The 57,671-nt window shown below is 60.9% G+C and carries 53 protein-coding genes (1 of these 53 running past the window's edge); 20 read left to right on the top strand and 33 right to left on the bottom strand.

Features of this window, described 5'->3' with window-relative positions; genetic code table 11:
* Positions 1-139: 139 nt before the first annotated feature.
* Both recJ and AC07NR_RS24535 read right to left on the bottom strand, forming a co-directional pair.
* Positions 140-1,849 (bottom strand): single-stranded-DNA-specific exonuclease RecJ, encoded by a 1,710-nt coding sequence (gene recJ, locus AC07NR_RS24540; protein ID WP_495079655.1) that lies wholly within the window; start codon positions 1,847-1,849, stop codon positions 140-142.
* Positions 1,850-1,903: 54 nt separating this feature from the next.
* Positions 1,904-2,446 (bottom strand): YaeQ family protein, encoded by a 543-nt coding sequence (locus AC07NR_RS24535; protein WP_007954646.1) that lies wholly within the window; start codon positions 2,444-2,446, stop codon positions 1,904-1,906.
* Between the two features lie 146 nt (positions 2,447-2,592).
* On the opposite strand from AC07NR_RS24535, the gene AC07NR_RS24530 reads away from it, so the two are divergent.
* The gene (locus tag AC07NR_RS24530) at positions 2,593-3,792 is read left to right on the top strand and encodes a CaiB/BaiF CoA transferase family protein (RefSeq protein ID WP_495079654.1); all 1,200 of its coding nucleotides are present in this window, start codon (positions 2,593-2,595) and stop codon (positions 3,790-3,792) included.
* Positions 3,740-4,699 carry a TIGR02285 family protein gene (locus tag AC07NR_RS24525; RefSeq protein ID WP_495079653.1) on the top strand — a complete coding sequence of 320 codons (960 nt, stop codon included), beginning with the start codon at positions 3,740-3,742 and terminating at the stop codon, positions 4,697-4,699. Before AC07NR_RS24530 ends, AC07NR_RS24525 begins: the two co-directional genes overlap by 53 nt.
* A gap of 174 nt (positions 4,700-4,873) precedes the next feature.
* On the opposite strand, the gene AC07NR_RS24520 is transcribed toward AC07NR_RS24525, so the two are convergent.
* From AC07NR_RS24520 to xerD, 7 genes are all read right to left on the bottom strand, one after another.
* Positions 4,874-5,155: a DUF3509 domain-containing protein gene (locus AC07NR_RS24520; protein ID WP_119429023.1), complete on the bottom strand. Its 282-nt coding sequence runs from the start codon at positions 5,153-5,155 to the stop codon at positions 4,874-4,876.
* A gap of 164 nt (positions 5,156-5,319) precedes the next feature.
* Positions 5,320-5,727, bottom strand: coding sequence for a response regulator (locus AC07NR_RS24515; RefSeq protein WP_495079652.1), 408 nt, complete (start codon positions 5,725-5,727; stop codon positions 5,320-5,322).
* Between the two features lie 118 nt (positions 5,728-5,845).
* Positions 5,846-7,219: a transporter substrate-binding domain-containing protein gene (locus tag AC07NR_RS24510; protein ID WP_495079676.1), complete on the bottom strand. Its 1,374-nt coding sequence runs from the start codon at positions 7,217-7,219 to the stop codon at positions 5,846-5,848.
* A 119-nt stretch (positions 7,220-7,338) separates the two neighbouring features.
* The gene (gene thrC / locus AC07NR_RS24505; protein ID WP_305836748.1) at positions 7,339-8,748 is read right to left on the bottom strand and encodes a threonine synthase; all 1,410 of its coding nucleotides are present in this window, start codon (positions 8,746-8,748) and stop codon (positions 7,339-7,341) included.
* 66 nt (positions 8,749-8,814) lie between these two features.
* Positions 8,815-10,119, bottom strand: a complete 1,305-nt coding sequence (locus AC07NR_RS24500; protein WP_011332618.1) for a homoserine dehydrogenase — start codon at positions 10,117-10,119, stop codon at positions 8,815-8,817.
* Between the two features lie 131 nt (positions 10,120-10,250).
* Entirely contained in the window at positions 10,251-10,982 is a 732-nt protein-coding gene (dsbC, locus tag AC07NR_RS24495; RefSeq protein ID WP_085711641.1) for a bifunctional protein-disulfide isomerase/oxidoreductase DsbC, read from the bottom strand.
* Between the two features lie 141 nt (positions 10,983-11,123).
* Positions 11,124-12,020: a site-specific tyrosine recombinase XerD gene (gene xerD, locus AC07NR_RS24490; protein ID WP_438300789.1), complete on the bottom strand. Its 897-nt coding sequence runs from the start codon at positions 12,018-12,020 to the stop codon at positions 11,124-11,126.
* A 108-nt stretch (positions 12,021-12,128) separates the two neighbouring features.
* Here xerD and AC07NR_RS24485 point away from each other — a divergent pair, with 108 nt between their 5' ends.
* Complete coding sequence (locus AC07NR_RS24485; protein ID WP_495079651.1) at positions 12,129-13,940, top strand: cation:proton antiporter; 1,812 nt, start codon at positions 12,129-12,131, stop codon at positions 13,938-13,940.
* A gap of 114 nt (positions 13,941-14,054) precedes the next feature.
* Here AC07NR_RS24485 and AC07NR_RS24480 read toward each other — a convergent pair whose 3' ends face one another.
* The 6 genes from AC07NR_RS24480 to ffh form a co-directional block, all read right to left on the bottom strand.
* The gene (locus AC07NR_RS24480) at positions 14,055-14,468 is read right to left on the bottom strand and encodes an acyl-CoA thioesterase (protein WP_114881518.1); all 414 of its coding nucleotides are present in this window, start codon (positions 14,466-14,468) and stop codon (positions 14,055-14,057) included.
* A gap of 91 nt (positions 14,469-14,559) precedes the next feature.
* On the bottom strand, positions 14,560-14,910 hold the full coding sequence (rplS, locus tag AC07NR_RS24475; protein ID WP_009047143.1) for a 50S ribosomal protein L19: 351 nt from the start codon (positions 14,908-14,910) through the stop codon (positions 14,560-14,562).
* A gap of 45 nt (positions 14,911-14,955) precedes the next feature.
* The gene (gene trmD, locus AC07NR_RS24470) at positions 14,956-15,708 is read right to left on the bottom strand and encodes a tRNA (guanosine(37)-N1)-methyltransferase TrmD (RefSeq protein WP_085711645.1); all 753 of its coding nucleotides are present in this window, start codon (positions 15,706-15,708) and stop codon (positions 14,956-14,958) included.
* A gap of 2 nt (positions 15,709-15,710) precedes the next feature.
* Complete coding sequence (gene rimM / locus AC07NR_RS24465; RefSeq protein WP_495079650.1) at positions 15,711-16,247, bottom strand: ribosome maturation factor RimM; 537 nt, start codon at positions 16,245-16,247, stop codon at positions 15,711-15,713.
* Positions 16,248-16,252: 5 nt separating this feature from the next.
* The gene (rpsP, locus tag AC07NR_RS24460; RefSeq protein ID WP_003198088.1) at positions 16,253-16,504 is read right to left on the bottom strand and encodes a 30S ribosomal protein S16; all 252 of its coding nucleotides are present in this window, start codon (positions 16,502-16,504) and stop codon (positions 16,253-16,255) included.
* 248 nt (positions 16,505-16,752) lie between these two features.
* On the bottom strand, positions 16,753-18,129 hold the full coding sequence (gene ffh / locus AC07NR_RS24455; protein WP_085711647.1) for a signal recognition particle protein: 1,377 nt from the start codon (positions 18,127-18,129) through the stop codon (positions 16,753-16,755).
* 209 nt (positions 18,130-18,338) lie between these two features.
* Here ffh and AC07NR_RS24450 point away from each other — a divergent pair, with 209 nt between their 5' ends.
* The 3 genes from AC07NR_RS24450 to AC07NR_RS24440 all read left to right on the top strand — a co-directional run bounded on the left by AC07NR_RS24450 (position 18,339) and on the right by AC07NR_RS24440 (position 21,957).
* Positions 18,339-19,151: a cytochrome C assembly family protein gene (locus tag AC07NR_RS24450; RefSeq protein ID WP_085711648.1), complete on the top strand. Its 813-nt coding sequence runs from the start codon at positions 18,339-18,341 to the stop codon at positions 19,149-19,151.
* Positions 19,152-19,163: 12 nt separating this feature from the next.
* A complete protein-coding gene (locus tag AC07NR_RS24445; RefSeq protein ID WP_495079649.1) occupies positions 19,164-20,405 on the top strand; it encodes a transporter associated domain-containing protein in 1,242 nt (413 codons plus the stop codon).
* A 235-nt stretch (positions 20,406-20,640) separates the two neighbouring features.
* Positions 20,641-21,957, top strand: coding sequence for an MFS transporter (locus AC07NR_RS24440; RefSeq protein ID WP_495079648.1), 1,317 nt, complete (start codon positions 20,641-20,643; stop codon positions 21,955-21,957).
* A 46-nt stretch (positions 21,958-22,003) separates the two neighbouring features.
* On the opposite strand, the gene purT is transcribed toward AC07NR_RS24440, so the two are convergent.
* The 5 genes from purT to AC07NR_RS24415 all read right to left on the bottom strand — a co-directional run bounded on the left by purT (position 22,004) and on the right by AC07NR_RS24415 (position 25,227).
* The gene (gene purT, locus AC07NR_RS24435; protein WP_085697261.1) at positions 22,004-23,185 is read right to left on the bottom strand and encodes a formate-dependent phosphoribosylglycinamide formyltransferase; all 1,182 of its coding nucleotides are present in this window, start codon (positions 23,183-23,185) and stop codon (positions 22,004-22,006) included.
* Between the two features lie 100 nt (positions 23,186-23,285).
* The gene (locus tag AC07NR_RS24430; RefSeq protein WP_495079647.1) at positions 23,286-23,753 is read right to left on the bottom strand and encodes a preQ0 transporter; all 468 of its coding nucleotides are present in this window, start codon (positions 23,751-23,753) and stop codon (positions 23,286-23,288) included.
* 96 nt (positions 23,754-23,849) lie between these two features.
* Positions 23,850-24,059: a DUF1289 domain-containing protein gene (locus AC07NR_RS24425; protein ID WP_114881512.1), complete on the bottom strand. Its 210-nt coding sequence runs from the start codon at positions 24,057-24,059 to the stop codon at positions 23,850-23,852.
* Positions 24,056-24,580 (bottom strand): gamma carbonic anhydrase family protein, encoded by a 525-nt coding sequence (locus tag AC07NR_RS24420; protein ID WP_034154816.1) that lies wholly within the window; start codon positions 24,578-24,580, stop codon positions 24,056-24,058. Before AC07NR_RS24420 ends, AC07NR_RS24425 begins: the two co-directional genes overlap by 4 nt.
* A gap of 47 nt (positions 24,581-24,627) precedes the next feature.
* The gene (locus AC07NR_RS24415; protein WP_085711654.1) at positions 24,628-25,227 is read right to left on the bottom strand and encodes a CoA pyrophosphatase; all 600 of its coding nucleotides are present in this window, start codon (positions 25,225-25,227) and stop codon (positions 24,628-24,630) included.
* 147 nt (positions 25,228-25,374) lie between these two features.
* Between AC07NR_RS24415 and AC07NR_RS24410 the strand changes: the two genes are divergently transcribed.
* From AC07NR_RS24410 to nagE, 7 genes are all read left to right on the top strand, one after another.
* Entirely contained in the window at positions 25,375-25,926 is a 552-nt protein-coding gene (locus AC07NR_RS24410) for an NUDIX hydrolase (RefSeq protein ID WP_096819233.1), read from the top strand.
* A gap of 103 nt (positions 25,927-26,029) precedes the next feature.
* Positions 26,030-26,545, top strand: coding sequence for a L,D-transpeptidase family protein (locus AC07NR_RS24405; protein WP_085711656.1), 516 nt, complete (start codon positions 26,030-26,032; stop codon positions 26,543-26,545).
* 330 nt (positions 26,546-26,875) lie between these two features.
* Complete coding sequence (locus AC07NR_RS24400; protein WP_007954613.1) at positions 26,876-27,607, top strand: GntR family transcriptional regulator; 732 nt, start codon at positions 26,876-26,878, stop codon at positions 27,605-27,607.
* A gap of 30 nt (positions 27,608-27,637) precedes the next feature.
* Complete coding sequence (nagA, locus tag AC07NR_RS24395) at positions 27,638-28,744, top strand: N-acetylglucosamine-6-phosphate deacetylase (RefSeq protein WP_119429035.1); 1,107 nt, start codon at positions 27,638-27,640, stop codon at positions 28,742-28,744.
* Positions 28,725-29,747 carry an SIS domain-containing protein gene (locus AC07NR_RS24390; RefSeq protein WP_495079646.1) on the top strand — a complete coding sequence of 341 codons (1,023 nt, stop codon included), beginning with the start codon at positions 28,725-28,727 and terminating at the stop codon, positions 29,745-29,747. The genes nagA and AC07NR_RS24390 overlap by 20 nt, the downstream gene beginning before the upstream one ends.
* Before the next feature lie 35 nt (positions 29,748-29,782).
* Positions 29,783-32,296 (top strand): phosphoenolpyruvate--protein phosphotransferase, encoded by a 2,514-nt coding sequence (ptsP, locus tag AC07NR_RS24385; RefSeq protein ID WP_495079645.1) that lies wholly within the window; start codon positions 29,783-29,785, stop codon positions 32,294-32,296.
* A 23-nt stretch (positions 32,297-32,319) separates the two neighbouring features.
* Positions 32,320-34,035 carry an N-acetylglucosamine-specific PTS transporter subunit IIBC gene (gene nagE, locus AC07NR_RS24380; RefSeq protein WP_495079644.1) on the top strand — a complete coding sequence of 572 codons (1,716 nt, stop codon included), beginning with the start codon at positions 32,320-32,322 and terminating at the stop codon, positions 34,033-34,035.
* Between the two features lie 80 nt (positions 34,036-34,115).
* Here the strand turns inward: nagE and AC07NR_RS24375 are convergent, their stop codons facing one another.
* The 4 genes from AC07NR_RS24375 to purL all read right to left on the bottom strand — a co-directional run bounded on the left by AC07NR_RS24375 (position 34,116) and on the right by purL (position 39,658).
* Positions 34,116-34,568: a hypothetical protein gene (locus AC07NR_RS24375; RefSeq protein WP_305836758.1), complete on the bottom strand. Its 453-nt coding sequence runs from the start codon at positions 34,566-34,568 to the stop codon at positions 34,116-34,118.
* Positions 34,552-35,190 (bottom strand): DUF6036 family nucleotidyltransferase, encoded by a 639-nt coding sequence (locus AC07NR_RS24370; RefSeq protein ID WP_495079643.1) that lies wholly within the window; start codon positions 35,188-35,190, stop codon positions 34,552-34,554. Before AC07NR_RS24370 ends, AC07NR_RS24375 begins: the two co-directional genes overlap by 17 nt.
* A 254-nt stretch (positions 35,191-35,444) precedes the next feature.
* Positions 35,445-35,756, bottom strand: a complete 312-nt coding sequence (locus AC07NR_RS24365) for an NGG1p interacting factor NIF3 (RefSeq protein WP_495079642.1) — start codon at positions 35,754-35,756, stop codon at positions 35,445-35,447.
* A gap of 5 nt (positions 35,757-35,761) precedes the next feature.
* Positions 35,762-39,658 (bottom strand): phosphoribosylformylglycinamidine synthase, encoded by a 3,897-nt coding sequence (purL, locus tag AC07NR_RS24360; protein WP_495079641.1) that lies wholly within the window; start codon positions 39,656-39,658, stop codon positions 35,762-35,764.
* A 285-nt stretch (positions 39,659-39,943) separates the two neighbouring features.
* On the opposite strand from purL, the gene mltF reads away from it, so the two are divergent.
* Positions 39,944-41,404 carry a membrane-bound lytic murein transglycosylase MltF gene (gene mltF / locus AC07NR_RS24355; RefSeq protein ID WP_305836762.1) on the top strand — a complete coding sequence of 487 codons (1,461 nt, stop codon included), beginning with the start codon at positions 39,944-39,946 and terminating at the stop codon, positions 41,402-41,404.
* Between the two features lie 43 nt (positions 41,405-41,447).
* On the opposite strand, the gene pdxJ is transcribed toward mltF, so the two are convergent.
* From pdxJ to lptF, 8 genes are all read right to left on the bottom strand, one after another.
* Positions 41,448-42,191 carry a pyridoxine 5'-phosphate synthase gene (gene pdxJ / locus AC07NR_RS24350; RefSeq protein WP_038357694.1) on the bottom strand — a complete coding sequence of 248 codons (744 nt, stop codon included), beginning with the start codon at positions 42,189-42,191 and terminating at the stop codon, positions 41,448-41,450.
* 46 nt (positions 42,192-42,237) lie between these two features.
* Positions 42,238-42,927: a DNA repair protein RecO gene (recO, locus tag AC07NR_RS24345; protein WP_265812239.1), complete on the bottom strand. Its 690-nt coding sequence runs from the start codon at positions 42,925-42,927 to the stop codon at positions 42,238-42,240.
* Between the two features lie 168 nt (positions 42,928-43,095).
* Complete coding sequence (gene era, locus AC07NR_RS24340) at positions 43,096-43,998, bottom strand: GTPase Era (RefSeq protein WP_011332590.1); 903 nt, start codon at positions 43,996-43,998, stop codon at positions 43,096-43,098.
* A complete protein-coding gene (rnc, locus tag AC07NR_RS24335; protein WP_085711665.1) occupies positions 43,991-44,680 on the bottom strand; it encodes a ribonuclease III in 690 nt (229 codons plus the stop codon). The genes era and rnc overlap by 8 nt, the downstream gene beginning before the upstream one ends.
* A 182-nt stretch (positions 44,681-44,862) precedes the next feature.
* On the bottom strand, positions 44,863-45,717 hold the full coding sequence (gene lepB, locus AC07NR_RS24330) for a signal peptidase I (protein ID WP_065261873.1): 855 nt from the start codon (positions 45,715-45,717) through the stop codon (positions 44,863-44,865).
* A gap of 9 nt (positions 45,718-45,726) precedes the next feature.
* Complete coding sequence (lepA, locus tag AC07NR_RS24325; protein ID WP_085729729.1) at positions 45,727-47,523, bottom strand: translation elongation factor 4; 1,797 nt, start codon at positions 47,521-47,523, stop codon at positions 45,727-45,729.
* Positions 47,524-47,695: 172 nt separating this feature from the next.
* On the bottom strand, positions 47,696-48,757 hold the full coding sequence (lptG, locus tag AC07NR_RS24320) for an LPS export ABC transporter permease LptG (RefSeq protein WP_305836765.1): 1,062 nt from the start codon (positions 48,755-48,757) through the stop codon (positions 47,696-47,698).
* Positions 48,750-49,871: an LPS export ABC transporter permease LptF gene (lptF, locus tag AC07NR_RS24315; RefSeq protein ID WP_432218688.1), complete on the bottom strand. Its 1,122-nt coding sequence runs from the start codon at positions 49,869-49,871 to the stop codon at positions 48,750-48,752. The genes lptG and lptF overlap by 8 nt, the downstream gene beginning before the upstream one ends.
* Positions 49,872-50,179: 308 nt before the next feature.
* On the opposite strand from lptF, the gene AC07NR_RS24310 reads away from it, so the two are divergent.
* The 5 genes from AC07NR_RS24310 to rlmF all read left to right on the top strand — a co-directional run bounded on the left by AC07NR_RS24310 (position 50,180) and on the right by rlmF (position 56,697).
* The gene (locus AC07NR_RS24310) at positions 50,180-51,670 is read left to right on the top strand and encodes a leucyl aminopeptidase (protein WP_192552934.1); all 1,491 of its coding nucleotides are present in this window, start codon (positions 50,180-50,182) and stop codon (positions 51,668-51,670) included.
* 60 nt (positions 51,671-51,730) lie between these two features.
* On the top strand, positions 51,731-52,159 hold the full coding sequence (locus AC07NR_RS24305) for a DNA polymerase III subunit chi (protein WP_495079640.1): 429 nt from the start codon (positions 51,731-51,733) through the stop codon (positions 52,157-52,159).
* Between the two features lie 8 nt (positions 52,160-52,167).
* The gene (locus AC07NR_RS24300) at positions 52,168-52,563 is read left to right on the top strand and encodes a DNA polymerase III subunit chi (protein WP_085711671.1); all 396 of its coding nucleotides are present in this window, start codon (positions 52,168-52,170) and stop codon (positions 52,561-52,563) included.
* A 134-nt stretch (positions 52,564-52,697) separates the two neighbouring features.
* A complete protein-coding gene (locus AC07NR_RS24295) occupies positions 52,698-55,544 on the top strand; it encodes a valine--tRNA ligase (protein WP_495079639.1) in 2,847 nt (948 codons plus the stop codon).
* Between the two features lie 130 nt (positions 55,545-55,674).
* Positions 55,675-56,697, top strand: a complete 1,023-nt coding sequence (rlmF, locus tag AC07NR_RS24290) for a 23S rRNA (adenine(1618)-N(6))-methyltransferase RlmF (protein WP_495079638.1) — start codon at positions 55,675-55,677, stop codon at positions 56,695-56,697.
* A gap of 121 nt (positions 56,698-56,818) precedes the next feature.
* Here the strand turns inward: rlmF and AC07NR_RS24285 are convergent, their stop codons facing one another.
* A complete protein-coding gene (locus tag AC07NR_RS24285) occupies positions 56,819-57,100 on the bottom strand; it encodes an HU family DNA-binding protein (RefSeq protein ID WP_003221909.1) in 282 nt (93 codons plus the stop codon).
* A 396-nt stretch (positions 57,101-57,496) separates the two neighbouring features.
* Between AC07NR_RS24285 and yejK the strand changes: the two genes are divergently transcribed.
* Positions 57,497-57,671: the 5' end (the start) of a nucleoid-associated protein YejK gene (yejK, locus tag AC07NR_RS24280; RefSeq protein ID WP_248738235.1), read on the top strand. It continues 830 nt past the right edge of the window; the window shows 175 of its 1,005 coding nt (coding positions 1-175); the start codon lies at positions 57,497-57,499; the stop codon falls past the right edge of the window.

Here is a 57,671-nt window from a genome sequence, read left to right as displayed (position 1 = left end):
CGACAAGACGTCACAAGGCCAATCAAGCAGTGCTTAGAGCCTAGTCGACATCCGGGGATGAGGGAGGGTTCAGAGTGATTCTGTGTGTGTGTAAGTCCGCTTTCGTCGGAACGCCGCCCGGAGCAAGCTCGCGAAAGGGTCAGCGCGGTTCGATGTGCGCAATCATCAATTGCACGGTTTCATTGCCACGAAACTCGTTGAGATCGAGCTTGTAGGCCAGTTCGACCCATTTGATCGTCGGGTTCGGCCAGATATCGCGATCGATGCCGAACGCGATGCCATCGAGCTTCACCGAACCACATTCGGTTTTCAGCACCACTTTCAGGTGCCGCTCGCCGACCACTCGCTGCTCGACCAACTGGAACACGCCGTGAAACAGCGGCTCCGGGAAATGCTGGCCCCACGGCCCGGCGTGACGCAGGGCGCGGGCCAGTTCCAGATGAAATTCCTCGACCGCCAGCGTGCCATCCGACAGCAGGCGCCCGGTCAGGTCTTCTTCGCGAAGTTGCCTACGCACCTCGGCGTCGAAGGCCTCGGCGAACAACGGAAAATTCTCCTGCGGCAAGGTCAGGCCAGCGGCCATCGCGTGGCCGCCGTACTTGGCAATCAGATCCGGATGTTGCGCCGCAACCACGCTCAGCGCATCGCGAATATGAAACCCCTGCACCGAACGCCCCGAGCCCTTGAGCAGACCGTCACCAGCATCGGCGAACGCGATGGTCGGGCGGAAATACCGCTCCTTCATCCGCGACGCCAGAATACCGATCACACCCTGGTGCCATTCCGGATCGAACAGGCACAACCCGAACGGCATCGACTCGACCGGCAAATCCTTGAGCTGGGCCAGCGCTTCGCGCTGCATGCCCTGCTCGATGGATTTGCGGTCCTGGTTCATGCCGTCCAGTTGCGCGGCCATTTCCCGTGCCAGCGCAGCGTCGTGGGTCAGCAGGCACTCGATCCCGAGGCTCATGTCATCCAGACGCCCCGCCGCGTTCAAGCGCGGACCGACGATGAAACCGAGGTCGGTCGACGTGATGCGCGAAGCTTCGCGCTTGGCCACTTCCAGGATCGCCTTGATCCCTGGCCGTGCACGCCCGGCGCGAATCCGCTCCAGACCCTGATGCACCAAAATCCGGTTGTTGGCATCCAGCGGCACTACGTCGGCAACGCTGCCCAGCGCCACCAGATCCAGCAGTTCGCCAATGTTCGGCTGTGGCTTGCTTTCGTACCAGCCAAGGCCGCGCAGGCGCGCGCGCAAGGCCATCAATACGTAGAAAATCACCCCGACCCCGGCCAGTGCCTTGCTCGGGAACTCGCAGCCGGGCTGGTTCGGATTCACCAGCGCATCGGCCTGCGGCAGTTCATCGCCGGGCAAGTGGTGGTCGGTGATCAAGACCTTCAAACCGTGACGCTTCGCGGCCGCTACACCTTCAACGCTGGAAATACCGTTGTCGACGGTGATCAACAGTTGCGGCTCGCGGGTCATCGCGACTTCGACGATTTCCGGGGTCAGGCCGTAGCCGTATTCGAAGCGGTTCGGCACCAGATAATCGACGTGCGCCGCGCCCAGCAGGCGCAAGCCAAGCACGCCCACGGTGCTGGCCGTCGCACCGTCGGCGTCGAAGTCACCGACGATCAGGATCCGCTGACGCTGCTCCAGTGCCGTCACCAGCAGGTCTACCGCCGCATCGATCCCTTTGAGCTGCTGGAACGGGATCAGCCGCGCCAGGCTCTTGTCCAGCTCCGCCTCGGACTGCACGCCCCGCGCCGCGTACAAACGGGTCAGCAGGGGTGGCAGTTCACCGAGAAACGGCAGAGTGGCGGGCAACGGGCGAGGATCGATACGCATGGGGTGACAGAAGCTTCTCTTGAATACGTGGGATTTTTTGGGAGTAACGCGGACTTAACCGCGCTCGCCTTGCAGCCAAGTGAGCTGGACTTCGTGCTGGCCACGATCGTCGGTGACGAAGATCGTGCCTTCACTGATCATCACGTCCCACTTGATGACGCGGGGCATGTCCTGGGCCAGTGTTTCCAGCACCTCCTGCGGGACAGCAGCAATATTGACGTTCTTCAGGTTTTTGATCGCCGGGATCACCTTGCCTTCCCAGACGCGCAGGCTGCCGTAGGCCAGCAGGCTGGTGCGCTCGGTGCGACGGGAGCACCACGTCAGGCGATCAGCGTCCGGCTGGCCGACTTCGATCCAGTGCAGGACGCGGTCATCCAGGCTCTTTTCCCACAACGCAGGTTCATCGACGTCCGACAGACCACGACCGAACGACAGCTGCTCGTTGTACCAGAGCGCGTAGGCCAACAGGCGTACGGTCATGCGTTCTTCGGTTTCCGAAGGGTGACGGGCGATGGTCTGCTTCACGTTCTCGTAGACGCTGCGGTCTAGATCGGTGAGGTTCAGTTCGAATTTGTAGGTAGTGGACGGCTGGGCCATGAACGGGCTTCTTGATACGAGGAAAGTCGGCAAGTCTAACCGATGCTGTAGGCAATCCACGAATTGATGGCGATCAACCTTGCGCGACTGACAGCCGGCTATGTTAAAACGCTGTATCTGCTCAGCCTTGTCCTACAGGATTTCGCATGCCGTTCGCCAACAAACCGCTCAGCGGTCTGAAAGTCATTGAATTGGGTACCTTGATTGCCGGGCCGTTTGCCTCGCGCATTTGCGGCGAGTTCGGTGCCGAAGTGATCAAGATCGAATCGCCGGACGGCGGTGATCCGCTGCGCAAGTGGCGCAAGCTGTATGAAGGTACTTCGTTGTGGTGGTTCGTCCAGGCGCGCAACAAAAAGTCCCTGACGCTGAACCTGAAACACCCCGACGGCCTGGCGATCCTGAAAAAACTGCTGGGCGAAGCCGACATCCTGATCGAGAACTTCCGCCCCGGTGTGCTGGAAAAACTCGGCCTGAGCTGGGAAACCCTGCACGCACTGAACCCGAAACTGGTGATGGTGCGCCTCTCGGGCTTCGGCCAGACCGGGCCGATGAAGGATCAGCCAGGTTTCGGCGCGGTCGGCGAATCCATGGGCGGCCTGCGCTATATCACTGGCTTCGAGGACCGCCCGCCGGTGCGCACCGGGATTTCCATCGGCGATTCGATTGCGGCCTTGTGGGGTGTGATCGGCGCGTTGATGGCTCTGCGTCATCGCGAGGTCAACGGCGGCCTCGGCCAGGTGGTCGATGTGGCGTTGTACGAAGCGATCTTCGCCATGATGGAAAGCATGGTGCCGGAGTTCGACGTTTTCGGATTCATTCGTGAGCGCACCGGCAACATCATGCCAGGCATCACGCCTTCGTCGATCCACACCAGCGCCGATGGAAAACACGTACAGATCGGTGCCAACGGCGATGCGATCTTCAAGCGTTTCATGCTGATCATCGGTCGCGACGATCTGGCCAATGACCCGGCGCTGGCCAGCAATGACGGGCGCGACACCCGCCGTGACGAGTTGTACGGCGTGATCGATCGCTGGGTCAATTCGCTGCCGCTGCAAACCGTGCTGGACCTGTTGAACCAGGCCGAAGTCCCGGCCAGCCGGATCTTCAGCGCCGAAGACATGTTCAATGATCCGCAGTACCTGGCCCGGGAAATGTTCCTGCACGCCAAACTGCCGGACGGCAAACCTTTCAAGATGCCGGGCATCGTGCCGAAACTCTCTGAGACACCCGGCACGTCCGAATGGGTCGGACCGCAGCTCGGTGAACACAATGCGCAGGTACTCCACGATCTTGGCTACGACGAGAAGCAGATCGCCCGGCTGCGCGAAGACGGAGCCATCTGAGCTGAAGCGCCGACCGGCCTCAGCCTCCAACCGCGCCCACCACTGGTGGACGTGGCGGCTGTTCGGCCTGCTTTTTCTGCTGGTATTGCCAGCCTGGGCGCAGGCCAAGCCAACGCTGATCTGGCTGTTGCGCGACCTGCCGCCGCTGACCATTCTCGAAGGCCCGAAAAAGGGCCAGGGCGTCATCGATCAACTGATGCCGATGCTGATAGCCGGCATGCCGCAATACGAACACACCTTGATGCGGGTCAACCGCGCCCGGGGCCTCCAGATGCTCCATGAACACCCGTTTGCCTGCGATCCGTCGCTGCTCTGGAACAGGGAACGAGCGCAATGGATTGCGTTCTCCATCCCTGCTTTCCGCGCAGTCAGTAATGGTCTGGTGGTTCGTCGCAAAGATCGCGAAATGCTGGAACCTTTTCTGGTCGAGGAGCAAGTCGATCTGTCGGCGTATCTGGCCAACGGCGAGAGAAAAGTCGGGGTGGTGGCCGAGCGAAGTTATGGCGAATACGTCGACAATCTGCTGCGCCGCGCACCAAGTGGATCGCTGACGCCGCACTATGGCAATGATGCTCTCAGCAGCCTGCTCTCGATGCAGCGACTGGGTCGGCTGCAAGCGGTGCTGGGCTACTGGCCGGAAATCCGCTACCAGGCGCGTCAGGTTCAGATCGCTGAAGACGAGCTGGAGTTCTTCCCTGTTCACGGTGCGGACAAGTACATCTCGAGTCATGTCGGCTGCACCGATACCACCCAGGGTCGACAGGCGATCCGCGAAATCGATCAACTGCTGCGCACCCTGCCCCACGAACACCTGAACCAGCTATACGCCGAATGGCTCGACCCTGAAATGCGCCCGGACTACCTGGAGCAGGCACGGATTTTCTTCCAGCAGCAGGCCGCGCAGTAGATGCCGGGCAAAAAGAAACCCCGAGAAGTGGGGAGACGACTCGGGGTTAAACGTGGTCTGTATCAAAGACCCGTAGCAGCAAGCGACAAGCACCGGAGCACAATGCTTGATCCTGCTGTTATGGGGTCTGACTGACCTGGATGCAGGAAGGTTCCCACAAAAGTCCCATCAGTTTCAGAGCAGCGGGCGCTTGTCGCGGGCAACATTGCGCAATGCAGCGATCACACAGGGTTCCAGCCGGCCTTCGGCGATCAGGATGTCGCGATGCAAGCCATCGACCACATCCGTCAGCTGGCGCTTGTCACTCAACTGCGCCCGATTGAATTCGCGTTCCACCACAATGGCGCCACTGCCGTTCTTCAGTGTCACCAGGCATTCGCCCTGCAGACCGCGAGGGGTCAGCGTTACCTGATACGGGCTCAGAGCCTCACCGAGCAATAGACTGATACTTTCCATCTCGATCTCCACTCAATAGTCCGAAAACACAGTGCCTGGGGCGTGTCCACAGTAAATGACCACCGGCCCGAGAAGAAAGTTCTGCATATCGGCGGCCTCTGCGGGAGCGTCACCGACCTGTCGGAGCATGCATGGAGAAGATGACAGAAAAATAACCGATGGCTTCAGGCGCAGACCGAACGTCGGGGCGACGACAGATAGTGATCGAGCAGATTGCGCATCAGCACCGCCGAAACCGGCGTGTACAGTCGGCCCAGGAGCTGTACCCCGCTCTCCTCCAATAAAGATTCCAGGTCGGCCAGTACGCTGGGAGCCACCACCCCCAGCAGGATCAACGCTTGAGCATCCCGTCGGGCAACCAGATGGTTGATCAGTGCCAGCCCCTCACCACTTTTGAGCTGCGGATTGCAAATGGCGATATCGACAGGCCCCCGACGATCCAGCGAGCGCTTTGCCGCTCCCAGCGAAGGCGCGGTCAACACGTCGTAGATTCCAATGGCGTTGAGCATCTGGTGCAACGCCATCAACTGAAACGGGTCGGGTTCGAGAAGCAGGATTTTGAGCGAGCGCATTGGACGACCTCTTGCACGACAATCGCGGTTTCTCGCCGCAGTGGATTGTCACTCTAGGGCAGTCGTCCTAAGCCTCCCATCAGAAAAGTAGCCAGGTTTTATAGGACATTTCCGATCTTCAACGCAGACATCGACACCCGCTATCGGTCTGCCTCTGAATGATGTCTGTCCAGCCCCCCAGCAAGCCGCGTAGCGCCCCATCAGCACCGTAAAAAGGAACCGTCCACTGATAGACCTGCCGAGAACCGCCCTTGAACATCAGCTGTCGCCTGCTGAAGCGCGTCTTGCGGGTGCGCAGTTGCACCATGAACTCATCATGAAGCATCAACGCCGTGGCTTGCGGAAGCACGTCGAGCTCACACAGCGTCCGCCCCTGCACCTTTTCAAGACGCACGCCGAGTGCCTCTTCATAACTGCGATTGCACATGATCAGGCGCCCCTGCAGGTCACGCACGAACACCGGGTCCGGCATGGCATCGATCAACGCATGCTGAAACGCCAGTTGATCACCCAGGTTTTTCTCCACCTCACGTCGCTGCTTTATCTCGACAGCGAGCCGGCGGCTCCACAGCAGCGAAAACAGGCCGAACACCCCGAGCACGCCCATGCCCCAGCATCCCCACTTGATCACCAGCGTCCCGAGCGAGGGCGCTGGAGCAGGGGAAATGCCATCCAGCCATTTCAGGCGCATTGCACGCAATTCGGCTGCCGAAAAGGCCCCAAGGGCTTTGTTGAGAATACTCAGCAACTCAGGCAAGCCCTTGCGCACCGCCAGATGATCCGCCTCCCACTTGCCCTCCACCAGACCTCCGACCTTGAGCAGGCCCGATGGAAACAACTGCGCACCAATCTCGTTTTCAATGGTGGCGTATGCCTCGCCACTCTCCACCAGCGCCTTGGCCTCGGCGTAAGTCTTGACCGAACGTATCTCGATCAGCGGATGGTCGCGTCGGATACTGTCCTCCAGCGCATGCCTGGCCGGCAGCACCAGAACCCGTTTATCCAGCTCTTCAAGCGACTGCACCGCCGGCAAACCCGCCCGCCCGACGAACACCCACCCCGCTCCCCCGAAGGCATGGCTGAAATCGAGAAACTGCCTGCGCTCCTCGTTCATCGCCAGCGTGGTACTGATGTCGGCGACGCCACTTTCGAGCTGCTCCAGCATGTGGTTGGTGGAGAACGACTCCTGATGCACGAACTGCAAACCGGTCATGGCGCTGATGTGCTTGAGCACATCGTTGTTCAAGCCGCTCCACTGACCGTGCTCATCCTGAAACAGATACAAGGGATACTGCACCGAGGCGACTGTCACCCTGGGGTTTTCACGAATCCACTGTTGCTCTTGCGCGTCCAGCTCAATGGGCTGGATGTTCAACTCTGCCTCTCCTGAATGCATCGTCAGATGGGCCGCGTCCGCCAATTGCAGCAACCCCGACAGCCCCAAAAAAAACAACCAGCACAACGCCGGCTTCCATCTTGAATAAAACCGCATTGCCACATCCTTCGTCATCGACTCGCCCGTCCTTCGTGGGCGAAACACGCGCAGTGTGGCATGCAAAAACAAGAAAGCCCGTCAGGAGACGGGCTTCAAAATGTGACAGCTTTCAGGGCTTAAAGCGGCTTGCCGCGATTGCCATGCTGGCTGACAAAGGCTTGCACGGCTTTCAGCTCGTTTGCCAGAACGGTGCAGCGCTCTTCTCTCTCAAACAAATCAGAAAGGTGTGCAGGCAGTTCGAGAGCTTTTCCTACACCGGCTTTCTCCACCGCGTCCGGGAACTTGACCGGATGTGCCGTACCCAGGATCACCATCGGGATATCCAGGCTGCGACGGCATTCGCGAGCGGCTTTCACGCCGATGGCGGTGTGCGGATCCAGCACTTCACCTGTCTGTTCGTAGACTTCGGCGATGGTTTCGCAGGTTTGCGCATCGTCCACAGCCAGCGAGTCGAACAGTTTGCGGGCTTCGGTCCAGCGTTCCTGTTCGACGCTGAAACCGCCGCCCTGCTTGAACGAGTCCATCAGGCCGGCAATCGCCGAGCCGTTGCGACCGTGCAGGTCGAACAGCAGGCGTTCGAAGTTCGACGAAACCATGATGTCCATCGACGGCGACAGCGTGGCGTGCAGGGTTTCCTTGACGTACTGGTTGCCGCTCATGAAGCGATGCAGGATGTCGTTGCGGTTGGTGGCGACGATCAGTTGATTGATCGGCAGGCCCATGTTGCGCGCCAGGTAACCGGCGAAGATGTCGCCGAAATTGCCGGTCGGTACCGAGAACGACACGGAGCGAGCCGGGCCACCCAGTTGCAGCGCTGCGTGAAAGTAATAAACGATCTGGGCCATGATCCGCGCCCAGTTGATCGAGTTCACCGCCACCAGGCGCGTGCCCTTGAGGAAGCTCTGGTCGGCGAAGCTGGCCTTGACCATTTCCTGGCAGTCATCGAAGTTGCCTTCGATAGCGATGTTGTGGATGTTCTCGCCGAGAATGGTGGTCATCTGCCGACGCTGCACTTCGGACACACGGTTGTGCGGGTGCAGGATGAAAATGTCGACGTTTTCGCAGTGCTTGCAGCCTTCGATCGCGGCCGAACCGGTGTCACCGGAGGTGGCGCCGACGATGACAACGCGCTCGCCGCGCTTTTCCAGCACGTAGTCGAGCAGACGGCCGAGCAGTTGCAGGGCGAAGTCCTTGAACGCCAGGGTCGGGCCGTGGAACAGCTCCATGACCCATTCGTTGCCGTTCAGCTGACGCAGTGGCGCAACGGCGTTGTGGGCGAACACACCGTAGGTTTCTTCGAGGATCTTTTTGAAATCGGCGTCCGGAATGCTGCCGGTAACGAACGGGCGCATGACGCGAAATGCCAGCTCGTGATACGGCAGGCCGGCCCAGGAAGCGATTTCTTCCTGGGTGAAACGTGGCAGGTTTTCCGGAACGTACAGACCGCCGTCGGTGGCGAGACCGGCCAGCAGGACGTCTTCGAAATTCAGGGCCGGTGCCTGGCCGCGGGTACTGATGTAACGCATGACTGACTCCAATGGACAGTGTTCGCAACACAGGGCCCGCAGGCGGGCCCTGTGAAGGAGATCGGCTTAGTTCAAGTGCTCGACGCGGATCCGCACGACCGGACCGACCACGCCCGCCAGGGCTTCGAGGGCGGCGATCGCATCGTTGATGTGCTGTTCCAGCACGCGGTGGGTCAGCAGGATCATCGGCACCAGGCCGTCGTGTTCCTCGACTTCCTTCTGCATGATCGACTCGATGTTGATGCCGCGTTCCGAGAGGATGCTCGCCACCTGAGCGAGTACGCCCGGGTGGTCCTTGGCCTGGATGCGCAGGTAGTAGGCGCTTTCGCAGGCTTCGATCGGCAGGATCGGATGGGCCGACAGCGAGTCCGGCTGGAAGGCCAGGTGCGGCACGCGGTTTTCCGGGTCGGAGGTCATGGCGCGAACCACGTCCACCAGGTCGGCGATCACCGACGATGCGGTCGGCTCCATGCCGGCGCCGGCGCCGTAGAACAGAGTCGAACCGGCAGCGTCACCGTTGACCATCACCGCGTTCATCACACCGTTGACGTTGGCGATCAGACGATCGGCCGGGATCAGCGTCGGGTGTACGCGCAGCTCGATACCGGCGGCGGTGCTGCGAGCCACGCCCAGGTGCTTGATGCGGTAGCCCAGCGCTTCGGCGTAGTTCACGTCGGCGGTGGTCAGCTTGGTGATGCCTTCGGTGTAGGCCTTGTCGAACTGCAGCGGAACACCGAACGCGATGGACGCCAGGATTGTCAGCTTGTGCGCTGCGTCGATGCCTTCGACGTCGAACGTCGGATCGGCTTCGGCGTAGCCCAGCGCTTGCGCTTCGGCCAGCACGTCTTCGAAGGTGCGACCCTTCTCGCGCATTTCGGTGAGGATGAAGTTGCCGGTGCCGTTGATGATGCCAGCAACCCAGTTGATGCGGTTGGCAGACAGGCCTTCACGGATCGCCTTGATCACCGGAATGCCGCCGGCTACCGCCGCTTCGAACGCCACGATCACGCCTTTCTCGCGAGCCTTGGCGAAAATTTCATTACCGTGAACGGCAATCAAAGCCTTGTTCGCGGTGACCACATGCTTGCCATTCTCGATGGCCTTGAGTACCAGCTCGCGGGCAACGGTGTAGCCGCCCATCAGCTCTATGACGATGTCGATCTCAGGGTTCGTGGCCACTTCGAAGACATCGTTGGTAATCGCAATACCGGTCGTCTGGAACTGAGGCTTTGGCGTGCGCATGGCAATTTGTGCCACTTCGATTCCACGCCCGGCACGACGAGCGATTTCCTCGGCGTTGCGCTGAAGTACGTTGAAGGTACCGCCACCGACGGTCCCTAACCCACAGATGCCTACTTTGACCGGTTTCACTGTGAACTCCCCATAAAACGGCCGACGCGAGGCCGGCCGTGAAAACAACCGCGCAATCGCGGCTCTCTATTGATGGCCCGGCCGTGTTGCCGCCGGGCCACGCTCGTCACGCCTTGACGTGACGATGCGAATTACTTCGCGCCCAGCGCCAGTTTGGCGACTTGTGGCGCAGGCTGGTAGCCCGGAATGACTTGTCCGTCAGCCAAAACGATGGCCGGCGTGCCGTTCACGCCGATCGACTGACCAAGGGCGAACTGTTTGGAAACCGGGTTCTCGCACTTGGCGGCCTTGATTTCCTTGCCATCGACCATTTTGTCCATGGCGGCTTTCTTGTCTTTCGAGCACCACACGGCTTGCAGTTGCTCGTCACCCGGCGAGCCCAGGCCCTGACGCGGGAACGCCACGTAACGCACTTCGATGCCGCGCTTGTTCAGCTCAGGCACTTCGGCGTGCAGCTTGTGGCAGTACGGGCAAGTGGTGTCGGTGAACACGGTAATGTGCGACTTGGTCTCGCCCACGGCCGGGTAAACCACGGTCTCGGCGACCGGAATCCCGTTGATCAGTTTGGAAATGCCCAGGCGTTCGGTCTTCTCGGTCAGGTTGACCGGTTTGCCGTCCTTGAGCTGGAACATGTAGCCCTGAACGATGTACTGGCCGTCGGCGCTGGCGTAGAGCACGCGGCTGCCCTTGAGCTTGACTTCGTACAGGCCCGGCAGCGGGCTGGCGGTGATGGTGTCCACCGGAACGTCGAGCTGGAGGTTTTCCAGGCTCTGGCGGATGGCTTTGTCGGCCGCATCATCGGCGACGGCAAAGGTGCTGACCAACGCAATAGCTGCGGCGGCGAAAATCTGGGTCAGACGCATGTGAACTCCTGAAGGCGGACAAATGGAACGATCAGAACGCCCGTGCCGGAACACCGGGTCATAACCGTCCATCGTGCAAACCGGCAAAGCCTACCACATAAGGCTCCCGTGGCCGAATGCGCCTGTCGCAAGGCAGAACGCTCAGCCGCGAGGGTGATGCTTGGCATGCAGATCCTGCAACCGTGCACGGGCGACGTGCGTGTAGATCTGCGTGGTCGACAGGTCGCTGTGGCCCAACAGCATCTGCACCACGCGCAAGTCGGCGCCATGGTTGAGCAAGTGAGTCGCGAAGGCGTGACGCAGTGTGTGCGGCGACAGCGATTTGCCGATCCCTGCAACCTTGGCCTGATGCTTGATGCGGTGCCAGAAGGTCTGGCGAGTCATCTGCTCGCCGCGCTGGCTTGGAAACAGCACATCACTCGGGCGCCCACCCAGCAACTCGCCGCGACCGTCGCGCAGGTAGCGCTCGACCCAGACAATCGCTTCCTCGCCCATCGGCACCAACCGCTCCTTGCTGCCCTTGCCCATCACCCGCAACACGCCCTGCCGCAGGTTGACCTGTTCCAGGGTCAGACTGATCAGCTCGGTCACCCGCAGACCGCAGGCGTAAAGGACTTCGAGCATGGCACGGTCGCGCTGGCCGATGGCTTCGCTCAAATCTGGCGCCTTCAGCAGCGCTTCCACGTCGGCTTCCGACAGGGATTTGGGCAACGGCCGGCCCAGTTGCGGCATGTCGACACGCAAGGTCGGATCGACCGGGATCAGTTTTTCCCGCAGCAAATAGCGATAAAAGCCACGCACGCCTGAGAGAAATCTCGCGGTGGAACGGGGTTTGTAGTTCTGCTCCAGACGCCAGGCCAGATGATCGAGGATCAACTCGCGCCCGGCATTGATCAGTTCGAGATTTTTCTCCTGCAGCCAGCCATTGAATAGCGCGAGATCGCTGCGGTAGGCATCGCGAGTGTTGTCGGACAGGCCTTTCTCCAGCCACAGGGCATCGAGGAATTGGTCAATCAGCGGGTGGTCGATCGCAGGCATGGGCACTCTGGCCGCGCCGGCAAAAGCACGACGCGCAAATAAACAGTGAACGGTTGAAAGGCTCGCTAGTCTTTCATAGCCCGCTATTTCAAGGAACAGGGAGCTTCAATGAACGAGCAGCAAATTCTCTTGGCCTTCGGCGGTATCGGTGCTGCCGCTCTGGGCTGTCAATGGCTGGCGTGGCGGCTGAAGTTGCCGGCGATTCTGTTTCTGCTGTTGACCGGCATTCTCGCCGGCCCCGTGTTGGGCTGGCTCGACCCGCAGGAAATGTTCGGTCCGCTGCTGATGCCGCTGGTGTCACTGGCAGTGGCGCTGATCCTGTTCGAGGGCAGCCTGACCCTGCATCTGTCGGAGTGGCGCGAGATCGGCAGCGTCGTGCATCGGCTGGTGACCCTCGGCGCGCTATCGACCTGGACAGTGATTGCGGTGGCGACTCACTGGCTGCTGGGCTTCGACTGGCTGCTCGCCATCCTGTTCGGCAGCCTGACCCTGGTGACCGGCCCGACCGTGATCGTGCCGATGCTGCGCGTGGTACGACCGAAGGCTTCGATCGCCAACATCCTGCGCTGGGAAGGGATTGTGATCGACCCGATCGGTGCGCTGCTCGCGGTGGTGGTCTACAGCTTCATCATTGCCCGGACCGAAGGCCATGGCCTGGAACAGAGCCTGCTCACGTTCGGCGGGGTGATTGTCTGTGGCAGCGCGTTCGGCATCGCCGGTGGCTGGCTGCTCGGCACGATCATTCGGCGTCAATGGCTGCCGGAGTATTTGCACAATCTGGCATCGCTTGCCGCAGTGCTGGGGATATTCATCACCGCCAACCAGACCATGCACGAGTCCGGGCTGCTGGCGGTGACGCTGATGGGCATGTGGCTGGCGAACATGAAGGGCGTGGATGTGCGGCACATTCTGCACTTCAAGGAAAACCTCAGCGTGCTGCTGATTTCCGGGTTGTTCATTCTGCTGGCGGCGCGGCTGGACCTGAACGCGCTGATCGGTCTCGGGCCGCTGGTGCTGATTCTGTTGCTGGTGATCCAGCTGATCGCCCGACCGCTGAACGTAGTCTTGAGTACCGCGGGTTCGAGCCTGAGTTGGCGTGAGCGTGCATTGTTGTGCTGGATCGCCCCGCGCGGAATCGTCGCGGCAGCAGTCTCGGCGATCTTTGCGATTCGCCTGGATGAAGCAGGCCATGAAGGCGCGCTGTTGCTGGTGCCGCTGACCTTCGCCGTGATCATCGGCACCGTCGTGCTGCAAAGTGCGACTGCCCGACCACTGGCGCGCCTGTTGAAGGTGGCGGAACCGGCACCCAGCGGCTTCCTGATCGTTGGTGCAAACGGCCCGGCGCGCCTGCTCGGCAAGTCGCTGCAACAACTGGGCAGCCGGGTGTTGCTCACCGATTCAAGCTGGGAAAACATTCGGGCGGCGCGCATGGATGGTTTGCCGACCTACTTCGGTAATCCGGCCTCGCAGCATGCCGATGCGCACCTGGACCTGGTGGGGCTGGGACATTTGCTGGCGCTGTCACCGTCCGGTGAACTCAATACGCTGGCAGCCATGCGCTTTCGACATGACTTTGGCCATCAGCGCCTGTTCGGACTGGCCAGTGGTCATGAAAGCCGGCGCAGCGACAAGCACCGCGCCAGCCTGGAACATCGCGGCAATCAACTGGGGAGCGAGGCGCTGACTTATGCCAGGCTGGCCAGCCAGTTGGGCCAGGGCGCCGATCTGTACAGCACGACGCTGACGGACGGGTTTGGCTGGGACGATTACCGGGCGCTGCATGGCAACCGCGCGACTCTGCTGTTCATGCGCGATGACAGTGGCTGGGTGCATGTGGTGACGCCGGAGACCGTGCTGAAACCGGGGCCGGGGTGGACGTTGCTGGCGTTGATTCAGCCTGAGATTAGCGGCGGCGCATAAATCCAATCGCGGGCAAGCCCGCTCCCACAGGGTTCGTGTCGAGCACAACACCAGCAGGCAACACAAAATCTGTGGGAACGGGCTTGCCCGCGAATGCCGCGGCTCGGTGCCGGGTCAGGCCGCGAAACCCGGCAACACGGGCACTGGCCGCTTGTCATCATCAATGGCAACGAAGCTGAACTGCCCGTGAATGGCTTTCTCACGCCCGTCGCAGCTCATGCTTTCAACGAACACTTCCACCTCGACCTTGAGGCTGGTGTTGCCGACCTTGATCACCCGCCCGACCAGTTCGACGATGGAACCTGCCGGGATCGCATGGTTGAAATCGATCCGGTCGGTGGAGACCGTCACCAGCGGCAGACGGCAGAAACGCGTGGCAGTGATGAACGACACTTCATCCATCCAGGCCAGCGCGGTGCCGCCGAACAGGGTGTTGTGGTGATTGGTGGTCGGCGGGAAGACCGCCTTGGTCACGCGGGTCACCGAGAGTTCGGTACGGCGTTCGATTTCTTGCTCGCGAGATGTCATGGGTACGGCCTGAAGCAATGGTGCTGTGGATAAATTGCGGACAACAAAAAAGCAGCCCGTAGGCTGCTTTTTTCTGCATCGGAAGCTGGACTTAAGCCAGTTTTTCCTTGATGCGAGCTGCTTTACCCGACAGGTCGCGCAGGTAGTACAGCTTGGCTTTACGTACGTCACCGCGACGTTTGACAGCCATGCTGTCGATCTGCGGGGAGTAGGTCTGGAAAGTACGTTCTACGCCAACACCGTTGGAGATTTTACGAACGGTGAACGCACTGTTCACGCCGCGGTTACGCTTGGCGATTACAACGCCTTCGAACGCTTGCAGACGGGAACGATCGCCTTCCTTCACTTTCACCTGAACGACAATGGTGTCGCCCGGGGCAAAGGCTGGGATCTCTTTGGTCATCTGCTCTGCTTCGAGTGCAAGGATGATTTTGTTGGTCATGCTGTGCTCCTAAGGTAAATCGTCGGATCTACCATCGATACGTTGTTAACTATCGTCCCGCTCGCGGATGTATTCCTCGAGCAGCTTCTTCTCTTCTCCAGAAAGCGAGCGGCTTTCCAGAAGATCGGCGCGTCGTTCATAGGTCCGACCAAGGGACTGCTGTAAACGCCAACGCCGGATGTGTGCGTGATTGCCACTTAGCAATACGTCGGGAACACGCTGATCCGCATACACCTCCGGTCGGGTGTAGTGCGGGCAATCCAGCAAACCATCCGTGAAGGAATCTTCCTCCGCGGAGTCCGCATGCCCTAAAGCTCCGGGCAGCAGTCGTGTAACCGCATCTATCAGGACCATCGCCGGCAGCTCGCCGCCAGACAGGACATAGTCCCCAATCGACCACTCTTCATCGACATGAGCATCAATAAAACGCTCGTCAATGCCTTCATAGCGACCGGCAATCAGGATCAATGCATCCGATTTCGCCAGTTCGCGTACCGCCGACTGAGTCAGTTGACGGCCTTGGGGGGACAGGTAAATCACCTTCGCCGCCTCCCCGGCTGCTGCCTTGGCCTGAACCAGAGCATCTTCCAGGGGCTTGATCTTCATCACCATGCCCGGACCACCGCCAAACGGGCGATCGTCCACAGTGTGATGCCGATCCGTCGTGTAATCCCGCGGATTCCAACAGGTCAGCTGCAAGAGCCCCTGTTTGACCGCTCGACTGGTGATGCCGTAGTCGCCGATGGCGGAAAACATCTCGGGAAACAAACTGATCACTTCTACGCGCAAGTTAGCCACGCTTAGAAGTCCGCGTCCCAATCCACCTTCATCTCGCCCGCTGCGAGGTCGACTGCCAACACGCATTGCTCCGTATAGGGCAACAGGCGTTCGCGATCATCCAGGCTGCCAGCGCAAGGCTTGACTACCATTACATCATTGGCGCCGGTTTCCAGAAGATGATCGATTTTCCCGAGCAGTTGCCCAAGCGTATCGATGACCTTCAGACCTTCCAGCTGGTACCAGTAGTACTCGCCTTCGGTCAATTCAGCGAACAGGCTGCGCGGCACGCAGATCTCGTAACCGGCCAGAAGACGAGCTTCTTCACGATCATCAAGACCCTTGAGCTTTGCGACCAGGAACTTGTCGCTCCCGCGTCCACTGACCAGCTCGACCTGTTTGACATTGCCTTCGCGCTTGAGCGTCCAGGCTTTGTACTGCAACAGGTTTTCAGTCGGATCAGTAAAGGAATAAACCTTCACTTCGCCGCGAACGCCGTGAACAGAATAAATTTTGCCAATAACGATCAAATCATCGGCAACAGCAGGCGTCGCGTTCATATTGCTCAGGCCGCAGCCTTAGCCGATTCCTTCAGCAACTGAGCAACACGCTCAGAAGGCTGTGCACCAACGCTCAGCCAGTAGGCTACGCGCTCTTGGTTCACGGACAGACGAACTTCCTGACCACGGGCAACAGGGTTGAAGAAACCAACCTGTTCTTTGTGGGAACCGTCACGCGGGTTGCGGGAGTCGGTTACGGTCAGGTGGTAAAACGGGCGCTTTTTGGAGCCGCCAAGGGCAAGACGGATTGTTAGCATGTGAACATCGTTCCTGTAGTCGGTGCTGCAAATCTAAATGCACAGCGGGCATGGGTGCCCGAAAGGCCGCATATTCTAAGGAATATCCGGACTTTTGCAAATGACTTTTTCCGGCGCCTATGGCATGCCGTGCTGATTTGCGGTAGAGCCGTCAATAAAAACGGCCTGTCAGCTCCCGCCGAATGCGGGTTTGCTGTGAATCCCGCATCCATGCGGGACTGCGCCGGTGCGACGACCGGCGAGTTCTTTTACAGTTTTGGCATGCCGCCGCCGGGCAGCATTCCGCCCATGCCGCGCATCATTTTCGCCATTCCGCCCTTGGCGGAGAATTTCTTCATCATCTTCTGCATCTGCTTGTGCTGCTTGATCAAGCGACCGATGTCCTGCACCTGGGTGCCGGAACCCATGGCGATCCGACGCTTGCGCGAACCGCTGATCAGCTCGGGATCGCGGCGCTCGGCCGGGGTCATGGAGTTGATGATGGCTTCCATCTGCTTGAACTGCTTCTCTGCCGCACTCTGGGCATTGCCCATCTGCGAAAGGTTGACGCCACCGATGCTCGGCAGCTTGTCCATGAGGCCGCCGAGGCCGCCCATGTTCTTCATCTGTTGCAGCTGATCGCGGAAGTCTTCGAGGTCGAAGCCCTTGCCCTTCTTCAGCTTCTTGGCCAGCTTGTCGGCCTTGTCCTTGTCGAGGGTCGCTTCAGCCTGTTCGATCAGGCTGAGCACATCGCCCATGCCGAGGATCCGCGAGGCGATACGCTCAGGGTGGAACGGGTCGAGCGCTTCGGTCTTCTCGCCCATACCGATGAATTTGATCGGCTTGCCGGTGATGGCACGCACGGACAGTGCGGCACCGCCACGGGCGTCACCGTCGACCTTGGTCAGGATCACACCGGTCAGCGGCAGTGCATCGCCAAAGGCCTTGGCCGTATTGGCGGCGTCCTGACCGGTCATGGCGTCGACCACGAACAGGGTTTCGACCGGGTTGATCGCGGCGTGCAGCGCCTTGATCTCGCCCATCATCTCTTCGTCGATGTGCAGACGACCGGCGGTATCGACGATGACCACGTCGATGAATTTCAGTTTTGCTTCTTTAATAGCCGCGTTGGCGATGTCGACCGGCTTCTGGCTCAGGTCGGACGGGAAGAACGTCACGCCGATGTCGTTGGCCAGGGTTTCCAGCTGTTTGATAGCGGCAGGACGATAGATGTCCGCCGACACGACCATGACCGACTTCTTCTTGCGCTCTTTAAGGAAGCGCGCCAGCTTGCCGGCGGTAGTGGTTTTACCGGCACCCTGCAGACCGGCCATCAGGATGACGGCAGGCGGCACGGCGCTCAGGTTCAAGTCTTCGTTGGCCGCGCCCATCAGGCTTTCGAGTTCGGCCTGGACGATCTTCACGAACGCCTGGCCCGGCGTCAGGCTGCGCGACACCTCGGTGCCGACAGCGCGTTCCTTGACCGAATTGACGAAGTCCTTGACCACCGGCAGGGCAACGTCGGCTTCGAGCAACGCCATGCGCACTTCACGCAGGGTGTCTTTAATGTTGTCTTCGGTCAGTTTCGCCTTGCCGGTGACATGGCGCAGCGTCTGCGAGAGACGGTCGGTTAAGTTTTCAAACATTGCGCGATCCTTTCAGGCCCTGTGTAGACCGGGATAATGGCGGCCCGGACCGGAATCAACATGTACTCGGCGAGCCTGCGGCGTGGGCAGGTCGCGGATTATAGCGAAGACTGCGTCTGGCGGACACCTCGCTGTCAGCTTGCCGGTCTTTCGTGCGATGACCGTTCTATGCCAAACTCAGCGCCTTTCGGGCTTGCCTAACAGGATTTATGCTCCCCTTGTCACCGAGTTTGCTGACCACCCTCGCCGCCGCCCTTCTCTATGCCGCTGCGACCCTTTATCAGGGCACCCGCCTGGCCACTGGCGCCAAGGCCAACAAGCGCCTGCTGGTCACGCTTGGCGTGCTCGCCGTGCTGGCCCACAGTGCCAGCCTGCTGACTCACCTGCTGACGCCGATCGGTCTGGGCCTGGACTTCTTCAGTGCGTCGAGCCTGATTGCCGCAGCGGTCATCGCCCTGACCCTGCTGGCCTGCTCGCGGATCCCGGTGGAAAACCTGCTGGTCCTGCTGTTCCCGCTGGGGGCGATCACCGTGTTGCTGGCGCAGTTTGCGCCGACCGGCACCGTGCAGATCATCGACGAAGAGCCAGGCATCCTCGCGCATATCCTGCTGTCGATCCTTGCCTACGGCATGTTCACCATCGCCGTGTTCCAGGCCTTGTTGCTGCTGGTGCAGGATCACCAGCTCAAGAACAAGCACCCGTCCGGGCTGATCAAGAACTTCCCGCCGCTGCAAACCATGGAAAGCCTGCTGTTCGGCTTCCTCTGGGCCGGCTGGACGCTGCTGTCGCTGTCGTTGATTTCCGGCTGGCTGTTCGTCGAAAACCTGTTTGCCCAGCACCTGGTGCACAAGACCCTGCTCGCCTGTCTGGCCTGGATCGTGTTCAGCGTGCTGTTGTGGGGCCGCAATCGCCTGGGCTGGCGTGGCCACAAAGCGATCCGCTGGACCCTCGCCGGTTTCTGTCTGCTGATGTTGGCGTATTTCGGCAGCAAACTGGTCCGTGAATACATCCTGCACATCTGACGGGCGGCATAAATGGACGGTTTGCCCATAGGGCCGATGCTCGCGGTATTTGTCCTGCTGATTCTCTGGTCGGGGCTGTTTACCGCCATCGAAGTGGCGCAACAGCATCTGCTGGCACAACGCACCGCGTCGCGTGCCAGTGACAAGCCACTGGCAAAACTCAGCTTTCCGCTCGACAGCCTGATCCTGTGCAACACCCTGTGCCGCGCCCTCGCCGTGGTGCTTGCCACGCTGCTGGCGATTTTCCTTTGTGAAGAAAACGGTCCCTGGGCAGCCACCCTGGGTGCAGGCGCCGTCCTGCTGGTGTTTGCCGACTATTTCCCGCGCACCCTCGCCCAGCGTTATCCGGACGCCGTGCTGTCATTCGGCAACACGTTGCTGGCAGTGCCGCTGAAAGTGATCTATCCGCTCGCATGGCTGCTGAGCAGCATCAGTGGTTTGCTGCTGCGTCCGCTGGTGCGCAAGCAGCAGGTCGTGCAACAGAGCGAAGATGACGTCCCGCCGGAACGCCACGACGACCCGGAACATCCGTCACGCACGCACCCGGTTTCCGGTATCCACGCGCTGGACAACATCACGGTCAACGACATCCTGGTTCCTCGCAGTGACGTCGACGGCATCAATCTCGACGATCCGATCGAAGAGATCATCGAGCAGTTGCGCCACAACAAGCGCACGCGCCTGCCGGTTTTCCACAGCGACATCAACCAGGTCGAGGCGGTCCTCAATACCCGGCAGATCCGCCACTTGCTGGACAATCACGCCCTGACCCGCGAAGCGCTGCTCGCCGCCAGTTACGAGCCGTATTTCGTCCCGGAAAGCACGCCGCTGCAACTGCAACTGCTGAACTTCCACAAGCAGCAACGTCGCCTGGGCATGGTGGTGGACGAATACGGCGAAGTGCTGGGGATTGTCACCCTGGAAGACATTCTCGAAGAAATCGTCGGCGAATTCGAAAGCGAGCACAGCCTCGACAACCCGCACATCCATCCGCAGGCCGACGGGCGCATGGTGATCGACGGCGCCGCCTCGATCCGCGAATTGAACAAATGCCTGGGCTGGCATCTGCCCAGCGACGGCCCGCGAACCCTGAATGGCCTGGTGACCGAAGCGCTGGAAACCATTCCGGAAAGCGCGGTGTGCCTGAAGATCGGGCGCTATCGCCTGGAGATCCTCGAAACCGAGGAAAACCGCGTGAGCAAAGTGCTCATCTGGCACACCAGCTCGGCACCGGCCCTCACGCCCGTCCGCTAGCTCGCCCCTTGTTCAATCGTTAGCCACCTTCCTATAATCGCGGTGCTTACCCAAGCCCCGCCGAACCCCGTGCTTACCCCGCACCCGACAGGTTTCGGCCGGTTCATCGCCGCTTTCCGCATCACACCGACGACTGTTCCTACCTGAAACAGCGCTCGCGCCCTATCCCACATCCCCGGGTAGTCGACCATAATAATTCGCTCCAATGGAGCTCATGACTGTCAGGGATCACCGCATGACGACCAGTACTGCTTACAGCGACACCGCGCCGACCCAACCGGCCAACTCTGCCACCCGGGTGGCCACCGCGAGCTTCATCGGCACGGCCATCGAGTTCTACGATTTCTACGTCTATGCCACCGCCGCCGCACTGGTGATCGGGCCGGTATTCTTTCCGCAGACTTCCGGCACCGCGCAGATGCTCTCGGCCTTCCTCACCTTCGGTATCGCTTTCCTCGCCCGCCCGCTGGGTTCGGCGCTGTTCGGCCATTTCGGCGACCGGATCGGACGCAAGTCCACACTGGTGGCTTCCCTGCTGCTGATGGGTGTCTGCACCACTCTGATCGGCGTGCTGCCGGGTTACGATAGCATTGGAGCGTGGGCGCCGATCCTGTTGTGTGTGCTGCGCTTCGGCCAGGGCCTGGGATTGGGTGGAGAATGGGGCGGCGCGGCACTGCTGGCGACCGAAAACGCGCCAAAGGGCAAGCGGGCGTGGTTCGGCATGTTCCCGCAGCTTGGTCCTTCGATCGGATTTCTGGCAGCCAACGGCCTGTTCTTGACCCTGGCCATGACGCTCAATGACGAACAGTTCCGCAGTTGGGGCTGGCGGATACCGTTCCTGCTCAGTGCGGTACTGGTGATGGTCGGGCTGTACGTGCGTCTCAAGCTGCACGAAACGCCAGTGTTCGCCAATGCCATCGCCCATCAGGAGCGGGTGAAAGTGCCGCTGGTCGAGCTGTTCAGCCAGTATTGGGCACCGACGCTGCTGGGTGCAGCCGCCATGGTGGTTTGCTACGCGCTGTTCTATATCTCGACGGTGTTTTCCCTGAGCTACGGCGTGTCGACGCTGGGCTACAGCCGCGAGACATTCCTTGGGCTGCTCTGTTTCGCCGTGTTGTTCATGGCAGCCGCGACACCGTTGTCGGCCTGGGCCAGTGATCGTTATGGACGTAAGCCGGTGCTGATCGTCGGCGGTGTGCTGGCGATTCTTTCCGGATTTCTGATGGAACCGTTGCTGACTCAGGGCTCGACCTGGGGCGTGGCACTGTTCCTGTGCATCGAGCTGTTCCTGATGGGCGTGACGTTCGCCCCGATGGGCGCGCTGCTGCCGGAACTGTTTCCGACACATGTGCGGTATACCGGTGCATCGGCGGCCTACAACCTCGGCGGCATCGTTGGAGCCTCGGCGGCGCCGTTCTTTGCGCAGAAACTGGTGGCGATGGGTGGTTTGAGTTACGTCGGCGGGTATGTGTCGGGGGCGGCGGTGCTCAGCTTGATCGCTGTGCTGTGCCTGAAGGAAACGCGCCATAACGACCTGAATCAAGTGCCGTAGGCGCAATGATCGCTCCCGCACGGGCGGGAGCGATCAGATAGCGGGATTACAGCTCTACAACGACAGCCTGAGAGGCACGGGTCGCCTTGGCACGAGCGGCCTCGATCGATTCGTCACGGGCCAGTGCAACACCCATGCGGCGCTGGCCGTTGACCTCAGGCTTGCCGAACAGACGCAGCGCGGTATCCGGCTCGCTCAGCGCAGCGCCGAGGTTGGCGAATGCGGTCTGGGTCGACTGGCCTTCCACCAGAATCACTGCCGAAGCCGATGGGCCGAACTGACGGATCAGCGGCACCGGCAAACCAAGGATTGCCCGGGCGTGCAGGGCGAACTGCGACAGGTCCTGGGAAATCAGGGTCACCAGACCGGTGTCGTGCGGGCGCGGTGACACTTCGCTGAACCACACCTGATCGCCCTTGATGAACAGCTCGACGCCAAACAGGCCACGGCCACCCAACGCCTCGGTCACGGCCTTGGCAACGCGCTCAGACTCAGCCAGAGCAATCGGGCTCATGGCTTGTGGCTGCCAGGATTCCTGATAGTCGCCCTTTTCCTGACGGTGGCCGACCGGTGCACAGAACGTGGTGCCGCCGACATGACGCACGGTCAGCAGGGTGATTTCGTAATCGAAATCGATGAAGCCTTCGATGATCACCCGGCCTTTACCGGCACGACCGCCTTCTTGTGCGTAGTCCCAGGCCTTCTGCACGTCATCGGCGCTGCGCAGCAGGCTCTGGCCCTTGCCTGACGAACTCATCACCGGTTTGACGACGCACGGGAAACCCAGGTCCTGAACAGCCTTGCTGTAGTCCTCGAAGGTGTCGGCGAAGTGGTAAGGCGAAGTCGGCAGATCCAGTTCTTCGGCGGCCAGGCGACGGATGCCTTCGCGGTTCATGGTCAGTTGCGCGGCGCGCGCGGTCGGGATCACGGTGAAGCCTTCGGCTTCCAGCTCGACCAGGGTGGCGGTGGCGATGGCTTCGATTTCCGGCACGATGAAGTGCGGCTTCTCGGCTTCGATCACCGCACGCAAAGCGGCGCCGTCGAGCATGTTGATCACGTGGCTGCGATGGGCAACCTGCATGGCCGGCGCATTGGCGTAACGGTCAACGGCGATCACTTCAACGCCAAGGCGTTGCAGCTCGATCACCACTTCCTTGCCCAACTCACCACAGCCACACAGCAATACGCGGGTCGCGGTCGGCGACAATGGAGTTCCGATACGGGTCATCTCAGGTCCTCAAAGAAGCGGATCATCGAGGAAAGCAACGCCAGACGCGCTTTCCATGGGGAGAAAGCGCGGCATTTTACATGAACCTGAGGGTTTGGCTTCAGCCGGCGACAGCCTGTTTACGCTCGCGCCAGGCCATGATCAGCCAAACGGCGGTGACACCGGCGAACTTCGAGGCCAGGGCGGTGATGATCACCGGCGGTGTCAGCAGGTCGATCATGCCGAAGAAGATAAAGGTATCGAGGGGAATGCTCAGCGCCGAGCTGATCCACAGACGATCACGCAACGGACGCTTGGTGATGCTGAACACCAGCCAGTCGATGCACTCGGACACCGCAAACGCCGTGGCACTGGCCAGCGCGATCGATGGATCGGAGGTGACATAGGACAGCACCAGCGCCGCCAGCATCGCCAAAATCGCACCATGGCCGAAACGGATCTGCACCATGTCGCGCAGCACAAACACCAGCCCGCCCCAGGCCGACCAGATGATGTCCAGGTGCGGCGCGGTGGAGAAAGCGAAGTTGATCAGCACGACGCTGCTGATGTAGGCGATGAGGAAAATCATGGGGAGCGACCTGTCAGATTGGCGCACAGGTTACTTGAGGAGAAGAGTCCGGCCAAGTCGGGGAGCAAATTGTATACACCCGACACCAGGCAAGCATCAGCGCTTGGCAGGGATCATCCAAATCAATCCACTGGCCTTCGCCCGCTCATGACACAACCCGAGCACCACCCGCCGCTCGTCGTTGGTCATCCTGCTCCAGCGGGTGATTTCCTCGACCGTGCGCTGGCAACCGGTGCAAATGTCATCCTCGTCCAGTGCGCAAATGCTCACGCACGGCGAAGCGACAGGTCTTTCCGGGGTTGTCATTCTTCCTGCTCGACCAGATCGCGCGCATAGCGCTGGGAGTTATGCACATAGTGCGCGGCACTGGCTTCGAGCATCTTTTTCTGCGGCTCGGTCAGTTCGCGCACGACCTTGCCCGGAGAGCCCATTACCAGCGAACCGTCCGGAATTTCCTTGCCTTCACCGATCAGCGAATTGGCGCCGATGATGCAGTTCTTGCCGATCTTCGCGCCATTAAGGATGACGGCGTTGATGCCGATCAGGCTGTAGTCGCCGACCGTGCAGCCGTGGAGCATGGCGTTGTGGCCGATGGTCACGCCGGTACCGATGGTCAGCGGAAAGCCCATGTCGGTGTGCATCACCGTGCCGTCCTGCACGTTGCTGTTCTTGCCGATCAGGATCAGTTCGTTGTCGCCGCGCAACACGGCGTTGAACCAGACGTTGGCGCCCTCTTCCAGCTTGACCTTGCCCACCAGCACGGCGTTGGGGGCGACCCAGCTCTGCGGATGGGTTTCGACGCGGGCGTCGCCCAGGCGATATTTCATCTTGTTTTCCTCAGGGCTCACGATGGCTGACCATTCGAACGATGGCTTCAGGTATTGATAAAGCTTTTAGGTGGTCGATGCAGGCTGATTTTGGCGTCATAGAGCAGGTTGATCAACTCGACGATCATGATCGCCGTCAGCCCCCAGATCTTGTATTCGCCGTAACGATAGCTCGGCACGTACCAGCTGCGACCCTGATAGTCGATGCGGTGGGTATGTTCACGTGGGTCCTTGCGGAAGAATTCCAGGGGCACGCTGAACACCGCAGCGATCTCGGCATCATTGGCTTGATATTCGACAAAATCGGGAATCACCCCGACATACGGCGTGACCTTGATGCCATGCAGGGAAATCAGCGGGCTGAGCGGGCCGATCACTTCGACCAGGCCGGGCGGCAGGCCGATTTCCTCTTCGGCCTCGCGCAGCGCGGTGAAGATCAGGTCCGGGTCTTCCGGATCCCGCCGTCCGCCCGGGAAGGCGACTTCGCCACCATGGGTCGAGAGCCCGCTGGCACGCAGGGTGAGGACAAGTTCGGGTTCGTCACTGCGAGTAATCGGCACCAGGACGGCGGCCTCGGGGAAACGCGTGTCGGTCTCCAGCGTGCGCGGCGTGTGATTGCTTACCCGGTGCAGTAGCTCGTCCAGCATAAGTGTTCTCGATCTGTGCCTTGCCCTGCATCATGCACCAATCAATGCGACCGCCCAAGCCCTGAACAGGGGTCATGTCGCGAAACGACAACTTGCCGACTGACACCGCTGCACGCCAAGATAGGCGCAGCATTCAGGAACCCCAGCATGAAATTTTGCAGCCAGTGCGGCAACCCGGTGACCCAGCGCATTCCCGAAGGCGACTCGCGGCTGCGATTTGTCTGCGACAGCTGTCAGACCATTCACTACCAGAACCCCAATATCGTGGCCGGCTGTGTAGCGACCTGGGGCAGCAAAGTCCTGCTCTGCCGACGCGCCATCGAACCACGCCTCGGTTACTGGACGCTGCCCGCCGGGTTCATGGAGAACGGCGAGACCATCGAACAGGCTGCCATCCGCGAAACCGCCGAGGAAGCCTGCGCCCGGGTGCGCAACCTGAGCATCTACACCCTGATCGACGTGCCGCACATCAGTCAGGTGCATGTGTTCTTTCGCGCCGAGCTCGCAGACCTGGACTTTTCCGCCGGCCCCGAGAGCCTCGAAGTGCAACTGTTCGACGAAGCGCAGATTCCATGGGACGAGCTGGCTTTCCGCACGGTGGGCCGTACCTTAGAATGCTTCTTCGCTGACCGCCGCGCCGAGACTTACCCGGTGCGCTCGGAATCGATCCCGCCGCTTGCTCAACCGGCCATCACTTGATTTCAGTGCCAGCCGGCCGATAACCCGCGTGCGCAGCCCGCGACAGCGCCTGCATAAGATCTATAAATAAATTATCTGCATCACCTCCTGGGGAATCGTTTCAATGCGCTGGTTGCTTGCCCTGTTTTGCCTGTCGTTCGTCACCGTCTCCCAAGCGTCGTTCGTGACCACCGTGACGCCTTCGAACACCCCGCTCATCGAAAAAATACTGGTGCTCAAATCGGCTCATCAACTGCAGTTGATCGCCGACGGCAAACCGCTCAAGAGCTATCGCATTTCCCTGGGCAAGGGCGCGAAGAAAGGTCCGAAACTGATTGAAGGCGACAAGCGCACACCCGAAGGTTTCTATTGGATCGACTGGCGCAAGACCAGCGACAAGTTCAACCTGTCGATGCACATCTCCTACCCGAACATCAGCGACTCCGCCCGCGCCCGCCGTGAAGGCGTCGAGCCCGGCGGCATGATCATGATCCACGGCACGCCGGATTCCGCAGAGAACCCGGAAAACCTGTTCCACACCCTGGACTGGACCGACGGCTGCATCGCCATGCGCAACGTCGACATGCGCGAAGTCTGGAACCTGGTGCCGGACGGCACGATGATCGAAATCCGCCCCTGATTCTGTCACCAGGACACCTGCTTTCTCCGGGCCGCGAAGCGGCCCTTTCTCCTGACCATTGGTCGCCCGTAAAAAAATAAATGCAAAAGATCGCAGCCTGCGGCAACGCCTGAACGGTGATACCACTTTCACCCGCCGGAACTGCCGCAGACTGCGATCTTTTGCGTTCCAGCCCCCACCTCTAATACCACTTGAAACCACCCGCCCTCAAACACCCGATTCCAAAGGACCAGAGGCATTTCCGCCGCGTTGACATGGTATTCAAGTGGTATTAGTTTTCGCCGAAACAGCGAGCGACAACAATCCAATATCAGCTCCGGAAGTGCCTGCATGAACGATCTCCACGCCCTGCGCCCTGACGACTCCCAGCCGACGCCGCTGTACCTGCAACTGGCGCGCAACCTGGAAGCGGCGATTCATGCCGGCCAGTGGAAAGCCGAACAGGCGATGCCGTCGGAGCGCAATCTCAGCGAGATGCTGGGGATTTCCCGGGTCACTGCACGCAAGGCCCTGGAAGTCCTGCTCGATCAAGGTTTGATCCGCCGCCTGCAAGGTTCCGGCACCTTCATCACTCCGCGCCTTGAACAACCGCTGTCGCGTCTGTCGGGTTTCAGCGAAATGCTCCGTCTCAAGGGTTTCGTGCCCAGCTCGCAATGGCTCGAGCGTGAAATCACCCTGCCCACCCACGAAGAATTGATCCGCCTCGGCCTGTCGCCGAACGACAAGGTCGCGCGCATGAAACGCCTGCGTAAGGCCGACGACACGGTGATGGCCATCGAGATGAGCACCCTGCCCGCCTCGATCATGCCCAAGCCGCAAGTGGTGGGCGATTCCCTCTACGAACACCTCGACAGCATCGGCAAGCCGATCGTGCGCGCCTTGCAGCACATCCAGGCGATCAACGCCTCGGACGAGTTCGCCGCGCTGGTCGGCATCGCCCCCGGCACCGCGATGCTGCTGATGACCCGGGTCGGCTACCTGGAAGACAACACGCCGATCGAAGTCACCGACACCTATTGCCGCAACGACTACTACGACTTTGTTGCAGAGCTTCGCCGCTGACCGGCAGCCAGGCCAAACGAGAGAAGCGAAATGTCCGAAGACAACATCCTCACCGCTGACGGCTGGATTCGCGGCCGGCTGATCCACGAACACGGCAGAGTCGTGTCCATCGAAGGCGTGCCCTGCGATCCGGCGGACAACGACCTGCCTTACCTGCTGCCGGGTTTCATTGACCTGCACGTTCACGGCGGTGGCGGCAAAGACATCATGGAAGGCACCAGCGCCTTCGAGACCATCACCCGGACCCACGTGCGTTTCGGTACCACTTCGCTGCTGGCCACCACGATGACCGCGCCGAGTGCCGAGATTGCCAGCGTGCTCAAGGATGTCGGGGAATTCTGCGAACAGCGTCCGAAAGGCGCCGCCCGGGTCCTCGGCGTTCACCTCGAAGGCCCGTACATCAATCCCGGCAAACTCGGTGCGCAGCCGAACTTCGCCCACACCGCGTTGATGGCCGAAGTCGAAGAGTATCTGGCACTGGCGCCAATCCGGGTGATCACCATCGCCCCGGAAATCGCCGGTCACGACGGTTTGATTCGTGAACTGAGCCGCCGTGGCATCCGCATGCAGATCGGCCACACACTCGGCAGTTACGAGGAAGGCGTCGCCGCCCTCGAAGCCGGCGCCACCAGCTTCACGCATTTGTACAACGCCATGAGCCCGCTGCATCACCGCGAACCGGGGATCGTCGGCGCGGCACTGGCCCACGCCAAATTCGCCGAGCTGATTCCGGACTTGCTGCACGTGCACCCCGGCGCGATCCGCGTGGCCCTGCGCTCGATCCCGTGCCTGTACTGCGTCACCGATTCGACCGCCGCCGCCGGCATGCCCGACGGCGAGTACAAGCTCGGCAGCCACACCGTCACCAAATGCCTGGGCGGGGTGCGCCTGCCAGACGGCACGCTGGCCGGCAGCACCCTGACCATGGATCAGGCTTTGCGCAATCTGGTGAAGATCGGTCTACCGATAGCCGAGGCCTCGCAACGTCTTTCGCAATTCCCCGCCGACTACCTCGGCATCACCGAACGCGGGCGCCTTGCACCTGGCGCCTGGGCCGACTGCGTGCGGCTGGATCGCTCACTCACACTGACCGCCGTCATGGTCGAAGGAGAAGACATTGACTTCAAAAATGCTTGAGGAGGCGCTGTCCTCGTTCGAGGCCGTGCAAGCCCAACTGCAACAGCTCGATGCTTCGATGATCGAGATCGCCGGGCGCCTGCGCCGTCAGCCGCCGCAAGTGGCGATGACCGTCGCCCGTGGCAGTTCCGACCATGCGGCCAGTTATTTCGCCTACCTGACCATGCAGCAACTGGGCATTCCGGTGGCCTCGCTGCCGATGTCGGTGGTGACCATGCAGCAAGCGCCGTTGAAGGTCAGCGGTCAGGTCGCGTTCGCGTTTTCCCAGTCGGGCCAGAGCCCGGACCTGGTCAATAGCCTGCGTCTGCTGCGCAAGCGTGGCGCCTTAAGCGTGTCGATGGTCAACGCTACCGACTCGCCGCTGGAGGCCGCGTGCGAATTCAGCCTGCCGCTGCTGGCCGGCACCGAAAGCAGCGTCGCCGCGACCAAAAGCTTTATTGCCACCCTCAGCGCCAGCGCCCGCCTGATCGCGCACTGGAAAGAAGACAGTGAATTGTTGGAGGCACACAACGCCCTGCCCGAAGGCTTGCGCGACGCCGCGCAACAGGACTGGAGCCCGGCCATCGACGCCCTGCGCGACTGCGAGCGGTTGATGGTGATCGGCCGTGGCGCCGGTTTTGCCATTGCCCAGGAAGCCGCACTGAAATTCAAGGAAACCTCGGCGATCCAGGCCGAAGCCTTCAGCAGTGCCGAAGTGCGTCACGGCCCGATGGCCCTGATCGACGCCAACTACCCTTTGCTGGTGTTTGCCCCGCGCGGCGCCGAGCAGGCCGGCCTGCTGAGCCTGGCGGCGGAAATGCGTCAGCGTGGTGCCCGTGTATTGCTGGCGGCGCCGGATGATGTGCTCGAACGCGACCTGACCCTGAGCCGCGCCGAACACCCGGCGCTCGATCCGATCCTGGCGATCCAGAGCTTCTACGTGATGGCCGCCAACCTGGCCGTGGCCCGTGGCATGGACCCGGATCAGCCGCGTCACCTGAGCAAAGTCACCCGTACGCACTGAGTCCGAACCGAACGTTTTCCTGATGAGACCGAGCCATGCACAACAACAATAAAGAGCTGACTTTAAGCGCCCCGCTCAGCGGCCCGGTGCTCACGCTCGCCAAAGTTCCGGACGCGGTGTTCGCCAGCGGCGCGATGGGCGACGGCATTGCCATCGATCCGCTGAACGACACCTTGTATTCGCCCTGCGCCGGTGTGGTGATCCACGTCGCTCGCACCGGCCATGCAGTGACTGTGCGTGCCGACAACGGCGCGGAAATCCTCCTGCACTTGGGGCTCGATACCGTCGAGTTGCAGGGCGAAGGTTTTTCGATGCTGGTCAAGGAAGGCACGCGGGTCAGCAGTGGCCAGCCATTGCTGCGCTATGACCTGGACAAGGTCGGCCGCCAGTGCAAAAGCCTGGTCAGCCTGCTGATCCTGACCAACAGCCAGGATTTCCAGGCGCGTCCCATCACTCTGAAAACGGTGAAAGTCGGCGAACCGCTGCTGCACATCGTCGCCCGTCACGGCACCGCGGCGAATGCGGAAGAATCCGGCGGCCCGGAAGTTCACGGTCATGTGCGGGTCGCTCATCGTGGCGGTCTGCATGCACGTCCGGCGGCGTTGATCCGCCAGACGGCGCAAGGCTTCAAGAGCCAGTCGAAGCTGCATTTCGCCGGCAAATCGGCGCCGTGCAACAGCCTCATCGGTTTGATGGGCCTGGCGATTGGCGAACAGGACGAAGTGCAAGTCAGTTGCCAGGGTTCCGACGCGCAAGCGGCGTTGCAAGCCCTGCTCACTGCACTGGCCACCGCCCTGCCGGAGGATCATCACGCCGCTGCACCGGTTGCTGCCGCCCCACGCAATCGACCGGCCGAGGCTGGCGTGTTGCACGGTGTTTGCGCAGCACCGGGTCTGGTCGGCGGCCCGCTGTTTCGCCTGAACGCGATCAGCCTGCCGGCGGACGCTGGCAATCATCAGCCCGAGCAACAATTGCAGATCCTCGACACGGCGCTGAATCAGGTTCGCAGCGAAATCGACGGCACCCTCGCCCAGGCGAAAAAACAGCGCAATGCCGACGAAGAAGCAATCTTCGCCGCGCACCTGGCGTTGCTGGAAGACCCGGCCCTGCTCGACGCCGCGCAGCAATCGATCGAAACCGGCACTGCGGCGACTCACGCCTGGAGTCAGTCCATCGATACGCAATGCGAAGTGCTGCAAAACACCGGCAGCCCGCTACTGGCCGAACGCGCCAACGATCTGCGCGATTTGAAACAACGGGTGCTGCGCGCCCTGCTTAGTGAAGCCTGGCATTACGAAGTGCCGGCCGGCGCCATCGTTGCCGCCCACGAACTGACACCTTCGGACCTGCTGCAATTGAGCGCGCAAGGCGTCGCCGGTTTGTGCATGGCCGAAGGTGGGGCGACTTCCCACGTGGCGATTCTGGCCCGGGGCAAAGGCCTGCCGTGCATGGTCGCACTGGGCTCGGCGCTGCTCGATCAAACTCAAGGTCAATCGGTGGTGCTCGATGCCGACGGCGGACGCCTCGAACTGACGCCGAATGCCGAGCGTCTGGCCGAAGTCCAACAAGCGCAGATCGACCGTCAGCAACGTCGCGACGCCCAGCAAGCCAAAGCCCATCTGCCGGCCGAAACCCGCAACGGCGTGGCCATCGAAGTGGTCGCCAACGTCGCCTCCAGCCATGAAGCGGCGGATGCGTTTGCCAATGGCGCCGATGGCGTCGGCCTGCTGCGCACCGAGTTCCTGTTCGTCGATCGCCACACCGCGCCGGATGTCGAAGAACAGCGCGCCGCCTATCAAGCGGTGATCGATGCCATGGGCGACAAGTCGGTGATCATCCGTACCATCGACGTCGGTGGCGACAAACAACTCGACTATCTGCCGCTGCCAGTGGAGGCCAACCCGGTACTCGGTCTGCGCGGTATTCGTCTGGCACAGGCCCGTCCGGAAATCCTCGACCAGCAACTGCGCGCCCTGCTGCAAGTCAGCCCGTTGCAGCGCTGCCGGATCCTGCTGCCGATGGTCACCGAGGTCGACGAACTGCTGCACATCCGCCAGCGGGTCGATGCGCTGTGCCTGGAACTCGGCATCAATCAACGTCCGGAAATCGGCGTGATGATCGAAGTACCGGCCGCCGCGCTGCAGGCCGAACAACTGGCCGAACACGCGGACTTCCTGTCCATCGGCACCAACGATCTGTCGCAATACACCCTGGCCATGGACCGCGACCACGCCGGCCTCGCCGCACGGGTCGATGCCCTGCACCCGGCGCTGCTGCGCCTGATCGCCATGACCTGCGAAGGCGCTGCGGTGCATAAACGCTGGGTCGGCGTGTGCGGCGCCCTGGCTTCCGATCCACTGGCGACGCCGGTGTTGATCGGCCTGGGCGTGACAGAGCTGTCGGTGAGCCCGGTACAAATTGGTGAAATCAAGGATCGCGTGCGCCAACTGCACGAAGCCGAATGCCAACGCCTCGCCCGGGACTTGCTCAAGCTGAGCAGCGCCGCCGCGGTGCGTCACGCCTGTCATCAACATTGGCCTCTGCGCTAACAAAAACAACAAGGACAAACGCCATGTACCAACTCTTCATCGAAGGCCTGCAACGCCTCGGCCGGGCGCTGATGCTGCCGATCGCGATCCTGCCGATCGCCGGCCTGTTGCTGCGCCTGGGCGACACCGACCTCTTGAACATCGCGATCATCCACGACGCCGGCCAAGTGATCTTCGCCAACCTGGCGATGATCTTCGCCATCGGCATCGCGGTGGGCTTCGCCAAGGACAACAACGGCACCGCCGGCCTTGCCGGGGTGATCGGCTATCTCGTGATGATCTCCACGCTGAAGGTGCTCGACGCCAGCATCAACATGGGCATGCTCGCCGGGATCGTCAGCGGCCTGATGGCCGGCGCGCTGTACAACCGCTTCAAGGACATCAAGTTGCCGGAGTACCTGGCGTTCTTCGGCGGCCGGCGTTTCGTGCCGATCGTCACCGGTTTCGCGGCGGTCGGTCTGGGCGTGTTGTTCGGCTACATCTGGCCGCCGATCCAGCACGGCATCAACAGCTTCGGCAGCCTGATGATGGAAAGCGGCAGCTTCGGCGCCTTCGTCTTTGGCGTGTTCAACCGCCTGCTGATCGTCACCGGCCTGCACCACATCCTCAACAACATGGCGTGGTTCGTGTTCGGCAACTTCACCGACCCGACCACAGGCGCGCTGGTGACTGGCGACCTTTCACGCTACTTCGCAGGCGATCCGAAGGGCGGCCAGTTCATGACCGGCATGTTCCCGATGATGATCTTCGGCCTGCCCGCCGCCTGCCTGGCGATGTACCGCAACGCCCTGCCGGAACGACGCAAGGTGATGGGCGGGATCTTCCTGTCGATGGCCCTGACTTCATTCCTGACCGGCGTCACCGAACCGATCGAATTCGCCTTCATGTTCCTCGCACCGCTGCTGTATCTGGTGCATGCGCTCCTGACCGGCCTGTCGATGGCAATCACCAACGCCTTGAACATTCATCTGGGCTTCACCTTCTCCGGCGGCTTCATAGACATGGTGCTCGGCTGGGGCAAGTCCACCAACGGTTGGCTGGTGGTGCCGGTGGGTCTCGCTTATGCGGTCATCTATTACGCGGTGTTCGATTTCTGTATCCGTCGCTTCAACCTGAAGACGCCGGGGCGTGAAGACGTTGCCACCGCAGACAAAGCGGTACTGACCGAAAACGAACGCGCCGGGGCTTACATCAAGGCACTCGGTGGTGCGGAGAATCTGGTCACCGTCGGCGCATGCACGACTCGTCTGCGTCTGGAGATGGTCGATCGCAACAAAGCCTCCGACGCGGACTTGAAAGCGCTGGGCGCGATGGCCGTTGTGCGTCCGGGCAAGGGTGGGAGTTTGCAGGTGGTTGTCGGGCCGATGGCCGACAGCATTGCCGATGAGATTCGCCTGGCGATGCCGGCGTTGGGCCGTGCCGTAGTGGCTGCACCTGTTGCCGTCATCGAAACCATCGAACCGGTTGCAGTCGCCACACCGCTGGCACAGCAATGGCTGACCGCCCTGGGTGGCAGCGACAATGTCCTGCAACTCGACTGCATCGCCATGAGCCGGATTCGCCTGCAACTGGCCGATGGCAAGGCGCTGTCGGAAACACGATTGAAAGAACTGGGGTGCCTGGGTGTGAGCGCGCTGGAGGATGGCGTTTGGCACTTGCTGGTGGGCGAGCGGGCGCAGAGCTTGAGTGCGGCGTTGGAGGGGCTGGTTAATCGGAGTGAGGTGAGTGCGAAAGTCTGATGGTTGCCATCAAGTTTTGACTTGAAGCGATTACAAAGAGACCCGGCCTAGGCCGGGTCTCTTGTTTACACGCATTAACCTCAAGACAGCTTTCCTCGCTGTTCTTCCTCGTAGTGCCGGGTCTGGAATGGCATGAGTGTCTGAACTTTCAAACCCAGGCTTTCTTTCAATCCCCAAGCGACAGCCAACTCATCACAACGATTGCGTAAAGAAACCGCTTTTTGAGGTGTTACGTTCTGCTTGGGTGTTGAATGGGTGAAAAGCTCAAGCGCGTGAAGCGTTTCCATTACGCGGTTATCCGATACGCAAGCAAAACGAGTGAATCGCTCAAGCAGATAAGCCGCCCGACGGCGCTCGGTTTCATCGCAATGAAACGCAAGGAAGGTTTTGACCTCATTCTCAAGATTCGACTCTGAATACCAGACTTCTTTGGCCGCATTCACCAACGCTACGCCATCAGCCTGATCCAGAGGACTTCTGACCAAAGTGTCCAATGCGGATGAAAGGACGTGATCGTCAAATGACTTCAACATCTGATTCCTCCAGGTAGTCCTGCAAAATATTGGTCAGCACCGAGGTGGGCGGCTCTTTGTTGCCAACATATACATCAATGGCCTGCAATGCCAGACGCCGGAATTCACTGGACAGAATGTAACCGGATCGAAGAAGCGCGTTGATGTCCCCAATGTCATGATCAGTGGCCCTGCCAAGCTTTGTTATAGCGACATCGACAGGTGCTGCAATGTGGACCTGTAGTGGAGACATCTCTGAAAACTCCGAAAGCGGGATACTACGTGCCCAGTAGTCCTCATGAATCGGACCAAAACTCGTGTTGTATTGCAGGTCATAGTTCAGTTCCATCATTCGAGCTGATCGCTCGTCCATAAAAGGTTCCGGGACCTGCGCGAGCAGGGCTTGAAGATCTAGCCCGTCAGGAATGCAAGCTTCATAAATCTCAGCGTCAACATCGATGGAAATGCGGTGATTTGTATAGAGATGAACTGCGCACCCTCCGAACACAATGATCTTCACCGCGCCGGGAACAGCGTTCTCTTGCATCAACTCTGCTTCGACCGATTTGAACATCGAAATCAAAGCCTGCCCCAATCCAGTACTCGTATTGATGCGAGGAGTGACTACATCAAGCAATTCCATTTTAAACCTCGGATCCTGGCGATTGTTTCAACAACGAGCACGCCAAGGTAGGGATGTGATTTCCGAGGGACAACCTGAAAAAGCGGTAGGAAAAATGGTGGGTTTATTAGCTTGCAGTAAAAATTCTGACGCCTATCAATACCCGTCACTGGAAAGCCGGATCATCGCCCACAGCATCTACAGAAAAAATCGCAGGCAACAAAAAACCCGCTGAAATCACTCTCAGCGGGTTTTCCACAACTGCGATCAGAAGATCAAAAATCCTCCAGCCGCCACACTTCATAAGCCGGCGTCTCGTAAGGATGGCTCGACTTCAAAGCCCCCACCACCCCACGAATCAACTCATCACCAACGACAAGCTCAACCTTCCACTCCTCAACCCGCTCAACCTGCCCAGCCTGACCAATGAACGGCTGACTCCCGTCCAGAGGCCGAAACTGACCCGTACCAAGCACCTGCCACGCACAGTGGTCATAGTCACCGATCCGCCCACCACCGGCAGCGAACACAGCATCCTTGACCACCTCGACATGGCTGTCGGGAACAAAAAACGCGAGCTTGTACACAGCGCTTAGTTCACCCACACACGAGCGTTACGGAACATGCGCATCCACGGAGCGTCTTCGTTCCAGTCTTCCGAACGCCACGAGTTCTGCACGGCGCGGAACACACGCTCCGGGTGCGGCATCATGATCGTCACGCGACCGTCGCGGCTGGTGAGGCCGGTGATCCCGCGCGGCGAACCGTTCGGGTTGGCCGGGTAGGCTTCGGTGACCTTGCCGTGGTTGTCGACGAAACGCATCGCCACGCAACCGGACAGATCGGCTTCGAGCAGTGCCTCTTCGCTTTCGAATTCGGCATGGCCTTCACCGTGAGCGATGGCGATCGGCATGCGCGAACCGGCCATGCCCTGCAGGAAGATCGAGTTCGATTCCTGGACTTGCACCATTGCCACGCGCGCTTCGAACTGCTCGGAGCGGTTGCGCACGAAGTGCGGCCAGAACTCGCTGCCCGGGATCAGTTCGTGGAGGTTGGACATCATCTGGCAACCGTTGCACACGCCGAGGGTGAAGCTGTCGTTACGCTCGAAGAAACCCTGGAACGCATCGCGGGCACGGCTGTTGAACAGTGCGGACTTGGCCCAGCCTTCACCGGCGCCGAGTACGTCGCCGTAGGAGAAACCACCGCAGGCCACCAGGCCTTTGAACTCGTTCAGGTCGACACGGCCGGCCAGAATGTCGCTCATGTGCACGTCGATCGCGTTGAAACCGGCGCGGTCGAACGCGGCCGCCATTTCCACCTGACCGTTGACGCCCTGCTCACGCAGCACGGCAACCTGTGGGCGGATGCCTTTCTTGATGTAAGGCGCGGCGATGTCCTGGTTGACGTCGTAGCTCAGCTTGACGCTCAGGCCCGGATTGTCTTCTTCCAGCAGTACATCGAATTCCTGCTGGGCGCAGTCGGCGTTGTCGCGCAGCCGCTGGATCTGGTAACTGGTCTCGGCCCACTGACGCTGCAGCAGACGACGCTGGCCTTCGAACACGGTGTCACCGTTGAAGGTGATGTTGATCTGGCCGTTGTTGATCGGCTGACCGATCACGGAAACACAGTCGCCCAGACCGGCCGCGCTGAATTGCGCGAGGATGTCCGGGGTGGCGTCCTGGCGAACCTGGATCACCGCACCCAGTTCTTCGTTGAACAGGATGGCGGCGATTTCAGCGGCGTTTTCCGCAACGCTGTCGAGGTTCAGGCTCAGGCCGCAGTGGCCGGCGAAGGCCATTTCCACCACGGAGGTCAGCAGACCACCGTCGGAACGGTCGTGGTACGCCAGCAGGTGACCGTCGGCGTTGAGGCCCTGGATTACGGCGAAGAACGCTTTCAGGTCTTCGGCGTCATCGACGTCCGGAGCCTGCTTGCCGAGCTTGCCGTGAACCTGAGCGAGGATCGAGGCGCCCATGCGGTTCTGGCCGCGACCGAGGTCGATCAGGATCAGGTCGGTGGTGCCCTTGTCCATGCGCAGTTCCGGAGTCAGGGTCTGACGGATGTCAGCCACTGGCGCGAAACCGGTCACGATCAGGGACATCGGCGAGGTGACAGTCTTGTCTTCACCGTTGTCGTTCCAGCGGGTAGCCATGGACATGGAGTCCTTGCCCACCGGAATGGTCAGGCCCAGCTCGGGGCACAGTTCCATGCCGACCGCTTTCACGGTGTCGTACAGACGCGCGTCTTCACCCGGGTGGCCTGCAGCGGACATCCAGTTCGCCGACAGTTTGATGTCGGAGAGCTTGTTGATGCGCGAGGCGGCAATGTTGGTCAGGGTTTCGCCGATGGCCATGCGGCCCGACGCCGGAGCGTCCAGCAGCGCCAGCGGAGTGCGCTCGCCCATCGCCATCGCTTCACCGGTGTAGACGTCGAAACTGGTGGCGGTGACGGCCACGTCGGCCACCGGAACCTGCCATGGGCCGACCATCTGGTCACGGGTCACGAGGCCGGTGATGGTGCGGTCGCCGATGGTGATCAGGAAGCTCTTGCTCGCCACGGCCGGGTGGTGCAGAACGCGCTCGATGCTTTCGCCGATGTCGAGGTTCGACGGATCGAAGTCATCGCCCAGCTCGGCTTCACGAACCACCGACCGGTGCATGCGCGGCGCCTTGCCCAGCAAAACTTCCAGTGGCATGTCCACCGGGTTGTTGCCGAAGTGGCTGTCGGTCACGGTCAGTTGCGGCTCGGCGGTGGCTTCACCGACGACGGCAAACGGGCAACGCTCACGTTCGCAGATCGCCTTGAAGCGCTCGAAGTCGGCCGGTCCGACTGCCAGAACGTAACGTTCCTGGGATTCGTTGGACCAGATTTCGTGCGGGGCCATGCCCGGCTCGTCGTTTGGAATGTTGCGCAGTTCGAAACGGCCACCGCGGTCGCCGTCGTTGACCAGCTCCGGGAAGGCGTTGGACAGACCGCCCGCACCCACGTCGTGGATGAAGCTGATCGGGTTCTTGTCGCCGAGCTGCCAGCAACGGTCGATGACTTCCTGGCAGCGACGTTCCATTTCAGGGTTTTCACGCTGAACCGAGGCGAAGTCCAGATCCGCCGAGCTGGTGCCGGTGGCCATGGAGGAGGCAGCACCGCCGCCCAGACCGATCAGCATCGCCGGGCCGCCCAGAACGATCAGCTTGGAGCCGACGACGATCTCGCCTTTCTTGACGTGTTCTTCACGGATGTTGCCCATGCCGCCAGCCAGCATGATCGGCTTGTGATAACCGCGAACTTCGTCACCGTGCGGGGTGGTGATCGACTGTTCGAAGGTACGGAAGTAGCCGGTCAAGGCCGGACGACCGAATTCGTTGTTGAACGCGGCGCCGCCCAGCGGGCCTTCGATCATGATGTCCAGCGCATTGACGATGCGCTCAGGCTTGCCGTACGGCACTTCCCACGGCTGTTCGAAGCCCGGGATCTGCAGGTTCGACACGGTGAAACCGGTCAGGCCGGCCTTCGGCTTGGCGCCACGGCCGGTCGCGCCTTCGTCGCGGATCTCGCCGCCGGAACCGGTGGATGCGCCCGGGAACGGTGCGATCGCGGTCGGGTGGTTGTGGGTTTCAACCTTCATCAGGATGTGCACCGGCTCCTGCACCGCGCCGTACTGGCGGGTTTCCGGATCCGGGAAGAAGCGGCCGGCAACGTTGCCGACGATTACCGAAGCGTTGTCCTTGTAAGCGGACAGCACGCCTTCGCTGTGCATCTGATAGGTGTTCTTGATCATGCCGAACAGGCTTTTTTCCTGGCTCTCGCCGTCAATATCCCAACTGGCGTTGAAGATCTTGTGGCGGCAGTGCTCGGAGTTGGCCTGGGCGAACATCATCAGTTCGATGTCGTGCGGGTTGCGCTTGAGGCCATTGAAGGCGTTGACCAGGTAGTCGATTTCGTCTTCGGCCAGGGCCAGGCCCAGCTCGACGTTGGCCTTCTCCAGCGCGGCGCGACCACCGCCGAGGATGTCGATGGCGGTCAGCGGCTTCGGCTCGGCGTGGCTGAACAGACCGGCAGCCTGTTCGAGGTTGCCCAGAACGATCTGGGTCATGCGGTCATGCAGTACGTCGGCGATCTGCTGCGCCTGGGCGTCGCTGAACTGACCGGCCACATAGAACGCGATACCGCGTTCCAGGCGCTGGATCTTGCTCAGGCCGCAGTTGCGGGCGATGTCGCTGGCCTTGCTCGACCATGGCGAGATGGTGCCGAAACGCGGCAACACCAGGAACAGACGACCGGTCGGCTCTTGAACCGGAACGCTTGGACCGTACTTCAGAAGGCGCGCAAGCACCTGCTGTTCGTCGCCGGTCAGGACGCCGGTGACTTCGGCGAAGTGAGCGAATTCAGCATACAGGCCACTTACAGCTGGAACCTTCTGGCTCAGTTGCTCAAGGAGTTTGCTGTGGCGAAAGGCAGAAAGGGCAGGAGCGCCGCGCAGGATCAACATCTTCGGGACAGCCTCGGGAAGGGGTGTGCTTTGAGGCCGTGCATTCTAGCCTAAACCGCCCTCAACATCACCCGAAACGCTACGCACGGTTGCACTCGGACCTCAATCTGTGTTTCTGCCTCTGAAGTCAGATTTAGAGCCTGCGAGACAACAGCTTATTTTTTCTGTCACAAAATGCTGTCCGGCCCCATTCCTGCGGGGTTGCGGGTGCTTTTTCAATCGCTAGCAGACTACCCCTCCACTGTCGAGATATGGCGCCCGTTGCGCTTTGCGTATACTGCGCACATGTTTTCCCCAACGGCTTTGCGTCCGCGGTACGCCAAATGGCTGATCGCTACCGGACTCTTCCTGATGCTCAGTGGCTGTGTTGATAAACCCAACACACTCGAGCGCGTAAAGGAGGATGGTGTGCTGCGGGTGATCACCCGTAACAGCCCCGCCACCTACTTTCAGGATCGCAGCGGCGAGACCGGCTTCGAATACGAGCTGGTGAAGCGCTTCGCCGACGATTTGGGGGTGGAACTGAAGATCGAGACCGCCGACAACCTCGACGACCTGTTCGACCAGATCGGCAAGCCCAACGGCCCGGTGCTGGCCGCCGCCGGCCTGGTCAGCAGCGATCAGCGCAAGAAGCAGGTTCGGTTCTCCCATTCCTACCTCGAAGTCACCCCGCAGATCATCTATCGCAACGGCCAGTCCCGGCCGACCGACGCCAGTGAACTGGTCGGCAAAAAGATCATGGTGCTCAAGGGCAGCACCCACGCCGACCAGCTCGCCGAGCTGAAACAGAAATATCCCGGGATCGAATACGAAGAGTCCGACGCCGTCGAGGTGGTCGACCTGCTGCGCATGGTCGATGAAGGCCAGATCGACCTGACCCTGGTCGATTCCAACGAAGTGGCGATGAACCAGGTGTACTTCACCAACATCCGCGTCGCCTTCGACCTTGGCGATGCCCGCAGCCAGAGCTGGGCGGTGGCCGCCGGCGAAGACAACAGCCTGCTCAACGAGATCAACAGCTATCTGGACAAGGTGCAGAAGAACGGCACCCTGCAACGTCTGAAGGACCGCTACTACGGCCACGTCGACGTCCTCGGCTACATGGGCGCCACGACCTTCGCCCAGCATTTGCAACAGCGCCTGCCCAAGTACGAACAACACTTCAAGACTTACGCCAAGAAAGAGAAAGTCGACTGGCGCCTGCTGGCGGCCATCGGTTATCAGGAATCGCTGTGGCAACCGGCCGTCACGTCGAAGACCGGTGTACGCGGCCTGATGATGCTGACCCAGAACACTGCGCAGGCCATGGGCGTGTCCAACCGCCTCGATCCGAAGCAGAGCATCATGGGCGGCGCGAAGTATTTGGCGTACATGAAGGATCAACTGGATGACTCGATCCAGGAACCGGATCGTACGTGGTTTGCACTGGCTGCCTACAACGTCGGTAGCGGCCACCTGGATGACGCGCGCAAATTGGCGTCCCGGGAAGGCCTGAATCCGGACAAGTGGCTGGATGTGAAGAAGATGCTGCCACGACTGTCGCAGAAGCAGTGGTACAGCAAGACCCGCTATGGCTACGCCCGTGGCGGCGAACCGGTGCACTTCGTGGCGAACATCCGTCGATACTACGACATCCTGACCTGGGTGACCCAGCCGCAACTCGAGGGCGATCAGGTCGCCGAAGGCAATCTGCATGTGCCGGGGATCGACAAGTCCAAACCGGCGCAGGAAAACCCGCCGCTCTGATAGACACTGTGGGAGCTGGCTCCCACAGTGTCTGTGTTGATGCTTAGTGTTTGGCGGCTGCCAGAATCAGCGCCTTCATCTCCGAAACCGCCGACTTGAAGCCGACGAACAACGCATGCGCCACCAGCGCGTGACCGATGTTCAGTTCATTGATGCCCTTGATCGCCGCCACGGCTTCAACGTTGTGGTAGTGCAGACCGTGGCCGGCGTTGACGATCAAGCCCTGGGCCAGACCAAACGCCACGCCGTCCGCCACACGCTTCAACTCTTCGGCCACTTCGGTCGGTGTTTCAGCATCGGCATAGCGCCCGGTGTGCAGTTCGATGGCCGGTGCGCCGACCCGCTTCGAAGCAGCGATCTGCCGCTCGTCAGCGTCGATGAACAGCGACACTTCGCTGCCGATCTTCGACAGCCGCTCCACCGCAGCCTTGATCCGCTCCTCCTGCCCCGCCACGTCCAGACCGCCTTCGGTGGTCAACTCCTGACGGGTTTCCGGTACCAGGCAGATGTGCGCCGGACGGATGCGCTCGGCGAAGGCCATCATTTCTTCGGTGACGCCCATTTCGAAGTTCATGCGGGTTTGCAGCACATCCTTGAGCAAGAGCACGTCGCGCTCCTGAATGTGGCGACGGTCCTCACGCAGGTGCACGGTGATGCCGTCGGCACCCGCCTCTTCCGCGTCCAGCGCAGCCTTGACCGGATCCGGATAGCGCGTGCCCCGAGCCTGACGCAGGGTGGCGACGTGGTCGATGTTCACGCCAAGAAGAATGCGATTGCTGGTGGTCACGGATGCGCTCCTGAAGGGAAAGATTCGGCGCACAGCATACACGGGGCTACGGTTTGCGAAACAGTTCGCGACTTACGAGAGGACGTCCGCCCAGATGCACGGCCAATGCCTGACGCATCAAGCGTTTGGCGGCGGACAACGCGCCGGGGGCTGACCAGTCGGCTTCGGCCATGGCCAGCAGCTCGGTGCCGTTGAACAGACCGGGTTGCAGCAGGTAGACCCGCTCGAGTCCGGCGTCCACCTGCAAGCGATAGAGACCGTCCGCAGCGATAGGCTCGTCATTGATGTCGGTGCTCAGGGAAAAGCCATAGCCGAGGTCGTCGAGCAGGCGCCATTCGAAGGAGCGCAGCAGAGGTTCCAGTGGCCGGCCTTCGGCCAAGGCCAGCAAAGTGGCTGCGTAGTGATCGAACACTGCGGGATGAGGGTCTTCGGCCGGCAGCAGACGGATCAGCAACTCGTTGAGATAGAGACCGCTGAACAGCGCCTCGCCGACCATCCACGTCGCGTTACCGACGCTTTCCATGCGCCCGACGTTCTTCAACTCACCCTTGCCGCGAAACTCCACTTCCAGCGGCACGAATGGTCGCGCCAGTGTTCCTGCCTTGCCCCGCGCACTGCGCAACACCGCCCGCAGCCGACCTTGCGGCGTGAGGAAGTCCACCAATGCACTGGTTTCGCGGTAGGCGCGCGAATGCAGGACGTAGGCGGGTTGGGCGGGAGGTGGGCTTTGCGACATTGAGATCTCGATGACGAAACGCAGTTTTACACACAACCTAAAACTACTGTGGGAGCGGGCTTGCTCGCGAAAGCGGTAAACCAGTCAAAGTATATGTCGACTGATACTGCGCATTCGCGGGCGAGCCCGCTCCCACAGTGGGTTCTTTGATGTAGCAAAAAACCGGTGTTACAGATCGCCGTAACCCAGCGAACGCAGCGCGCGCTCGTCGTCGGACCAGCCGCCTTTCACCTTGACCCACAGGTTGAGCATGATCTTGGAGTCGAACAGCAGCTCCATGTCCTTGCGCGCCTCGGTGCCGATGCGCTTGATGCGCTCGCCCTTGTCGCCAATGATGATTTTCTTCTGGCCGTCGCGTTCGACGAGGATCAATGCATGGATGTGCAGGGTCGCGCCCTGTTGCTTGAACTCTTCGATCTCCACGGTGATCTGGTACGGCAGCTCTGCACCGAGCTGACGCATGATCTTCTCGCGAACCAGTTCGGCAGCGAGAAAGCGGCTGCTGCGGTCGGTGATCTGGTCTTCCGGGAAGAAGTGATCGTTCTCCGGCAGGTGATCGGCGATGACCTTTTCCAGCGCGTCGAGGTTGTGCCCCTGCTGCGCCGAAATCGGGATGATCTGCGCGTTCGGCAGCTGTTCCTGCAACCAGGACAGATGCGGCATCAGCTCGGCCTTGTCCTCGATGCGGTCGGTCTTGTTCAGCGCGACGATCAGCGGGCCGGTCACGTACTGCACGCGCTCCAGGACCATCTGGTCTTCTTCGGTCCACTTGGTGCGGTCGACCACGAAGATCACCACGTCGACGTCTTTCAACGCCGCCGAAGCGGTCTTGTTCATGTAGCGGTTCAGGGCCTTTTCACCGCCCTTGTGCATGCCAGGGGTGTCGACGTAGATCGCCTGCACGTCGCCTTCGGTCTTGATCCCGAGCATGTTGTGGCGAGTGGTCTGCGGCTTGCGCGAGGTGATCGCGAGCTTCTGGCCGAGGATGTGGTTCAGCAGCGTGGACTTGCCCACGTTCGGACGGCCGACGATGGCAACGTAGCCACAGCGAGTTGCGTTTGTATCAGTCATTGCCATTCTCCACACCCAGGGCAATCAGTGCTGCGGCGGCCGCTACCTGTTCGGCAATGCGACGGCTCACACCCTGACCCCGGCTTTTTTCATTCAAAAGGACAACTTCGCACTCGACGAAGAAGGTACGGCAGTGCGGTTCGCCCTGGATATCCACGACTTCGTAGCGTGGCAGCTCGCAACCGCGCGATTGCAGGAATTCCTGCAGGCGGGTCTTCGGATCCTTGTTGGTATCGACCAGCGTCAGACCTTCGAACTCGCCGGCCAGCCAGGCCAGGACGCGCTCGCGGGCGACTTCCATGCCGGCGTCGAGGTAGATCGCACCGATCAGCGCTTCCAGGGCATCGGCCAGAATCGACTCGCGACGGAAACCGCCGCTTTTCAGCTCACCGGAACCCAGGCGCAGGTATTCGCCCAGATCGAAACCACGGGCCAATACCGCAAGGGTCTCGCCCTTCACCAGACGTGCACGCAGACGCGACAACTGGCCTTCGCGGGCCAGCGGGAAGCGCTCGAACAGGGCTTCACCGGCGACGAAGTTGAGGATCGCATCGCCGAGAAATTCCAGACGCTCGTTGTTGCGTCCGGCAAAGCTGCGGTGCGTGAGGGCCAGGACCATCAGTTCCTGGTCCTTGAAGGTGTAACCGAGCTGACGCTCGAGACGGCTGAGAGAAACGCTCACGGTTTGACCACGCTGAGTTCGTGGCTGGATTCCACCGCCATCGCCGGGATACGGCGCAGGCCTGGGACAATTAACGCTGTGTTCAAAAATGACGTCCTGAATATCGTGGCTTCATGCCCCGGAGCCGGTTGTGCCGACGCCAGAAATGCATTCGGCGCTGTGGTCAACAGCGCCGTGATTGTTTACTTGATCAGGCCGACCCGCGAGAAATTCGGCAGGTGGCTGAGTTTCGGTTCCGGCCAGCTCATCCAGACCGCGAAGGCCTTGCCGACGATGTTCTGGTCGGGAACCATGCCCAGCAGATCCTTGGGAATGTTCGGGTCATCCCAGTAGCGACTGTCGTTCGAGTTGTCGCGGTTGTCGCCCATCATGAAGTAGTGCCCGGCCGGCACGGTCCAGGTATGGTCCGGCGTGGCGCGGTAGCGGCTCATTTCCTTGCGGATCAAATGCTCGGCGGCACCGAGTTTTTCCTTGTAGAGTTCCGCGCTGCCGAGGGTGCCCGGTTCGGAGCCGACCAGTTGCTCGGCAATCGACTCGCCATTGACGAACAGACGCTTGTCGGCGGTGTAACGCACCGTGTCGCCCGGCAGGCCAACCACACGCTTGATGTAGTTGACGTTCGGGTCGCTCGGGTAGCGGAACACCATCACATCGCCGCGTTGCGGATCACCGACTTCGATGACTTTCTTGTCGATCACCGGCAGACGGATCCCGTAAGAAAACTTGTTCACCAGAATGAAGTCGCCGACGTCCAGGGTCGGTTTCATCGAGCCGGACGGAATCTGGAACGGTTCCACCAGGAACGAACGCAGCACCAGCACGATGAACAGCACCGGGAAGAACGACTTGCCGTATTCGACCAGCAGCGGTTCCTTGTTCAGCTTCTCCACCACCAGCACATCAGGCTGGCTGACGCTGCCCTGATAGGAAGCGATGGCGGCGCGCCGACGCGGTGCCAGGATCAACAGATCGAGCAACGCCAACAGGCCGCAGACGAACACGGCGATAACCAGCAACAGCGGGAAATTTAGTGACATAGGACCTGACTATTCCAACCTGAGCACAGCAAGGAAGGCTTCTTGTGGAATTTCCACGTTGCCGACCTGCTTCATGCGTTTCTTACCGGCCTTTTGCTTCTCGAGCAGTTTCTTCTTACGACTGACGTCACCGCCGTAGCATTTGGCCAATACGTTCTTTCTGAGCGCCTTGACGGTTGTCCGGGCGACGATCTGACCGCCAATGGCAGCCTGGATGGCCACGTCGAACATCTGACGAGGAATCAGTTCTTTCATCTTCTCGGTCAACTGGCGACCTTTGAAGTGCGAATTGTCACGGTGCACGATCAACGCCAGGGCATCGACCTTGTCGCCGTTGATCAGCACGTCCAGTTTCACCAGATTAGCCGATTGGTAACGATCGAAATGGTAGTCCAGCGAAGCATAGCCGCGGCTGGTGGATTTCAGACGATCGAAGAAGTCCAGGACCACTTCGTTCATCGGCAGGTCGTAGGTCACCTGGACCTGATTGCCGAGGAACAGCATGTCGACCTGAACACCGCGTTTTTCGATGCACAGGGTGATGACGTTGCCCAGGTGCTCCTGCGGTACCAGGATGTTGGCCCGCACGATCGGCTCGCGCATGTCTTCGATCGACGACACGTCCGGCAGCTTCGACGGGTTGTCGACGTAAATCGTTTCACCGGTTTTCAGCACCAGTTCGAAGATTACCGTCGGCGCCGTGGTGATCAGGTCCAGGTCGTATTCGCGCTCCAGGCGCTCCTGGATGATCTCCATGTGCAGCATGCCGAGGAAGCCGCAACGGAAGCCGAAGCCCAGGGCGTCGGAGCTTTCCGGGGTGTACTGCAGCGACGAGTCGTTCAGGGTCAGCTTCTGCAGCGCTTCGCGGAAGTCCTCGAAGTCGTCGGAGCTGACCGGGAACAGACCGGCGTAAACCTGTGGCTGAATGCGTTTGAAACCCGGCAGTACCGGAACATCCGGCGTCGAGCTCAGGGTCAGGGTGTCACCGACCGGTGCACCGTGAATGTCCTTGATGCTGGCGATGATGAAGCCCACTTCGCCGGCCTTCAGGTCAGCGGTGGCGGTGTGTTTCGGGTTGAAAACACCGACGCTGTCGACCAGATGGACCTTGCCGGTGGATTTCACCAGAATCTTGTCGCCCTTCTTCACGCGGCCATGACGCACGCGCACCAGGGAGACAACGCCCAGGTAGTTGTCGAACCAGGAGTCGATGATCAACGCTTGCAGCGGATCTTCGATGTTGCCGGTCGGCGCAGGAATGGTCGCGACCAGACGTTCGAGCACTTCGTCGACACCCAGGCCGGTCTTGGCGCTGCAGGTGACGGCGTCGGTGGCGTCGATGCCGATGATCTTCTCGATCTCGTCCTTGACGCGGTCCGGCTCGGCCTGTGGCAGGTCGATCTTGTTCAGTACCGGCATGACCTCGAGGCCTTGCTCGATGGCGGTGTAGCAGTTGGCCACGGACTGGGCTTCAACGCCCTGACCCGCGTCGACCACCAGCAAGGCGCCTTCACACGCGGCCAGGGAACGGCTGACTTCGTAGGTGAAGTCGACGTGGCCCGGGGTGTCAATGAAGTTCAGCTGGTAGGTGACGCCGTCTTTGGCTTTGTAATAGAGGGTAACGCTGTGGGCCTTGATGGTGATCCCGCGTTCGCGCTCCAGCTCCATGGAATCCAGTACCTGGGCTTCCATTTCACGCTCGGCCAGGCCACCGCACATCTGGATGAATCGGTCAGCCAGCGTCGACTTGCCATGGTCAATGTGGGCGATGATGGAGAAATTGCGGATATGACTCAAATCACTCACGGATCAACACTCAAAAAGGCTGCAGGCTTGGCCCGCCGAAAAATAGCCGGGAATTGTACCTGATACACGGCGCAAGCGTCACGTTCGCCTGTCACCCGGATTGCATGCAAAAACGCCCCGATCTGGCGACCGGGGCGTTTTCAAGGCTGGAGCAAGGGTGAAACCTTGTTCATCAACCGGCTCGACGCAGCAACCAGACACCCGCCAGCGCACAGACGCCGGCCGGAACCAGCACCGCGAACAGCGGCGAGAAGCCGAACACCAGGCTGGATGGACCCAGCAAATCCTGGACGATCCGGAAGGTGAACCCCACCAGCACACCGGTGAACACTCGCTGACCCAGGGTCACCGAACGCAACGGGCCGAAAATGAAGGAGATCGCCATCAGCACCAGCGCAGCGGTCACCAGCGGCTGCAACACCTTGACCCAAAACGCCAGCCAGTAACGGCCATTGCTCAGCCCCTGATCCGCCAGGTAATGGATATAACCCCACAGGCCGCTGATCGACAGCGCTTCCGGCGCCATGACCACGGTATTCAACAGTTCCGGACTGATGGAAACATCCCAGTCTTCAGTCGGCTTGTTGACGACTTCGGTGCTGCGTTCGTGGAACAGCGTGGTGGTGACATCGGTGAGCTGCCAGCGTTTGCCGTCGAACTCGGCGCGCTTGGCGAAGCTCGAACTCTGCAGATGACGCTCTTTGTCGAAGTGATAACGGGTCACGCCATACAGCAGCCCATCGGGCTGAACGGCGTTGATATGGATGAACTCGTCACCCTGACGGTGCCACATACCGTGCTTGGCGCTCTGTGCGTCACCGCTGCCCTGAGCCAGCGAACGATTGGCCTGGGCCATGCTTTCGGTGGCCGGCGCAACGTATTCACCGATCAGCACGCCGGCCAGCATCAGCACCAGCATCGGCTTCATCACCGCCCAGACGATGCGTCCGATGGACACACCAGCCGCGCGCATGACGGTCAGTTCGCTGCTGCTTGCCAGACTGCCGAGACCGATCAGGCAGCCGATCAGCGCCGCCATCGGCAGCATGTCGTAGAGCCGGCGCGGTGCGGTCAGCAGTACAAAGCTCAGCACATCGACCAGCGTGTAGGTTTCGCTGACGTCGCCCATTTCGTCGATGAAGGCAAACAGGGTGGCCAGGCCAAGAATGATCGCCAGCACCGCGATGATCGCGATGAACACGCTGCTGCCGATGTAGCGGTCGAGTTTAACCACGGGCCACCTCCAGCGCAGCGCTGCGACGGCTGGCCATTTTCAGGCGCAGCGGTTCCCAGTACAGCAGGCCGATGCCGATGGCCAGGAAGATCCCGTGCACCCACCACAGACCCAGGCTCGCCGGGATCTTGCCTTTTTCGAGGGCGCCGCGGGCGGCAATCAGGATGGTCAGGTAAGCCATATAAAGAAGAATCGCCGGCAGCAACTTGAGGAAGCGCCCCTGGCGCGGATTGACCCGCGACAGCGGCACCGCCATCAGGGTCACGATAAATACCAGCAGCGGCAGCGACAGGCGCCATTGCAGCTCGGTCTTGGCGCGAATGTCGTCGCTGGCCAGCAGGGTCGAGGTCGGCATCGCGTCACGATCAGTGACTTCCTCGCTGACATCAGGCTTTGGCAGCAGCACGCCATAGGTTTCGTAATGGATGGCACGGTAGTTGGCCAGTCCCGGGCTGCCGTCGTAGCGGTAGCCGTTGTGCAGGATCAGGTAACGGTTGCCGTCAGGACGGACTTCCTGCCGGCCTTTTTCGGCCACCAGCACGGAAATCCCGCGATCCGCCTGGTTGGCACCAAGGTTTTTCTGCGAAATGAACACGCTGCCCAGGTTGACCCGATCGTCGCTCAGGGTTTCGGTGTAGGTCACCCGGGTGCCGTCGCGCAACGCCTGGAAACGGCCCGGCTCGAGGGTATCGAACTCGGTCAGGGCGTCCTGCTTGTTCAGCAGCAGCTGGAACTGGTTGGCGCCTTGCGGGGCCAGGCTCAGGCTGAGCCATGCCACCACCAATGCCACCAGCGTGGCCGGGAACAGGGTCATGCGGAACAGGCGCTGCTGGCTCATGCCAGTGGCCGACAGCACGGTCATTTCGCTTTCCAGATACAACCGGCCGTACGCCAGAAGGATCCCGAGGAACAGGCCCAGTGGCAGGATCAACTGCATGAAACCCGGCAGACGGTAGCCCATGATCAGGAACAGCGATCCCGGATCGAGCTGGCCCGCAGCGGCCTGGGCAAGGTATTTGATGAAGCGACCGCTCATGATGATGACCAGCAGCACGGCGCTTACCGCACTCAGGGTCAACAGGACTTCGCGGGACAGATAACGGAAGACGATCAAACCAGACACTCCAGGGTTGTCAGGCTAAGGCGGCCAAACAAGCAAACGTATCGACAGGCCCGCAAGGCAGAGCCGTCGAAAAAAGATGCGGCATTATCCTGTGATTGAGGGCGCCTGTCACTGCGCACACTCACGCAAGCGTGCAATCCGTTGAAGATCGTACAACCGAGGGTTGTCAGGCGCGGTGAGCGAGGTTCAAACTGCCGCCTCTGTCGCAGGCACTGGCCTGCGCCTCTTCTCTCTATAAGCAGGCGACGGCGGACACCGTCGAACGCCTGCGTGTTGACCATTCATTCAGGGATCCGGACATGGAACTGGTTGTAAAAAGCGTTAGCCCAGAAACGTTGAAAACCGCCACCCTGGTGGTTGCCGTCGGCGAAGGCCGCAAACTCGGCGTCGCGGCCAAGCAGGTCGACGAACTGAGCGGCGGCGCCATCAGCGCCGTGCTCAAGCGTGGCGACCTGGCCGGCAAGGTCGGTCAGAGCCTGTTGCTGCACAGCCTGCCGAACCTGAAAGCCGAACGCGTGCTGCTGGTCGGTGTGGGCAAGGATGAAGAACTGGGCGACCGCCCGTTCCGCAAGATCGTCGCTGGTATCCTCAATACCCTCAAGGGCCTGGGCGGCAGCGATGCCGTACTGGCACTCGATGAAATCATCGTCAAGAACCGCGACAGCTACGGCAAGACCCGCCTGCTGGCCGAGACCCTGGTCGACGGCGAATACACCTTCGATCAGTTCAAGAGCCAGAAAGCCGAACCGCGCGCCCTGAAGAAAATCACCCTGCTGACCATCAAGGCTGCGCAAGCCGAGGTGCAACGCGCCGTGAACCACGCCACCGCAATCGCCAACGGCATGGCCTTCACCCGCAACCTGGGCAACCTGCCGCCGAACATCTGCCACCCGACTTTCCTCGGCGAGCAAGCCAAAGACCTGGGCAAAGAGTTCAAGGATCTGAAAGTCGAAGTCCTCGACGAGAAGAAGATCAAATCCCTGGGCATGGGTTCGTTCTACGCCGTCGGCCAGGGCAGCGCCCAGCCGCCACGCCTGATCGTCATGCAATACAACGGCGGCAAAAAATCCGAGAAGCCGTACGCGCTGGTCGGTAAAGGCATCACCTTCGACACCGGCGGCATCAGCCTGAAGCCGGGCGCCGGCATGGACGAGATGAAGTACGACATGGGCGGCGCCGCCAGCGTGTTCGGCACACTGCGTGCCGTGCTGGAACTGAAACTGCCGATCAACCTGGTGTGCATCCTGGCCTGCGCGGAGAACATGCCGAGCGGCACCGCTTCGCGTCCGGGCGACATCGTCACCACCATGAGCGGCCAGACCGTGGAAATCCTCAACACCGACGCCGAAGGCCGTCTGGTGCTGTGCGACGCGCTGACCTACTCCGAGCGCTTCAAGCCACAAGCGGTGATCGACATCGCCACCCTGACCGGCGCATGCGTGGTTGCCCTGGGTGCCCACACGTCGGGCCTGCTGGGCAACAACGACGAACTGATCGAGCAACTGCTGAGCGCCGGCAAGGCTGCCGACGACCGCGCCTGGCAACTGCCGCTGTTCGATGAGTATCAAGAACAACTGGACAGCCCGTTCGCCGACATCGCCAACATCGGCGGGCCGAAGGCAGGCACTATCACCGCCGCGTGCTTCCTGTCGCGCTTCACCAAAAACCTGAACTGGGCGCACCTGGACATCGCGGGCACCGCATGGACCAGCGGCGGCAAGGACAAGGGCGCCACCGGCCGTCCGGTTCCCCTGCTGACCCAGTACCTGCTGGATCGCGCCAAGGCCTGAAACCGATGACGGCAAGCGCCGAACCTTTCGAGGGGCGGCGCTTGCTGCTCAGGAACCGCAATGACCAAAGTCGACTTCTACATTCTTCCCAGCGCTGATCCTTCGGCGCGTCTGGATTTTGCCTGCAAGCTCACCGAGAAAGCCTGGCGCATGGGCCACCGCATCTACCTGCATTGCAGCGATGTCGCCCAGCGTGATGACCTCGATGCGCGGCTGTGGGCGTTCAAGGGCGAAACCTTCGTGCCCCATGGCCCGGCCGAGAGCGAACCGGAAGGTTTGATCGTGCTTGGACTGGGGGATGACTGCGGCCAGCATCAGGATTTGCTCGTCAATCTCGACCTGAAAGTCCCGGCCTTCGCCAACAAATTCGCCCGAGTGGCGGAAGTGGTGGTGGAAGATCCGGTGATCCGCGCAGCTGCGCGGGAGAGTTTCCGTTTCTACCGGGAACAGGGCTATCCTCTGCAAGACCACCGTTTACAGCGACTCTGAGTACGCCGATGGACACTCCAAAACCGCTGCAAAAACCCGCGCACCTGCTGGATGACCTCGAGTCGATCCGCCAGTTGCTCGGCGATGACAACCTGCAACCGCCGCTGCTGACCGACACGGTCGATGATGGCGAACAGGAACAGATTCCGATGCTGTTCGACTCGGTCGCCACCGAGCCACCGGCCGTCGAACCGCCGCCAGCCCCCGTCGCGAAACCCGCCACCGCGCCCGCCGCACCTGTGGATAAGGGCCCCGACGCGCTGCTGCACCTGGACAGCGAACTGCGCGCCGCCGCGCAACTGATCATGCAAGACGTGATCGACGACTTCGCCCCGCACATTGAAAATGAAATCAAACGTCGCCTCGAGGCGCGGATGGAACGGCTTCTCGGCCAGTACGAATAATCGACGGTGGGAGCCTTCGCACGGTCGCTCCCACTTTTAGATCCCCACCCGGCCCGCCCCGCTCGCCCTGCGCCCCATGCCCCGCTATACTTCCCGGCTTTTCCTGAATAAATGCCAATAGGGTCCCGCCGCGCATGGATAAGACCTACCAGCCGCACGCCATTGAAACTTCCTGGTACAACACCTGGGAGTCCGAGAACTACTTCGCCCCGCAAGGCGCGGGCGACTCCTACACCATCATGATCCCGCCGCCGAACGTCACCGGCAGCCTGCACATGGGTCACGGTTTCAACAACGCGATCATGGACGCCCTGATCCGTTTCCGCCGCATGCAGGGTCGCAACACCCTGTGGCAGCCGGGCACCGACCACGCCGGTATCGCCACGCAGATGCTGGTGGAGCGTCAACTCGAAGCCCAGGGCCAGAACCGCCACGATCTGGGCCGGGAAAAATTCCTCGAGAAAGTCTGGGAATGGAAGGATCAGTCCGGTGGCAACATCAGCCGTCAGATCCGCCGCCTCGGCTCGTCCGTGGACTGGAGCCGCGAGCGCTTCACCATGGACGACGGCCTCTCGGAAGCCGTTAAGGAAGCGTTCGTGCGCCTGCACGAAGACGGCCTGATCTATCGCGGCAAGCGTCTGGTCAACTGGGACACCAAGCTGCACACGGCGATTTCCGACCTCGAAGTGGAAAACCACGACGAGAAAGGTTTCCTGTGGAACCTGAAGTACCCGCTGGCCGACGGCGCGAAAACCGCTGAAGGCAACGATTTCCTGATCGTCGCGACCACCCGTCCGGAAACCATGCTCGGCGACTCCGCCGTCGCGGTAAACCCGAATGACGAGCGCTACAAAGCCCTGATCGGCAAATTTGTCGAGCTGCCGCTGGTCGGCCGCCGCATCCCGATCATCGCCGACGATTATTGCGATCCTGAATTCGGCACCGGCTGCGTGAAAATCACCCCGGCCCACGACTTCAACGACTACGAAGTCGGCAAGCGCCACAACCTGCCGCTGCTGAACATCTTCGACAAGAACGCCAACGTGCTGCCGGCAGCGCAAGTGTTCAACCTCGATGGCACGCTGAACGACAGCATCGACGGCAAGATTCCGGCCGAGTACGCCGGTCTCGAGCGTTTCGAAGCACGCAAGCAGATCGTGGCCGCGTTCGACGCCGCCGGCCTGCTGGTCAGCGTCGACGATCACGGCCTGAAAGTGCCGAAAGGCGACCGCTCCGGCACCGTCATCGAACCGTGGCTGACCGACCAATGGTACGTGTCCACCAAGCCGCTGGCCGAACCTGCGATTGCCGCCGTTGAAGACGGCCGTATCCAGTTCGTGCCGAAGCAGTACGAAAACATGTACTTCTCGTGGATGCGCGACATCCAGGACTGGTGCATCAGCCGTCAGCTGTGGTGGGGCCACCGGATTCCGGCCTGGTACGACGAGTCGGGCAAGGTCTACGTCGGTCGCGACGAAGCCGAAGTGCGTACCAAGCACAACCTCGGCCCGGACGTTGCGCTGCAACAAGACAACGACGTACTCGACACCTGGTTCAGCTCGGGCCTGTGGACCTTCTCCACCCTGGGCTGGCCGGAAAAGACCGAGTTCCTGAAGAAATTCCACTCCACCGACGTGCTGGTCACCGGTTTCGACATCATTTTCTTCTGGGTTGCCCGGATGATCATGCTGACCATGCATCTGATCAAGAACGAGGACGGCACGCCGCAGGTCCCGTTCAAGACTGTTTATGTGCACGGTCTGGTGCGTGACGGCCAGGGCCAGAAGATGTCCAAGTCCAAGGGCAACGTCCTGGACCCGCTGGACATCATCGACGGCATCGAGCTCGAAACCCTGGTACAGAAACGTACTTCCGGTCTGATGCAGCCGAAACTGGCGAAGAAGATCGAGAAGCAGACCCGCGAAGAATTCGCCGACGGCATCGCCAGCTACGGCACCGATGCCCTGCGCTTCACCTTCTGTTCGCTGGCGTCCACCGGTCGCGACATCAAGTTCGACATGGGTCGCGTCGAAGGCTATCGCAACTTCTGCAACAAGATCTGGAACGCTGCGCGCTACGTTCTGGACAAGGGCGAAGACTGCGGCCAGAACGGCGAAGCCTACGAGCTGTCGCTGGCGGATCGCTGGATCATCTCGCAACTGCAACGCACCGAAGCCGAAGTGACCCGTCAACTGGATCAGTTCCGTTTCGACCTCGCCGCGCAAGCGCTGTACGAGTTCATCTGGAACCAGTACTGCGACTGGTACCTGGAATTGTCCAAGCCTGTGCTGTGGGACGAAAACGCGCCGGTCGAGCGTCAGCGCGGCACCCGTCGCACGCTGGTTCGCGTACTGGAAGTGGCGCTGCGACTGGCGCATCCGTTCATGCCGTTCATCACTGAAGAAATCTGGCAGCGCATCGCGCCGCTGGCCGGCATTCAGGGCAAGACGATCATGCTGCAAGCGTGGCCGGTGGCCAACGAAGAGCGCATCGATCCGGCGGCCGAAGACGACATCGAATGGCTCAAGGGCCTGATGCTCGGCACGCGCAACATCCGTGGCGAAATGAACATCGGCCCGGGCAAGCCGCTGCCGATCTACCTGAAAAACGTCACCGCTGAAGACCAGCGCCGCCTGACCGAGAACGAAGCGCTGCTGAAGAAGCTGGCGCGTCTGGAATCGATCACCGTACTGGCGGCAGGCGAAGAAGCGCCACTGTCCGCCACCGCACTGGTTGGCGAGATGGAAGTGCTGGTGCCGATGGCCGGCCTGATCGACAAGAACGCTGAACTGGCGCGCCTGGACAAGGAAATCCTGCGTCTGCAGGGCGAAGTCCAGCGGGTCGGCGGCAAGCTGTCCAACGCCGGTTTCGTTGACAAGGCTCCGGCCGAAGTCATCGAGAAGGAACGCGCCAAACTGGCCGAGGCCGAACAGGCCCTGGGCAAACTGGCCGAACAGCACGCGCGGATTGCCAGCCTGTAACGGCAAATCGCAATGAAAAGGGAGGCCATGCGGCCTCCCTTTTTTGTGCCCGGCACTTTTCCGGCCTACAACCCGGTTCCCTGTGGGACAATAGCCGCCACTTTCAGCCATACCCGAATCGACCACGCCCATGAACGCCCCCCGTACACCTCGCCCCGCGCGCAAGAAGCCTGACTCCGCTACCCCGGCCAAGCCCGTGGAGCCGCGCAAAGAGGCCAGCCTGCACCCGCGCAATCGCCATCAGGGTCGTTACGACTTCCCGGCGCTGATCAAGACTACGCCGGAGCTGGCGAAGTTCGTGATCACCAACCCGTACGGCAAGGAAAGCATCGACTTCGCCAGCCCCGACGCGGTGCGCGTGTTCAACCGGGCGTTGCTAAAGTCGTTCTACGGCATCCAGCATTGGGACATCCCGGCCGATTACCTCTGCCCGCCGGTGCCGGGCCGTGCCGACTACATCCACTTCCTGGCCGACCTGCTGGCCAGCAACAACGACGGCGTGGTTCCGCGCGGCGCCATCGTCAATGTGCTGGACATCGGCATGGGCGCCAACTGCGTATACCCGTTGATCGGCAACAGCGAATATCGCTGGCACTTCCTGGGCTCGGAAATCGACCCGACGGCCGTGGCCGCCGCCAGGGCCATCGTCCAGTCCAACGACCTGAGCAAGGTCATCAAGCTGCGCCAGCAGGAGAACCGCAAGCACATCCTGATCGACCTGCTGGAGCCCGGTGAGCGCTTTGACCTGACCATGTGCAACCCGCCCTTCCACGCCTCGATGGAAGAGGCCACCAAGGGCAGCGAGCGTAAGTGGCGAGCCCTGGGCAAGGCCGATCCGAAACGCAAGTTGCCGGTGCTGAACTTTGGCGGTCAATCGGCCGAACTGTGGTGTGAAGGTGGCGAAGCGCGTTTCGTGACGCAACTGATCGCCGAAAGCGCGACCCTTGCGCACAAGGTGTTGTGGTTCAGCACCCTGGTCTCGAAAGCCTCGAACCTGCCCGCCATCGAGATAGCACTGAAGAAGGCCGGCGCGCTGGAAAGCCAGGTAGTGGAAATGTCCCAGGGACAGAAGCAGAGCCGCTTCGTCGCCTGGACCTTCCAGACCAAGTCCGAACAGCAGATCTGGCGGCGTGAGCGCTGGGTTCGCAAGTAATACGTTTCAACCGGGGCGGCGCTTGATCGCAAGCAGCCGCCACTACTGCCGAACACAATCGGCAGGCACAAAAAAACCGTGCCCGGATCACTCCGGCGCACGGTTTTTTTATCGCTGCGTCTTACTTGTTCACAGCGTCGGTCAGGCCTTTGGCCACAACCAGCTTGATCACTTTCTTGGCAGGGATTTCGATGGCAGCGCCAGTCGACGGGTTACGGCCAGTGCGGGCAGGACGCTCGGTCACTTTCAGCTTGCCGATACCTGGCAAGGTGATTTCGCCGCCGTTTTCCAGCTGATCGGCAACGATTTGGCCCAGTTGGTCCAGAGCGTTACGCGCGGTGGTTTTCGGCGCGTCGATAGCTTCAGCGATGTCGGCGATCAGTTGGTCTTTAGTAAGAGCCATGTAGTGTTCCTTCCCTATCAAATTCATATGGATTGCAGAGTGCAGTGTCAGCCATCGAGCCCGATCTTCTGGATCTGGCACCCTCGGCGATAACCACGACGAGTCGGGGTTATAGATGCCGAAATCAGGGTTTGGTTCGACCTGACAAATGCTGAATGCACGCTTAACGCAGTGACTACGCGTAAGACCGGGCAAAACTAGCACAGAGACAAGGAAATATCCGCCTCTAGCTAGCCAAATGGTCAGGTTTATTGCGCTAAATCGGTAAATAAATGCATAAGCGCCGCCCCATGACCCCGAATTGCCCTTCAGCCCGCGCCAAAACCAGTGGTTGCGGTACACTGAGCGCTTTTTCGGGGGAGCCCGCCCTCCTCCCTTTCACTTGCCGAGAAGCCCATGCCGATCCGTCATTGCATCGTCCACCTGATCGACAAAAAACCCGATGGCACGCCCGCAGTCCTGCACGCCCGTGACTCCGAACTGGCCGAGTCCGCCGCCATCGAGAACATGCTCGCCGACCTCAACGAGAGCTATAACGCCAAACAGGGCAAAGCCTGGGGCTTGTTCCATC

The sequence above is a fragment of the Pseudomonas sp. GW821-FHT09C09 genome (genome assembly GCF_059418105.1).
Note: the sequence above shows the minus strand (reverse complement) of the source record. Positions and strands in the feature narration are given on the sequence as shown.

Coding starts and splice junctions, on each gene's coding strand:
- recO (WP_265812239.1), bottom strand. CDS start 42,927: ATGTCGCAAAGCCCACCTCCCGCCCAACCCGCCTACGTCCTGCATTCG.
- AC07NR_RS24370 (WP_495079643.1), bottom strand. CDS start 35,190: ATGGAATTGCTTGATGTAGTCACTCCTCGCATCAATACGAGTACTGGA.
- AC07NR_RS24310 (WP_192552934.1), top strand. CDS start 50,180: ATGGAACTGGTTGTAAAAAGCGTTAGCCCAGAAACGTTGAAAACCGCC.
- AC07NR_RS24375 (WP_305836758.1), bottom strand. CDS start 34,568: ATGTTGAAGTCATTTGACGATCACGTCCTTTCATCCGCATTGGACACT.
- ffh (WP_085711647.1), bottom strand. CDS start 18,129: ATGTTTGAAAACTTAACCGACCGTCTCTCGCAGACGCTGCGCCATGTC.
- purT (WP_085697261.1), bottom strand. CDS start 23,185: ATGACCCGTATCGGAACTCCATTGTCGCCGACCGCGACCCGCGTATTG.
- AC07NR_RS24520 (WP_119429023.1), bottom strand. CDS start 5,155: ATGGAAAGTATCAGTCTATTGCTCGGTGAGGCTCTGAGCCCGTATCAG.
- era (WP_011332590.1), bottom strand. CDS start 43,998: ATGACTGATACAAACGCAACTCGCTGTGGCTACGTTGCCATCGTCGGC.
- AC07NR_RS24300 (WP_085711671.1), top strand. CDS start 52,168: ATGGACACTCCAAAACCGCTGCAAAAACCCGCGCACCTGCTGGATGAC.
- AC07NR_RS24480 (WP_114881518.1), bottom strand. CDS start 14,468: ATGACATCTCGCGAGCAAGAAATCGAACGCCGTACCGAACTCTCGGTG.
- rimM (WP_495079650.1), bottom strand. CDS start 16,247: ATGAACGCGACGCCTGCTGTTGCCGATGATTTGATCGTTATTGGCAAA.
- AC07NR_RS24400 (WP_007954613.1), top strand. CDS start 26,876: ATGAACGATCTCCACGCCCTGCGCCCTGACGACTCCCAGCCGACGCCG.
- AC07NR_RS24485 (WP_495079651.1), top strand. CDS start 12,129: ATGAACGAGCAGCAAATTCTCTTGGCCTTCGGCGGTATCGGTGCTGCC.
- nagE (WP_495079644.1), top strand. CDS start 32,320: ATGTACCAACTCTTCATCGAAGGCCTGCAACGCCTCGGCCGGGCGCTG.
- AC07NR_RS24535 (WP_007954646.1), bottom strand. CDS start 2,446: ATGGCCCAGCCGTCCACTACCTACAAATTCGAACTGAACCTCACCGAT.
- dsbC (WP_085711641.1), bottom strand. CDS start 10,982: ATGCGTCTGACCCAGATTTTCGCCGCCGCAGCTATTGCGTTGGTCAGC.
- AC07NR_RS24410 (WP_096819233.1), top strand. CDS start 25,375: ATGAAATTTTGCAGCCAGTGCGGCAACCCGGTGACCCAGCGCATTCCC.
- mltF (WP_305836762.1), top strand. CDS start 39,944: ATGTTTTCCCCAACGGCTTTGCGTCCGCGGTACGCCAAATGGCTGATC.
- AC07NR_RS24285 (WP_003221909.1), bottom strand. CDS start 57,100: ATGGCTCTTACTAAAGACCAACTGATCGCCGACATCGCTGAAGCTATC.
- AC07NR_RS24405 (WP_085711656.1), top strand. CDS start 26,030: ATGCGCTGGTTGCTTGCCCTGTTTTGCCTGTCGTTCGTCACCGTCTCC.
- ptsP (WP_495079645.1), top strand. CDS start 29,783: ATGCACAACAACAATAAAGAGCTGACTTTAAGCGCCCCGCTCAGCGGC.
- AC07NR_RS24305 (WP_495079640.1), top strand. CDS start 51,731: ATGACCAAAGTCGACTTCTACATTCTTCCCAGCGCTGATCCTTCGGCG.
- AC07NR_RS24515 (WP_495079652.1), bottom strand. CDS start 5,727: ATGCGCTCGCTCAAAATCCTGCTTCTCGAACCCGACCCGTTTCAGTTG.
- lepB (WP_065261873.1), bottom strand. CDS start 45,717: ATGTCACTAAATTTCCCGCTGTTGCTGGTTATCGCCGTGTTCGTCTGC.
- AC07NR_RS24295 (WP_495079639.1), top strand. CDS start 52,698: ATGGATAAGACCTACCAGCCGCACGCCATTGAAACTTCCTGGTACAAC.
- AC07NR_RS24440 (WP_495079648.1), top strand. CDS start 20,641: ATGACGACCAGTACTGCTTACAGCGACACCGCGCCGACCCAACCGGCC.
- AC07NR_RS24425 (WP_114881512.1), bottom strand. CDS start 24,059: ATGACAACCCCGGAAAGACCTGTCGCTTCGCCGTGCGTGAGCATTTGC.
- nagA (WP_119429035.1), top strand. CDS start 27,638: ATGTCCGAAGACAACATCCTCACCGCTGACGGCTGGATTCGCGGCCGG.
- AC07NR_RS24415 (WP_085711654.1), bottom strand. CDS start 25,227: ATGCTGGACGAGCTACTGCACCGGGTAAGCAATCACACGCCGCGCACG.
- rplS (WP_009047143.1), bottom strand. CDS start 14,910: ATGACCAACAAAATCATCCTTGCACTCGAAGCAGAGCAGATGACCAAA.
- recJ (WP_495079655.1), bottom strand. CDS start 1,849: ATGCGTATCGATCCTCGCCCGTTGCCCGCCACTCTGCCGTTTCTCGGT.
- xerD (WP_438300789.1), bottom strand. CDS start 12,020: ATGCCTGCGATCGACCACCCGCTGATTGACCAATTCCTCGATGCCCTG.
- AC07NR_RS24450 (WP_085711648.1), top strand. CDS start 18,339: ATGCTCCCCTTGTCACCGAGTTTGCTGACCACCCTCGCCGCCGCCCTT.
- thrC (WP_305836748.1), bottom strand. CDS start 8,748: ATGCGTTACATCAGTACCCGCGGCCAGGCACCGGCCCTGAATTTCGAA.
- AC07NR_RS24445 (WP_495079649.1), top strand. CDS start 19,164: ATGGACGGTTTGCCCATAGGGCCGATGCTCGCGGTATTTGTCCTGCTG.
- AC07NR_RS24510 (WP_495079676.1), bottom strand. CDS start 7,219: ATGCGGTTTTATTCAAGATGGAAGCCGGCGTTGTGCTGGTTGTTTTTT.
- AC07NR_RS24430 (WP_495079647.1), bottom strand. CDS start 23,753: ATGATTTTCCTCATCGCCTACATCAGCAGCGTCGTGCTGATCAACTTC.
- purL (WP_495079641.1), bottom strand. CDS start 39,658: ATGTTGATCCTGCGCGGCGCTCCTGCCCTTTCTGCCTTTCGCCACAGC.
- rpsP (WP_003198088.1), bottom strand. CDS start 16,504: ATGCTAACAATCCGTCTTGCCCTTGGCGGCTCCAAAAAGCGCCCGTTT.
- AC07NR_RS24420 (WP_034154816.1), bottom strand. CDS start 24,580: ATGAAATATCGCCTGGGCGACGCCCGCGTCGAAACCCATCCGCAGAGC.
- rlmF (WP_495079638.1), top strand. CDS start 55,675: ATGAACGCCCCCCGTACACCTCGCCCCGCGCGCAAGAAGCCTGACTCC.
- AC07NR_RS24530 (WP_495079654.1), top strand. CDS start 2,593: ATGCCGTTCGCCAACAAACCGCTCAGCGGTCTGAAAGTCATTGAATTG.